Origin of the sequence: Thermomonospora cellulosilytica, from assembly GCF_014138835.1 — a bacterium.
GTDB classification, from domain to species: Bacteria; Actinomycetota; Actinomycetes; order Streptosporangiales; family Streptosporangiaceae; genus Thermomonospora; species Thermomonospora amylolytica.
The window spans coordinates 2090044-2147714 of sequence record NZ_JACJII010000001.1 but is presented as its reverse complement, the minus strand read 5'-3'; the positions used below and the strand labels follow the sequence as shown (position 1 = coordinate 2147714).

Sequence of the window (57671 nt, the reverse complement as noted above, 5' to 3'; positions counted from 1 at the left end):
GGGCGGTGGGCGGCGCACGTTCCGCCCGAGCGCATCCACGTGCTCACCATGCCCCGGCCCGGCGCGCCGCACGACCTGCTCTGGCGGAGGTTCGCGGAACTGCTCGGCATCGGCCACGTCCCGGTGGACCTGACCCGGACCCGCACCAACTCCTCGCTCGGGGCCGTGGAGACCGAGGTCCTGCGCCATGTCAACGCCGCGCTGGACGACGAGACCCCCATGTGGCTGTACCACCGGGTGGTCACCGACATCCTCGCCCTGCAGGTGCTCCCGGGCAGCGGCCCGCGGCGGGACCGGGTGACGCTCCCGGCCGACCGCCGCCCGTGGGCCGAGCAGCGCGCCGCCGAGCTGGTCGAGGCCATCCGCACCGCCGGCTATGACGTGGTGGGCTCGCTCGAGGAGCTGCTGCCGCCGGCCACCACCGCGCAGGGCGTGACCGTCCCCGAACACCTCGCCGGGTCCGAGCTGGTGGAGACCGCCGCCAACGCCATCATCGGGCTGCTGGACCGTATCGCCGCACTGCGCGAGGAGAACCACCGGCTGCACGACGAGCGCCGCGAGCAGCGCGACACCCCGCTGCCCAAGCTGCTGGCGCGCACCGCGAGCGAACGGCACAAGACGGTGTGGCGGATGCGGGTCGCGTACTGGCATCTGATGGAGCGGATCAAGGGCATCGAGCCGGCCGCCGAGACCCCCGGGCCCGAGGACGCGGCCGAGCCTCCCACGCTGCGTCGTAAGAGCAACGGCGAGCAGGAGCGCCGGGACGGGGCGCCGCGGTGACCGAGCGCGTCGTGACCGTCATCGTCACCCACGACCGGCGCGACCTGCTGGCCGAGTCGCTGACCGCGGTGCAGGCCCAGACCCGCAGGCCCGACCTGGTGCTGGTGGTCGACAACGCCTCCACCGACGGCACCGGCGACCTGGTCCGCGAACGGTTCCCCGACATCGAGCTGGTCGCGCTGGCGGAGAACACCGGCGGCGCCGGCGGATTCGCGGTGGGCGTCGCCCGCGCCCTGGAGCGCGACGCGGACCTGATCTGGCTGATGGACGACGACACCGTCGCCGAACCGGGTGCGCTGGAGGCCCTGTTGGAGGCCCGGCGGCGGATACCCGGCCCACCGGCCCTGGTCGCCAGCCGGGTGGTGTGGACCGACGGCCGGGAGCACCCGATGAACACGCCCCGGATCAAGCCGCGGGCGACCCGGGAGGAGCTGGCGCGGGCCACCGCGGCCCGCTGCGTGCCCATCCGCAGCGCCTCGTTCGTCTCGATCCTCGTCGAGGCGCAGGCGGTGCGCGAACGAGGGCTGCCGATGGCCGACTACTTCCTGTGGAACGACGACTTCGAGTTCACCACCCGGCTGCTGCGCGACCGGGAGGGCGTGCTGTGCCATGACAGCGTCGTGACGCACAAGACCCGCACCTTCGGGGACGTGGAGACCGACCCTGGCGACCGCTTCTACTACGAGGTCCGCAACAAGGTCTGGCTGTTCACGCGCAGTCCCGGCCTGACCCCGATGGAGCGGGTGCTGTACGGGGGATCCACCGCGCGCCGCTGGGTGCGAACCTTCGCGCGGTCACGGGACCGCACCGTCCTGCGCGACGGGTTCGTCCGCGGGATGCGGGCCGGTTTGCGGGAACGTCCCCGCCCGACCGGGGAGCTGATCGCCCGATGGACCGCCGGAGACGAGTCCGAGGACTGAACGGCCGTCAGCCCTCGGGCATCTGCTGCCGCGCCTGCCCCACGACCGCCACCAGCCGTTCACGGGCCCGGTTGCGACGAGCCCCGTAGGGGGCGACGATCCAGCGATAGACCGGGCGCCGAACCCTCGTCGGGACCAGCCGGTAGCCGCCGCGGATCGCAACGTTCCTGACGTACTGGGCGCGGGTGATGAAGCCGTGGCGGAGCATCTCGCGCTGCAGGCGGAGCTCGGAGTTGAGCAGGGCGCGGCCGCCGCGGCGTTCGTAGGCGCCGTCGCTGACGCGGTAGTAGACCAGCGGCTCGGCGACGTTCACCACCCGGGCGCCGCCCGCGATCATGCGCACGAACAGCCAGTAGTCCTCCATCAGGGGGAGGTCGCCGTAGCCGCCCGCGGCCAGCACCGCGCTGCGCCGGTAGACCACCGTGGGGTGGTTGAACGGGTCGTGCAGGCGCGAGTAGCGGGCGATGTCCAGCGGGTCGCTGGGCGGGATCCGGCGGCCCACGATGTCGTTCAGGTCCGCGCCGAACTCCAGCAGCCCCGCGCCGACCAGGTCGGCCCCGGCGCGCACCAGCGGCACCTGCAGCTTGAAGCGGTGCGGCATGGCGACGTCGTCGGCGTCCATGCGGGCCACGATGTCGTTGTCACAGGCCGACAGCCCCGTGTCCAGCGCCGGGCCCAGCCCCCGGTTGCGCTCCAGCCGCAGGAACTTGACCCGCACCGGGCTGGTCGCCACCAGCTCCCGCAGGCAGCCGGCCACCGCGTCGGGCACCGGTCCGTCCTGCACCAGCACCACCTCGTCGGGCCGCAGCATCTGGTCGTGCACCGCGCTGCGGAACGCCGCCCGGACGTAGTCCTCTCGATCGCCGCCATAGACGGTCAGCAACAGGGAGAAAGGTTCGGGGGCCATCGGTCCATCTCTGCGACGGGGGGATCGCCCGCGCCGCCCGGGGCGGTCGCGTGCTCTGCGCGGACAAGATATCGGTCCGCCCTGACATAACAGGCGGAAAGGGGCCCTGTCGGTGGTTGTTTCCCTACTCGTAACGTTCAGCCGGTGCCCGCGCAGGGGTCGGCGTCGGCGCGCCGCTCGCCGGCGATCTTCGGCAGCGGGGTGCCGGAGCCCCGGAGCTGGACTCCGCCCTTGCCGATGACGAGGTAGACGGTGCCGGGTTTGGCCTTGGCGTACGGCTTGGGCTGCACCCCGGGGATGGCCTGGGCCAGGGCGGCGGCCTGGCGTTCGGCGCCGGGAGCGTACAGGATCTGGGTGGGCCTGGTGGGGGGCTGCTTACGGGAGCCGACCTGGACGACCTTGAAGCCCATGTCCTTGAGCCCGTCGGCGGTGCGCTGGGCCAGGCCCTGGGTGTCGGTGCCGTTCAGGACGGCGACGCTGGTCTCGGCGGGCCTGGCGGGGGGCTGGGCGGCCTGCTGGGCGGGGGCCTTGGACGGCGGCGGGGCCTTGGGCAGCTCGTTGTCCTCGCGGATGGCGTCGAACAGCGGCTTGGCCTGCGCCTGGTTGATCTGCACCCGGTTGGGGTCGGCCGGGTAGGCCTGCACCGGGACGGTGACGAAGGTGACCTTGCCGGCGCTCATCCCCTGCATGCTGCGCGCCAGCTTCTGCATGGTGTTCAGGGTGAGCCGGTCGTCGACCTTGACCGCGCCGGCCACCGCCTTGAGGAAGTCGTAGGTCCTGGCCGGGTCCTTGAGCATTCCGCTGCCGGTGGCCTTCTTGACCACCGAGCCCATGAACGCCTGCTGGCGCTTGATCCGCGACAGGTCCGAGCCGTCGCCCAGCCCGCCGGTGCGGGTGCGCACGTAGCCGACCGCCTGCCGGCCCATCACGACCTGCCGGCCGGCCCTGAGCTTCAGGTCGGCCTTGGGGTCGTTGACCGCCCTGGGCACGCAGATCTCCACCCCGCCGAGCGCGTCCACCACCTCGATGAACCCGGACATGTCGATCTCGACGTAGTGGTCGATGCGGATCTTGGTGAGGTCCTCGATGAGGTTCCAGGTGCAGGTCGGCCCGGCGAACGAGTAGGCCCAGTTGAGCTGGCCGAAGCTGGGCGGGACCCGGGCGCCGTTCTCCTTCCTGCACTCGGGGATCCGCACCATCGAGTCGCGGGGGAAGCTGATCCCGATCGCCCGTTCGCCGCCCGGGGAGATGTGCATCAGGATCGTGGTGTCGGAGCCGCCGCCCTGGTCGGCGCCGAACTGCTTGTTCTCGCCGTCCCGGTTGTCGGAGCCGATCAGCAGGATGTTGAGGGAGTTGTTGAGCTTGGGCGGCCGGTTGGCGTTCAGCTGGTCGTCGACGTTGTCGCGGGTGATGCTGCCGTTGATGCTGCGGTAGAAGCCGTACGCGGTGAGGCTGGTCACCACCATCACCGCCGACAGGACGACGGACGCCCAGCCGATCAGCCGCCAGCGCCGGTCGCCCGCCGCGGGCGGTGCCGTCTCGACGGGGACGCTACGCTCTGAAATGGCCAAACGTTCCATCCGTCATCTTCCAGCACAGGCGGGACAGCGGTCACGGCGTCTCGGGGATCGGCACGACGATCTCCGGTCCCGTACCGGGTCGTCAAGTTCGCACCGATATGTCGGTCACGTAGGAGACGCTCCGGCGACGGCCCGGGATGACAGCGGGCGGACTTTTCCGGGCACCGGCGGGCCTTTGTCACCGAAGGCCACCGGGATGTCCCGACCGGACTAGACTCGGGCCGCATCCAGGGTGTTCGTCCGATCAGTCGTGACGCTGAGAGGAGACCGGTGTCCGATCGGGACTGGCAGCATGCCGTGCTGCACGAACTCGGCGCCGCCGAGCGCGGACTCGCCGACTCCCGGCCACCGGGTCCCGTCCCGCGTCCCGCACCGGCCGCGCCGGCCGCCGGGCGGACGACCGGTTCCGGTCCCTCGGCCTGGTATCCGGAGGGCAGCGTCGGCGGCGAGGGCGCGCCCACCGAGGCCGCTCCCCCCGTTCTGGGCGCCCCGCCCCCGCCGGGCCGCGAGGCCACCGCGATCTTCGGCCTGCCCGTGCGCGAGAACCGGCAGAACGCCTCCGCCGAGCAGCCGTCCGCGCCCTCCGCCCCGCAGCCCGCCCACGACCCGTCCGGCGACCCGCCGGCGGGCGGTTTCCCTCCGCCGCCACCGCCGCCCGCGCTCCAGCCGAACAGCGGCCCGGCCCCCGACGCCGGCACGGACACCCCTGCTCCTCCGGCTCCCCCGAACACGGCGCAGCCCGGGTTCCCCGAGCCGCCGGCCCCCCAGCCCTCCGGCGGTTCCGCCGAGCAGCCGAACGTGGCATGGCCCGGCCCGGGCCACGGCGATCCGTCCTCGGGCGGATTCCCGCCCCCTCCTCCGCCGCCCGCGATCCGGCCCGCCGCCGACGGCTCTCCCGAGCCCCCGAACGCACCGCAGGCCGGCACGGGTCCCGGCGATCCGTCCTCGAGCGGATTCCCGCCGCCTCCACCCCCGCCGCCCGCCGTCCGGCCCGCCGCCGACGGCTCTCCCGAGTCCTCGAACGCGCCCCAGGCCGGCACGGGTCCCGGCGGTCCGCCCCCCGGACTCCCCGAGCCTCCCGCGCCGCCCGCCCCCCAGCCCACGGGCGGCGCTTCCGCACCGGCCGACCCGTGGGGACCGGGCGGCACGTCCTCGGGCGGGTCTCCCGAGCCGCCGAACGCCGCACAGCCCGGCTGGCCCGCCGGCGGGTTCCCCGAGCCGCCCGCGATGCCCAACGCGCCGCAGTCCGAGGAGCAGGCCGCCGCGCCGGTCCTCGGGGGGACGCCGGAGCCGCCCGCCCCGCCGCATGCGCTGATGCCGTCCGCGCCGCCGCCGTCGGCGGTCGCCCCCGTGGGGGACGCGCCCGGCGTGCATCCGGCCCCGGTGCCGCAGCAGGCACCGGCCGAGCCGCAGCGCCCGCAGCCGCAGCCCGCCGTTCCGGCCGTGCCCGAGCAGCAGCCGGCCGGCCCGGCGGCGCAACTGGCGGCGGACGCGCTGGTGCGCCGCCGGGCCCACGGGGACTCGGCGTTCAAGCGGGTCGGGCGCGGGATGCGCAAGGTGGTCGGCGCGTCGGCGGCCGGGGACGCCCGGCAGCAGGAGGGCATGGCGCAGCGGCTGCGGTCGCCGGTGCCGTCCTGCCGGCGGATCGCGGTGACCTCCATCCGCGGCGGCGCCGGCAAGACCACGGTGGCGGCGCTGCTGGCCTCGGTGATCGCCGAGTACCGCGAGGACCGGGTGCTGGCCATGGACGCCGACTCCGGGCTGGGGTCGCTGCCGCTGCGGCTGGGCGTCCAGCCGGAGTTCTCCATGGGGCAGCTCGCCGCGGCCCGGCCCCGCACGTGGGAGGAGACGGCGCGGTTCCTGTCGCCCACCGAGCACGGCCTGTGGGTGATGTCGGGATCGGCGCGCGGCCAGGTCACCGAACTGGAGCTGGAGACGTTCCAGGCGGCCGCCTCCGGGGTGGGCCGGTACTTCTCCGCCGCGGTGATCGACTGCGGGGCGGGCATCGTGGCGCGGCTGCAGCGCGGGGTGCTGGCCGCCGCGCACGCCCAGGTGTTCGTCACGCCGGGGACCGTGGACGGCGCGATCAGCGCCCGGCAGACGCTGAGCTGGTTCGTCGGCAGCGGTTACGAGGACCTGCTGCGGCGGACCGTGGTGGTGCTGGTGACCCACTCCCCGCACGCCGACGGCGACGCCGACCTGGAACGGGCGCGGCAGGTGCTCAGCGACGGCGGGATGCCCGTCGAGGTGGTGCCCTACGACCGCCATCTGGCCACCGGGACCGCGATCAGCCTGGACCGGGTGAGCGGCGCCGCCCGCACGGCGGCGGCCCGGATCGCGGCCGAGGCGTTCGTCCGGTCGCTCAGCGGAGGAGCGTTGTGAGCACGGATCTGGTGGCGCTGACCAACGACCGTCCCGACGTCGCCGCCGTGCTGGAGGGGCTGGCGCCGCGGCTGGGGGTGGCGGTCGGCGCGCAGCCCGGCGGCTGCCGGGTGTACGACGAGTCCGGCCGGCTGGTGATGATCGCCGCCGAGCCGCTGCTGGTGGCCGTCCCCGGCGAGGTGGAACGGCTGCTGGGCGGCCGGGTGTCGGCCGCCCAGCCGGTGTGGTGGACCGACATCCGGGCCGCCGCCGACCTGGCGGACGCCCACCGGGTCGCGCGGGCCTGCGCCGACGAGCTGGTGGCCCGGCACGGCGGGACCGTGTGGAGCGGAGCGGGCCGATGAGCGCCGTGCTGGACGTGATGACCCCGCAGGCCATGGTGGTGCTGCAGGACCGCCCGGTGGTGGCGCTGACCCCGTGGCTGGCCGAGGCGCTGGGCGAGTGCACCTCCTCGGGCCGCACGCTGCAGATCGTGACCCCGGCGACCGCCCGGCTGTCGATGCCGCTGCGGGTGGCGGGGGCGGCCGTGCAGTGGGTGGTGCACGACCAGGGCGGCTACTACGAGGGGCTGACCGGCCGGCCGCTGCGCTGGGACGGCCGCATGTTCGGCCCGGTGCCGCAGGCCCGCGACTACGCGCCGGGCTTCGTGACGCGGCCGAGCGGGCCGATCGGGATGCAGCTCACGCTGACCTACCGGGCCCGGCACCTGCCGCAGGAGACGCTGGGCGGCCAGGTGGAACGGCTGATCACCATGCTGACCGGGCGGCCCCCGGCGGGCTGGGGCGAGGCCGAGCCGGTCGGCCGGCCCTGGCAGCGGGGCGAGCTGAACGCCCGGGTCCGCGAGCACGGCGGGATGCTGCGGCTGGTGGTGGTCGGCTCGGGCGGCGGCCGTACCGCGCAGGCCACCGTGGAGTTCTCCCAGGGCGGGGCGGCGGAGGTGACCACGCTGACGATCGGTCATCCCCCCGCCGACCCGCCGCAGGTCGCGCAGCTCCCGGCGCTGGTGGAGTCGCTGGTCGCCGACCATCCGGTGTCGTCGCTGCTGGCGCAGCTCAGCCCGGGGCGCGCGGACGTGACCTACGAGCCGCGCTGGACGGGCCAGCCCGCCCCGATCGGGATGGCGGTGGCCGGGGAGCGCACCGGCCCGGCCGGCGTCCCGGCCCGCAGGGCCGGGACGATGACCTGGTTCGAGCTGGGCGACGGCCGGTCGGCGGACGGCTGGAAACGGCACCAGGAACTGCTGCGGCACCTGACCGGCTGACCGTTTCCGGCCGCCGGAGACGCCCGGAAAGCCCGGCATCAGGTGGGTTCGTGTCTCACCCGGCCGCTACCGTAAGCCGGTGAGGCACGCCCTCACCCCCCGAGAGGAGACCCCCTGCAACCCGGCACCGACGCGCTGACCGCCGACGACCCCACCGTCGTCGGCCACTACCGGCTGCTCGGCAGGCTGGGGCAGGGCGGCATGGGCGCGGTCTACCGCGGCGTCGGCCCGGACGGGCGGCCGGTGGCGGTGAAGGTCGTCCGCAGGGAACTGGCCACCGACCCGGGGTTCCGCGCCCGGTTCGCCGACGAGGTCAGCAACGCCCGGCGGGTGGCGTCGTTCTGCACCGCCCGGGTGCTGGACCACGGCGAGGCCGGCGGCGTCCCGTACATGGTGACCGAGTACATCGAGGGGCCCTCGCTCGGCGACTACGTCTCCGAGCACGGGCCGCTGCCGCTGGAGCCGCTGAAGGCCCTGGCGGCGGGCATCGCCACCGCGCTGGTGGCGATCCACGGGGCGCGGCTGGTGCACCGCGACCTCAAGCCGTCGAACGTGCTGCTGTCGTCGACCGGCCCGCGGGTGATCGACTTCGGCGTGGCCCGGGCGGTGGACTCCTCCTCGCACCACACCCAGACCGGCTTCATCGTCGGCAGTCCCGGCTGGATCGCGCCCGAGCAGGTGTACGAGGGCACGGTGGGCACCGCGGCGGACGTGTTCACCTGGGGCTCGCTGATCGCGTTCGCCGCGACCGGCCGGCACCCGTACGGCGGCGGCAACCTGATGGTGCTGGCCGCCAGGGCGCACCAGGGCGCCCACGACCTGACCGGGGTGCCGGACGAGCTGGTGCCGCTGATCACCCGCGCGCTGGACCCGGACCCGGCCCGCCGCCCGGCCGCCGAGGACCTGCTGGTGGCGCTGGTCGGGGACGACGGCGACCCGCAGACGGGGGCGCGGCGGCTGGTCACCTCGGCGTGGACGCCGAGCGCGCTGCCCCCGGCGGTGTTCCACCAGCCGCCGCCGGGGCCGTCGGGACCGCCGGGGCCGATCACCCCGCCGCCGATGCACGTGACGCCGCCGCCGTTCCCGGCGCCCGCCCCGATGGCGCCCCCGATGGCGGCGCACGTTCCGCCGATGACCCCGCCGCCGCCCGCGCCGCCGGTGACGCCGCAGCCGATGCCGGTCCACCACCGCCCCTCCTCGGGGTCGGGCGCGGCGATCGCGTTCCTCACGGTGTCCGTGCTGATCGTGCTGGCGGTCCTCGGCTTCGGGGCGTACGTGCTGACCTCGGATCTCTCCGAAGGGTCCGGCGAACCGGACACGCCGCCGGTGACCGTACCGTCGCGGTCCGGGTCACCCGGTCAGGGCGCAGCGAACGAGATCACCGGCGTCCCGGCCACCCTGTGCCGGACCCTCGCCAAGGCGCTCCCGGCCAAGGCGCGCGGCGTCCCGCAGCAGAAGAGCCGGTCCGACTCCCCCGACATGCGCTTCTGCGCCTGGCAGACGCTGACCACCACCCGCGCGGTCAACCTGTCGATCGACGTCCAGGTGATGGAGGCGATCGGCGACGAGTCGGGGGTGCAGCGGGCCCGCGACGACATGCGGACCAACTGGGAGAACATCAACGACCCCGAGTTCCACCGCTCCGCGCAACGCCTGACCGGCCTGGGCGACGAGGCCATCGCCGCCCAGCAGATCAGCCCGATCATCGCCGGCCCCAGCGAGGACAACGTCCGCAACTACTGGATGGGCGGCGCCAACGTCTACGTCCGCCACCGCAACGTCATCATCGAGGTCACCTGGGTCGCCGCCGACTACCCCGCCTCGGTCCGCGGCAGCCGGGTCCTGCAGGGCCGCAACCTCGCCTACGCCCCCGCCAAGAACGAGGCCATCCGCCTGGCCCGTACTGTCCTCAACGAACTGCGGTAACCGGCCCGCCCCTCACACCGATGCCGCCGCCCGGGTCGGCGGGATCGCGGATGGCGTTCGTTCTCGGAGGCGTCGGGAGCGGTGCGTTCGGTGGGTGTGGTGCGTGGGGGCGCGGTCAGGCGGGAGGGGGCGGCGGGGGCTGCTGGTAGGGGTCGCCGCCGGGTGGGACGGACGGCGGGTGGGGCGGCTGGCCCGGGGGGAGGAACTGGGGGGCTCCGGACTGGGGCGGCTGTGGCGTCCATCCCTGAGGAGGTTGGGGCATCTGTCCGCCCATGGGCTGGGCCGGCGTCTGGCTCATGGGCGGGACGGCGCCGGGCTGCGGGGGCACCGGCCCCGGCATCATCCCGGGCTGCGGCACCATGCCGGGCGTCCACGGGGTCGGCTCCGTGACGATCATCAGCTCCTGCCGGTTCCGGTTGCGATGACGCGTCCACAGGAACCCGAACAACGTGATCAGCAGCATCCCGCCGCCGTAGACCAGAAAGCCGATCAAGTCCCCATCCATCAGCGCCACCCGTGTTCGCAGAAACCTGTCAGGGAGAATGTAGCCGCATACCGCCCGGACGGTGCCGCGCGGGGCGCAATTCCGTGGCGGCGGCCGGTATCGGCCTCACATCCCGGCAACGGCGGCGTACCGTTTCGCCCCTGTGGGTCCGCGGCCGGCGCTTCAATGTCGTGGCCGTTTCCGTCTCATCACTCACGATCTGCCGGGGATCCGCCCGGCGGCGCGCCATGACGATCGCGGCGGCCACATCGGCCGGCAGTTTCGTCCGGACCGTGTCTCCTGCCCATCCGGTGGACGATGGCGCCGGCCGATCTCGGGCGGAGATTCGTCGCCCGTGGAAATGGCTCAGTGTTGTTGGGGCGGCGGGGCCTGGCCCGGTCCGGGTGGGGCGTCACCCGGTGGTTGGGCGGGGCCGGAGCCCATCGACGGCGGCGGGCCGTAGGCCGGGGGCGGTCCGTACTGCTGGGGCGGCTGGTACTGGGGCTGACCCGCGTTCGGCTGGTACGGGGCCTGCGGAGGCACCGGAGGCATCGGCCCGGTCCCCATCGACGGCGGCGGTCCGGCCATCTGGCCCGGGTGGGGTTGCATCGGCCCCTGGGCCATGCCGGGGGACATCATCACCGGCTCCTGGGCGGGGGCGAACACCGGGGACGCCGGCCCGCGGTTCCGCCGCCGGGTCATGAAGAATCCGCCGATGATGATCAGCAGGGCCACACCGCCGATGGCCCCGTAGACGATGAGGTCGGTCGAGCCGCCGCCGGACTCCTCGCCTCCCGGCTTCTCCTGGCCGTTCTGCGGCTGCTGCCCCTGGCCGCCGGAGCCCGCACCGGCGCTCTTGGCCCACTGGTCGTACTCCTCGAACACCGGATTGCCGGTGTTCTTGGGCACCTCGCCGCTGAAGATCAACCGAGGCCGCCAGATCCCGTGACCGCTGGCGTCGTCCCGCCCGGGCGCCCCGATGTCCTTGGCCGAGGCCACCACCTGCCGGACGACCTCACGGTTGGTCATCTGCGGGTACTTCGACCGGATCAACGCGATGGCCCCGGACGTGAACGCCGCCGATGAGCTAGTCCCGCCCTGCGACCGATAGATTCGGCCATCTCGTAGAACTGCATTGGAGTTCTCCGCCGGAGCAGCGACATCAACATAGGGCTGTCGCTGTGAGGACTTCCAAGGCCTGTTGTCGACGGTTGTCCCTCCGACTGCGAGCACCCCTTTACAGTTGGCGGGGTACTCAGAAGGGTTACCGGCGTCCCCCGTGTTCCCTGCCGCAACCACGATGACGACATCCTTGTCTATCGCATACTTGATCGCGGCCTGGACATCTTCGGGACACTCGGCGGGAAGCCCCTGCGAAAGGTTGATCACCTTGGCACCCTGATCGGCGGCATATCTGATGCCTTTCACATACGCCGCCTGGGAACGAGTGATCACTGGAAGTATCTTAACTTCTGGCGCTACGCCCATAAATCCAGTCGCACCCCCGCGTGAGGCGATCTGGGTAGCCATTCCAGTGCCATGTCCGTAGCCGTTGGGATCCTTGTCCGTTCTGCCGTCGCCGCCACCGAACTCGAAGTCGGCGCCTGGCAGTACTGCACCGGCCAGCTCGGGAATGCTGGCCTGGACTCCAGTGTCAAGAACGGCGACGGTCACCCCCGCGCCCTTGGAGTGCGGCCAGAGGTGGGACTCGATAGCCCAGGTGGTGAACCACCACTGATCAGGCAGCGGTTTGATCACCGTCACCGCTGCTCCGGGGGTAGCCGTAGCGCCGAGCAGGAGCATCGCCATGGCCGACACGAGCATTGGACGACCCCGCCGCCGAAACATGACACCTCACATGTCGCAACTACTCGCTTAACAGTACGGGCAGACCAGGGTCTCACCCGGTCTGCCCGTACCACAACCGGTGCGGTGGGTCGGCAGACCGCCGGTTCCCGCACCCTCATCCACAGCCGCCCTGCACTTATCGCGGATGGCGGCGTGGTTATGTCAGTCGATCACTCCAGGGCCGACGCCGTCCTCACCCAGCCAGACTTCCTCGTCCTCGGTGAGCCAGGTGGTGCGTTCGCGCTCCTCGCTGTTGCCGCCCTTACCGGCACCGGCACCGGCACCCATGGGCATGCCCATAGCGCCATAGCCGCCACGCCCAGCACCGAGACCGCCAGGACCGCCGATCACACCGCCCCGGCCCAATGCACCAGGCCCACCGGGAACGGCACCGGGCATGCCACCAGGGCCAGCAAGACCACCGGGCGCACCGCCGGGACCACCGGGAAGGCCCCCGGCTCCGAGGCCGGGTCCGCCACCCGGGCCACCGGGAAGGCCCAGGCCTGTTCCACCGCCAGGACCGAGACCGGCCAGGCTAGAGCCACCGTTGGCACCGGAGCCGACCAGGTCCGAGCCACCCGGTCCCGCGCCGTCCGGGGAGGTCGGGTCGGTGAAGTCCCTTCCGTCGATAACCCCGTCGAACCCCTGGGGCTGCGAATCGCCCGGGGAAGTCGGCCCGCCGGGCAGATCCGAGGTCCCGGTGTTCCCGGGCCCGCCAGGACCGGGCATGCTGGGACCCCCACCGGGGGACGTGGGGTTGGTCGAGGGGGGCGGCGGCTCGAAGTTGTTGCGCTCCGGGTCCGGCATCTCCTGCTTGATGCCGGCGGGGAACATGTCGTTGGTGCGCTCGGTGCCGACGTTCAGCTGGTGCATCGCGTCGCCGGCGCTGAGGTTGTTGATCGCCGACGGGGTGGGCCCCACCGCCCGGGCGATCTCGCGCACGATGCTGTCGGTGCTGCCGCCGCTGCCGTACTGCGCCTTCCACTCCCGCTGCTGACCGGCGTGCGTGCGGAGCGCCTGGCTGACCTCCTTGCTGCGGTCGCGGATCTCCTGCGCCTGCACGTAGGCCTTGTTCATCTGAGTGAGGGCCTTCTTGGCGTCCTCACCGCCCCATTCGGCGTGCAGCTTGTAGCCGATGTCGCGCAGCAGGTTGACGGTGGTCTCCAGCCGCGTGGCGGCCTTGCCGTAGGCGCCGGCGCCGGCGTCCACCTGCGTCGGGTTCATCCCGTCGACGATCTGCCGGAGCTTGTCGAACTGGTCCTCCCAGACCTTGAGGGAGTTCCAGCCGCCGATGCCCTCGTTGTCGCCGCCGACGTCCTGCCGGATCTTCTGGGTCGTCACTTACCGGCACCCCATTCCTTCTGGTATGACACCCCGCTCATCAGACCATCGAGGGGCCGTTGCCGCCGCCGTTCACGTTCTGCAGGCTCTCGCGGGTGCGGTCCTCGGCCCGGTCGTAGTTCCTGGCCGAGTCGTACAGTGCGTTGATCACGTTCTGGTAGGCGGTGAGGAACTGCGTGATCGTGCTGCCCACATGGGTGCGGGCGGTGTTGACCGTGTTGCTCAGTCCCTGTCCCGCCTGGTAGTGACCGATGTGGTCGATGTTGGGCGAGTCGTCCTGGATTCCTTCGGCGAGCCGCTGCCGCTTCAGGTCGTCCAGGTCCTTCTGCAGCTCGTCGGCGAGCTTGCGGAGCCGGTCGCGGCTGATCTCGATTTCCCTGGACTGTGCCTCGGGCAGGTTGTGCACACCCATCAGTTCACCTCCTGTCGTTCGCCGCCGACGCGGCTGGTCGCTCGAACCCTCCCCACGGTGGGCGCGGGCCGCCCCCTGCGGACCCGGCCGGTGGACGAAGGCTCACTGCCCCCGGGACTGCCGCGGATCGACGGCGAACCGCACAGCACCCGACCCGGGGAGCCCTGGTCGTTCCCGGTGGCCAGGGCTCCCCGGGCCGCGGTCCAAGCCCCTCGGACATGGATCGCCGGCGTCGGCCGGCGGCCGGGTCAGCCGCTCCAGATGCCCATGTTGGCGCGCTCGGCCGCCTGGTAGTTGGCGTTCGCGTCCGCGATCGCCACACCCAGCTGCGTCACCACGTTCTGCATGTCCTTGGCCGCCGCGTCCCACTCCTTCTGGAACTGCCAGTACGCCTGCTGCGCCTGACCATCCCACCGGTTCAGCTTCGTCCGCAGCTTGGCCTCCAGATCGTTCAGCTCGTCCATCAACGCACGAGCCGCCATCGAGAACTGCGCCTCACCCTCGGTCAGGCCACCGAAATTAGCCCTGGTGTAGCTGTCGTCGGTCACGATTCCTCCCTCACACGATCCCCGTCAGGTACTCCGCGCGCCCTGGTGCTCAGCCTCAGGTGGTGCCGTTCAGCAGCGCCTGCACCTTGTTCACGGCCTGCTGCGACATCTCCTCCTTGGCGTCATAGGTGATCTTCGTCTGCACCAGCGACTGGTGCATCCCCTCCAACGCCCGCAGCACCCGCGAGAAGTCCTCGTTGAACCGGGCGAACACCTGCTCGAACGCCATCGACGCGTTACCCTCCCAGTTCGCCCGCAACGCCGTCTTCGCACCATCCAGACGCGTCTGCAGACCCTTGATCACATTCGCCGAGGCATCGATGTCCTGCGCGGCCTGCGCCATCGCCGCCCTGTCGACCGCCGACTGCGTCATCAGCACCCTCCTCGTCTCGGATGTCCACCGAGCCCACCGGCCTCATTCCCCGAACGAGGAAGGCCGGCCGACCCGGTACTCGGCCCCCGCGAGCCACCCGGCGGCGGACGGTGGCCAGAAATCGTCACACTGACTCCAGACTTTAGAGAAAATGAGCGATCTTGTCCACTCGTCTCCACTCGACGGATGACTTATCGGAGCCGTCCACGACATCTTGGACGCAGCCGCCTCGCGCCCGGTTCACCCCGATCGCAATCTCCGCGAACTTAACCCTCCGTTAACGCGCGCCCCCTTCCCCCGACGCCCCGCAGAGCACGAAACCGCACTTCAGCGGGGTGGACCACCAGATCCGCACACAGCCACCATTCACAGACGCACAAGCTGGCCCAATAGCTGTCCGAAATGCTCCGGTTTCCGTCTCTCCACCTGTTCACCGGCCGTCATCCCTCGACGCACCACGCCCATGCACCGTTCCACTCGGGTCACCGCCTCCACCCCACCAGCCGGTCGCCCCCTCGGCGACTGCCTGCGGCCTCGCCCAGAGAGGCCGCATCCGGCCACAGAGGGCACCCACCATGAACGCCGCCACCAACTCCAGGAGCACCCGAACCCCTACGGCGGTCCGCCGACGACAAGGCCAGATCGGTGAACGTTCAACAAGCTCAAAGCCCCTGACAGGCATCCCGTCCCAGAGCACCGACACGGAGCCGAGGCACCACCACAGCCCAAGGAGGCTCAGACCACCCCTGCCCACACACCACACCCGGCAGCGCAAACCCTGTGACCTCTGGCGGCCACCAGAGGCGGACCGACACCGGCGACCAGAACCCCGGACGCGAGCAGCTCAAGGCCCTACCAAACCTCGGTGAACAGCATCACCGTCCACTGACCGGTCGCCGCGGAATGTCCATCACCTGCTGTTCCACGTTTCCTCACGAAAGCATCACAATCACAACCGCTCCAAGTCGAGAGGAGCGCGTTCGGTGAAGCATTCGTTCAGGGTCGGCAGCCCAAAGGTTAGAACGTCATTGGTCGGCTATCAACGAAAACGGCGCCCATCTCATCAATGACGAGGAACGCATGACCACCTGTAGTCCCCTGACCGGATAGAACTCCCGACAGCAGCGGGGGAAGGTCTTACGTCATGAACGACACGCCTCACCGTTGAGATGACTCGGCACGCAGCTTCCCAAAGCCGCCCACTGAGCCTTCCCGGCAGTCCGGTGGAAGTCGCGCCCTGTGGGCGATCAGGGAGGCCATTCCGGTGCCCCCAAGTGCCGAACCACCGCTGTTCCTGCAGTAGCGCGGCGGCGGCACTGCCCGGTGCGGCCGCGCCTGCGACCATGAGCAGCGCCAAAGCCGATGAGATGACGCTCTGTCGCCGAAGCATCCGTGTGCGCATGAAACACCGATCACTCAGTAGTACGCGCGGAATGGCTGCTCTGCTGTTCCGCCCGTACCACAACCGCTCATGACATGCTCGAGTCAGCCGGTCGCAGACGGACCCGCATCGTCATAACTCATCCGGACGTCTTCGTCCTCGGCCGGCCGGGTACTGCGCTCGCGTTCCTCATCCTTGCCGTCCCCGTGGTCATCGGCGCCCATAGGCATGCCGCCGCCATCACCGAAGTCAAATGACCGGTACCGGACACCGCCACTCGGAGACATCCTCGGAGGAGTTCGCGGTATCCGGTACCGGATGTGTTTCAGGTCTGCCTGGCTGCTTTCAGTGCTGGGGTGGCGGCTGCTGCTGATACTCGCCTGGCTGATGCGGCGCATCCCCCCGCTGCTGCGGTGGAACGTATCCGCCGCCCATCGCCGGAGGTGGCCCGTATCCCTGCGGCGGACCATAGCCGGGAGCCTGCTGGGGCGGCTGATACTGCGGCGCGCCTTGCGGTGGCAGCCCGCCGCCTTGGGGCGGGACCATCGGCCCAGGGGCTCCCATGGCCGGGGGAGGTCCTGGCATCTGGCCCGGTGCCGGAGGAATGCCTGCACCGGGCATCATCGCCGGCGGCATGCCTCCGTGAGGCGCGCCCGGCAGCCCGCCCGCACCGGTGGCCATCGCAGTACGACGTTGTCTGGAGCGGGCGAAGAGGACCGCGACGAGCAGGACCAGGCCTCCTCCCGCGAAGGCGAGCACCCCCGAGAGATCGCTGAGGGTCTGACCGATGCCCGATGACGATTGCGGTGACGGTGCGGCGTCGCCACCCGGCCTGTCCTTCGCAGGGTTGGCCTTGGCCCATGCATCGTACTCCTCGAACACCGGGTTCCCGGTGTTCTGCGGGAGCTTCCCTTCGAAGATCCGGTACGGCCTGATGAAGCCGTAACCGGTCATGTCGTCACGGCCCGTGGGCCCGATGTCCTTCGCCGAGGCCACGAGCTTCTGCACGACCTCGCGGTTGCGCATCTGCGGATACTTCGATCGCACCAAGGCGACCACGCCGGAGGTCAGTGCGGCGGAGATGCTGGTCCCGCTGATGCCCTGCTGCAAAGTACCGTTCCTGACGACCGTCGATGCGGCGACGCCGGGCCCCGCGATGTCGACGTAGGGCTGCCGTTCGGTCTTCTCCCAGGGCCTTGCGTTGACATCGGCCGCTCCGACCGAGAGCACGCCCTTGCAGTTGGCCGGGTGGAGGGAGGGATTGCCTTCCAGCCCGTCGTTGCCCGCGGCCGTCACGATGACCGCATCGCGTTCAATGGCGTACCGAACCGCCTCCTGGAGTTCGGCCGGGCAGGGGCCGGGGAGCCCCTGCGACATGTTGATGACCTTGGCACCGCGGTCGGCCGCGAAACGCAGTCCCTTCGCATAGGCCCGGGCGGACTGCGTCACGATCGGGAGGATCCTCGCCTCCGGCGCTATTCCCAGGAAGCCGCTGTTCCCCCCTCGCGAGGCGATCAACACTGATATCCCGGTACCGTGACCATTGGTTTCGTGAGGGTCGGTGTCGGTACGCCCGTCACCGCCGCCGCTCTCAAAGTTGGCACCGGCGAGCACGGCACCCGACAGCTCCGGGAGATCGGCCTCGACGCCGGTGTCCAGCACCGCGACGGTGACGCCTTGCCCCTTACTGTGCGCCCACAGTTCGTTGTGCACCGCCCATGTGCCGAACCACCATTGCTGCGGCAACGGCTGAGGCGCTGTGGCGGCCATTCCAGGCGATGCCGTCACGGCCACCGCGGCGACGGCTACAAGAGATGTGGCGATCGTCCGCAATCGCTGCGGAACCGCAGATAGTGGCATGGCGCAACCGATCACTCAACGAGTACGGGCAGCCCGGTGTCAACCGGCCTGCCCGTACCATACCTGTCACTCGTCGAACAGCGTCAGCCGATGACGGAAGGGCCGGCTTCCTGATCACCGGTCCAGACGTCTTCGTCCTCGGTGAGCCAGGTGCTGCGCTCGCGTTCTTCTCCCTTGCCGCCGCCGTGACCACCGGCGCCCATGGGCATGCCCATGCCGCCGAAGCCGCCACGGCCCGCACCGGCCAGCCCGCCCGCACCCGGGCCACCTCGGCCCATCATCCCGGGAGCGGCGCCGGGCAGACCGCCGGGGCCGGACGCCAAGCCGCCGGGGCCGCCGGGGACGCCTCCGGCGCCGCCGCCCAGACCGCTCGGGCCGCCCGGGAGGCCGCCGCCTCCACCGCCGAGGCCCCCGCCACCGCCGCCGGGCGTGCCCAGACCCGCCAGGTCGGAGCCGCCCGAACCGGGGTAGTTCGAGCCACCGGGGCCACCGGGGTAATTCGGCCCCTTGGGAAGGTCGGAGCCGCCGGGACCATTGGGGCCGCCAGGACCGTCCGGGAGGTTCGGGCTGCCCGGCCCCTTGGGGAGGTCACCGGTGCCGGGACCGCCGGGCATGCCACCGCCGGGACCGCCGGGCATGCCGCCACCAGGACCGCCGCCTATGTTCGGAGGAGGCGGAGTGTTCGGCGGCATGTCGTACTGGTTGGGGTTGGTGATGGGGAGGTCGGCGCGGATGCTGGGCGGGAACTGGTCGTTGGAGTCCTTGGTCCCGTTGTTGATGTCCTGCAGGCCGGCGACGGCGCCCCAGTTGCTGTGCAGCCAGTTCGAGATGACCATCGGCCCCGACACCGGGTTGATCGCCATGACCGTGTCGACCCAGCCCCGCGCGTCGCGGACGAGCTTGTCCGCCCACGAACCGGTACCGTAACGGTCCTGCCATTCTTTCTGCTTGAGGGCGTGGTTGTTCAGGGCCCGGCCGACCTGGTCGCTCTTGATCTGGATCTCCTGGGCCTGCCGGAAGGCCTTGTTCATCTGCTCCAAGGCCTGCCTGGCCGCGTCACCGCCCCATTTCTTACCCAGACTGTTGCCGTGCGCCTTGAGCAGCTCGACGGTGTCCTTGAAATCCTTGGAAATGGTGTGGTACTGGTTGCCGTGATGCTGGATGAGGCCCGGCTTCATCGCATCGACCATCTTCTTCAGGTCGTTGGCCTGGTTCTCCCAGACCTTGAAGGATCCGAGGATGCCGGTTACGACGCTGTCCCCTTGGATCTCCGTCCTGATGTTCCTGTCTTCGACCATTCACACACCTCCTTCCACTATGCGAAGAATTCAGACGAGTTTGGGACCTGGGCCGGTGTGGGAACCACCGCTGTTCCCGGCGTCGCGGACCTTGTTCTTGCTCTTCTCTTCGGCCTGCTCGTAACGGTCGGCAGATGCCCGCAGGGACTGGATGATGCCCCGGTAGGACGAGATGAACTGATCGATGGTGGTACCGATCTGGTTCTGCGCCATCGTGACGGTGCCGTTACGGAACGACTCTCCACCCTGATAGTCGCCGAAGGCGATCTGGTTGGGGAGAGAGTCCTGCAACGTGGTGGACCAGCGTCGATCCTCCAGGTGCCTGAGGTTCTTCTCGAACTCCTTGGCGATCTGCCGCAGATAGCTGGCGGAGACCTCGATCTCCTCGCTGCTCGGCACGGGCAGGTTCTCCATGCCCACAGCCGTTCACCTCCTGTTGTCGGTCGTCCGTCCGGCCACGGGCTCCGGTGCACCGCGCAGAATGGGCAGCCTCAGCCGAAAAGCCCTGGCGTCATCGAACGGCCAGGGCTTGTCGGTGTCGCGGTCCAGGCATCGGAGTGTGGCCGCCGGCGGCGAGAACGTCGGCCGGGTCAGCCGCTCCAGATGCCCATGTTGGCGCGCTCGGCCGCCTGGTAGTTGGCGTTCGCGTCCGCGATCGCCACACCCAGCTGCGTCACCACGTTCTGCATGTCCTTGGCCGCCGCGTCCCACTCCTTCTGGAACTGCCAGTACGCCTGCTGCGCCTGACCATCCCACCGGTTCAGCTTCGTCCGCAGCTTGGCCTCCAGATCGTTCAGCTCGTCCATCAACGCACGAGCCGCCATCGAGAACTGCGCCTCACCCTCGGTCAGGCCACCGAAATTAGCCCTGGTGTAGCTGTCGTCGGTCACGATTCCTCCCTCACACGATCCCCGTCAGGTACTCCGCGCGCCCTGGTGCTCAGCCTCAGGTGGTGCCGTTCAGCAGCGCCTGCACCTTGTTCACGGCCTGCTGCGACATCTCCTCCTTGGCGTCATAGGTGATCTTCGTCTGCACCAGCGACTGGTGCATCCCCTCCAACGCCCGCAGCACCCGCGAGAAGTCCTCGTTGAACCGGGCGAACACCTGCTCGAACGCCATCGACGCGTTACCCTCCCAGTTCGCCCGCAACGCCGTCTTCGCACCATCCAGACGCGTCTGCAGACCCTTGATCACATTCGCCGAGGCATCGATGTCCTGCGCGGCCTGCGCCATCGCCGCCCTGTCGACCGCCGACTGCGTCATCTACGACCCTCCCGATCGCTGGTGTCCGTCGGGCTCACCAGCCCCCTCGCGCCGGAGCGGGCGGAGCGATCGTCACGCCCCCGTGAGCCGTCCTCACTCGCGGCGACATCACACAGAGGAGTCGAAAACATCGCCGCTGTGCCTGAACTGTAGAGAGAAAAATCCGCCCTGTCCACTCATCTGCCCGCTTATCGGGCCTTTTGCGACCCCGTCCGCGACCCCCGTCGCCGTCCCTCCAGGATGGCCACCGACATGCCCGTACCGCTGGGCCGGGTCCCGTCCCGCCCGTTTTGAAAAGTTCGCCGCACGGTAATCGGGAACGGTCCTTAGACGCGTCCGGGAGAAAAATGGTTCCGGCCGATTGGTGTCCGGTATCGGCCATCGGCCGGAACCCGGCCCGGCCGTCAGCGCGGCCCGGCCGACAGCTCCCGTGCGGCGGCGTCCGGATCGAGCACCGGGCCCTCCGGGATCAGGTTGAGCAGGGAGGTCGGCACCGGAACCGCCCGGCTGACGTCATAGCCGAGCTTCCCGGCCGTCTCCGCGTCCTTCAGCGCGAACCGCATCCCCTCGGTGACCAGGTAGTGGTTGCGGATGGCGGCGGCCTTGCCGGGGGCCGACATGGCGCCCACCAGGGCGGCGCCGCCGGGCGGGAAGACCAGCTGGTCGACGCCGACGGCGGCGACGGTCTGCGGCGGGTCGGGCAGGGCGCCGTCCAGGGTGACCCGGCCGCCGCTGTTGCCGCTGGGGTCGTCGTAGACCGAGCACAGCGGGGTCCGGTCCGAGTAGGACACGATCTGCGGCGGCCTGCCCGCCAGCTCGGGGTTGGTGACCTGGCGCACGGACTTCGGCGTGGTGTTGATCGTGGCGGGGTCCAGCTGCCCCTCCTGGACGGGCAGGTCGCCGTACGCCCGGCGGGAGTCGGGGTCGGCCCGCAGCAGTTCCTTCTCGATCTCGCTGATCGGGGCGATCCCGTCGGCGAGCTGCACGTAGTAGTTGGTGTTGGAGCCGATGACTACCGAGTAGAGCTGGCCGACCTTGGCCGGCCTGCCGCCCGGGCCGGTGACCTCCTGGCCGAGGGCGGGGATGGCGGGGGCCCGGTAGTCGGGGCCGGCGGGCAGGGCGTTCAGCCACTTGCCCGAGATCTGCGCCGGGTTGGGGTCCAGCGCGGTGACCACGTCCGGGTCGACGCGCAGCCGGCGGTTCTTCCAGATCAGCCAGGGCTGGTCGGCGGACCGGATCAGCACGGCCTGGTCGTCGCGCAGCGACCGGCCGCCGACCTGGCTGCCGACCACCAGGGAGACCGTCGAGACATGGCCCAGGGTGGCGTTGTCGACCGCCCGCACGCACGCCGACCAGGGGGTCCTCACCAGCTGCTTGGCGTCGGGCAGGGTGTTGGGGGCGCCGGAGATGCCGATCAGCGGGCCGCGCGGGAAGTCGTCCAGGGAGTTGCGGGAGACGGTGCGCCGGCTCTTGCTGTCCGCGCCGGCCATCAGCCGGGCCGACACGTAGTTGGCGACCGGGCAGAGCTTGCCGTCCTCGCACCACACGTAGCGGGCGCCGGTCTCCTTCTCGATGATCAGCATCCCGGCCTGCCTGAGGTTGGTGGCCCCGCCGGGCCGCAGGATGCCGAAGATGCCGAACACCGCCATCACCAGGACGGTGATCATGACGCCGGCGAACGTGGAGACGTTGATCCGGCGCATCGGCAGCTCGGGGTTGTCGGGCTGGCCGAGGATCAGCGCCAGGGAGGCGCGCTGGGTGCTCAGCCGGTGGGCCTGCAGCAGGTCCTTGCGGGTCTGCATGAGCTCAGCCCCCCAGGCCGCGGACCCAGGCGTACAGTCCGGCCTCGCCGAGCGCCAGCGGGATCAGCCCGAGCGCGACGGTGAAGTCACACACGTCGGCGGCCCGGCCCCAGAACGGCGAGGGCTTCTTGCCGGGCAGCCACAGCCCGGTGGCCACGACGACGGCGCCCGCCGCGATCAGCGGGACCACCGCGCCGAGCAGGACCACCGGCTGGGAGGAGCCGGCGGTGATGCCGATCCCCAGCACGCCGAGCCCGACCCAGCCGGGGACCAGCAGGTTCAGCCGCTGGAACCGGCCGCGGAAGATCCGCGAGCGCAGCAGCAGCGCCAGCGCGATGAACCCGGCGGTGAGCGGGGCCAGCCAGCCGTCGGCCAGCGACAGCGGGATCACCGCGACCAGCCCGATCAGGCCGACCGCCAGGGTGATGCCGGTGACGATCCGGTCGGCGCGGGCGGTGCGGCGGCGCACCAGGTTGCCGTCCACGGGCAGGGTGTCGCGGCGCAGTTCCTCGACGTTGGCGGGCGGCGGCGGCAGGGTGACCCGGGCCAGCCGGAACGCGATGGCGGGGGCGAGCGGGATCAGCGCCATGAACACCACGCAGGTGACGGCGGCGATGCCGGGCCCGGACAGGTCGTCGAACAGCAGCCCGGCGCCGGTGCCCAGGCAGCCGGCCAGCGCGGCGGCCCCGGTGCCCAGGAACATCGGCAGCCCGTCGGCGACGGCCACCGCGGCGATCGCCGAGACCAGCACCATGACCGCGAAGCCGGACAGCAGGTGCAGCGCGCCGAGCTCGGTGAGCGGGTCGTGGCGGGCGGGGCCGAGCATGCCGGCCAGGAACGCGTGCGGCAGCGCCACGAAGCCGAGCATCGCCCCGGCCACCGAGTCGCCCGCCGCCCGCGACACCGACACGCCCGCGACCAGCAGCACCAGCGCCAGCACCCCGGCGGCGACGGAGGGGACGATCCACGGCGGGCCGGCCAGCAGCAGGATCACCGCGGCGAACACCGCGGTGCCGGCCCCGGCGCCCAGGGCGAACACCCGGGTCCACTCGATCCGCCAGCGGTCCGGCTGCTCGTTGACGCCGGTGGCCACCACGTCGGCGACGTCGTCGAACGAGGGCTCGGGCAGCTGGGACATGCCCGGCCGCAGGTAGAGCTGCTCGCCGTCGCGCAGATTGGCCTGGCCGGGGGTCTGGTCGCCGGCGAAGGGAGCCTCGTCGAGGCGCTGCAGCACCCAGCCGCCGTGGGCCAGCCCCCGTTCGGCCAGGTTCTCCCCGAGATAGTGCAGGATCGCCGGGAAGAGCTGGGCGAACGGCACGTCGGTGGGCAGGGAGATATCGACCCTACGCTGCGGACCGACCACCGTGACCCGGCAGAGATCCGTTCCCGCAGTCGGACTCAACTCGTTCCTCGCAAACGGCGGGGCCGGCACCCCCGCCGAACCCCGATCAAACACCCTGAATCAGTGGACAGCCACCTAGCATGGCCGAAACGGGGACCGGCCGCCACTCCGTCACCGGGCCTCCGGACGGCCGCTGACCGCATCCGGTCGCGAATGGCGCGAGGATTCGAGGCGAACTTCCCCGGGCCGCCAGTTGAACGTTCGACTTCCGGTAATTACGGGTGTCAGTGCGGGCCGCCCGAGGCGTCCGGCCGCGGCCGGACACGGCCGCACGGTCGCGTCGGACGGTCCGGACCTGGCACGCTTCTCGGTGGAGAACGTCACCGGCCGCCACGACCCGGACGGCAGTCCCTAAAATGCCGGGGATTCCCCGGCGCGTCCGGGTTCCGGCGATCGAGCAGCAACCGAGGAGAGACCGGGTGAGCACCGTACTCGTGCGGCGCAGGGAGCGCAGGCAGCCGCCCCAGCTGCCGAGGGGCGAGATTCTGCTGGAGTCGCCGCCCGAGCTGCCCGAGGTCGTCACCAACTCCTTCCAGAACGTCATGCAGTACCTGCCGATGGCGGCGGGCTCGGGCGCGATGGTGTTCATGTTCATGAACCCCAACGCCAACGTGCTGCAGATGGTGGCGGGCGGCATGTTCGCGCTGTCGATGGTCGGCATGATGTTCAGCCAGCTCGGCCAGAACAGCGGCGAGCGGAAGATGAAGCTGAACGGCGCCCGCCGCGACTACCTGCGCTATCTCGGCCAGGTACGGGTCAAGGTCCGCAAGGCCGCCAAGCAGCAGCGCGAGGCGCTGGAGTGGAACAACCCCGCCCCCGGCCGGCTGTGGTCCATGGTGATGAGCCCCCGGCTGTGGGAGCGGCGCACCTCCGACGCCGACTTCGCCCAGGTCCGCATCGGGACCGGCGCGCAGCGGCTGGCGGTCCAGCTGATCCCGCCGGAGACCAAGCCGGTGGAGGACCTGGAGCCGATGACCGCCGGGGCGCTGCGCCGGTTCCTGCGCGCCCACTCCACCGTGCCGGACCTGCCGGTGGCGATCTCGCTGCGGTCGTTCGCCCGGATCCTGCCCGAGGGCGAGCCGGACGCGGTGTACGGCATGGTGCGCGCGATGATCATGCAGCTGGCCGCCTTCCACTCCCCCGACGACGTGCGGATCACCGTCTGCGCCTCGCCGGACCGGATGCCGTACTGGCAGTGGATGAAGTGGCTGCCGCACACCCTGCACCCCACCGAGCACGACGCGGCCGGGCAGATCCGGCTGATGACCGGCGCCATGGCCGAGCTGGAGAACCTGCTCGGCGCGGAGATCAAGGACCGCAGCATGTTCGGCGCCGCGCGCACCCCGGCCGAGCCGTTCCACCTGATCGTCGTGGACGGCGGCCAGGCCTCCTACGACTCGCAGATCGCCACCGACGGCATCGACGGGGTGTGCGTGGTCGACCTGACCGGCAGCGTCGCGCAGACCGCCGAGAACACCATGCTGCGGCTGCGGATCACCAAGGACCGCATCCAGATGGTCAAGCGCGACCGCACCGGCAAGGACGTGCTCACCGGCATCGGGAAGCCGGACCGGGCCGGGATCGCCGAGGCCGAGGCGCTGGCCCGGCAGCTGGCGCCGCTGCGGGCCAGCGCCGCCGACGAGCCGGAGGAGGACGTCCTCGCCGGCAACATGACGCTGACCTCGCTGCTGGGCATCGACGACGTCTACAACGTCGACCCGAACGTGGTGTGGCGGCCCCGGCCGCAGCGCAACCGGCTGCGGGTGCCGATCGGCATCGACGCCGACGGCCGGCCGCTGGAGCTGGACATCAAGGAGTCGGCGCAGGGCGGCATGGGCCCGCACGGGCTGTGCATCGGGGCGACCGGTTCCGGCAAGTCGGAGCTGCTGCGGACGCTGGTGCTGGGGCTGGCGCTGACGCACTCCCCCGAGGTGCTCAACTTCGTGCTGGTCGACTTCAAGGGCGGTGCGACGTTCCTGGGCATGGAGGGCCTGCGGCACGTCTCGGCGATCATCACCAACCTGGAGGACGAGCTCCCGCTGGTCGACCGCATGTACGACGCGCTGCACGGCGAGATGGTGCGGCGCCAGGAGCACCTGCGCAAGTCCGGCAACTACGCCTCGCTGCGCGACTACGAGAAGGCGCGGCTGGAGGGGGCGCCGCTGCAGCCGATGCCGTCGCTGTTCATCGTGCTGGACGAGTTCTCCGAGCTGCTGAGCGCCAAGCCGGACTTCGCCGAGCTGTTCGTGATGATCGGCCGGCTGGGCCGTTCGCTGGGCGTGCACCTGCTGCTGGCCTCGCAGCGCCTGGAGGAGGGCAAGCTGCGCGGCCTGGACACGCACCTGTCGTACCGGATCGGCCTGCGGACGTTCTCGGCGATGGAGTCGCGGGTGGTGCTGGGCGTGCCCGACGCCTACGAGCTGCCGCCCGCGCCCGGTAACGGCTACCTGAAGTTCGCCACCGAGCCGCTGGTGCGGTTCAAGGCCGGGTACGTGTCCGGCCCGGTCGACGAGGTGCAGCAGAGCCAGCAGTCGCAGGGCCCGCAGATCGTCCGCCAGGTGCTGCCGTACATCCCGGACTACATCCAGCCGCAGGTCATCGAGCAGCCGCAGCCCGAGCAGCGGCAACAGGACGGCGGCAAGAGCTCCGAGGCGCTGTTCGACGTGGTGGTGCGCCAGCTCATCGGGCACGGGCCGGAGCCGCACCAGATCTGGCTGCCGCCGCTGGACGTCCCGCCGACCCTGAACGAGCTGCTGCCGCCGCTGTCGGCGACCCCCGCGCACGGCCTGACCACCGACGGCTGGGAGTGGCGGGGCCGGCTGCACGCCGTGGTCGGCCTGGTGGACCGGCCGTTCGACCAGCGCCGCGACCCGTACTGGCTGGACCTGTCCGGCGGCGCCGGTCACGTGGGCGTGGCGGGCGGCCCGCAGACCGGCAAGTCCACCGTGCTGCGGACGCTGATCACCTCGCTGGCGCTGCTGCACACGCCGGAGGAGGTGCAGTTCTACTGCCTGGACTTCGGCGGTGGAACGCTGGCGGCGATGTCGGACCTGCCGCACATCGGCTCGGTCGCCACCCGGCTGGACGCCGACCGGATCCGCCGTACCGTGGCCGAGGTCTCCACGCTGCTGGAGAACCGGGAACGGGAGTTCGCCGAGCGCGGCATCGACTCGATGGCCACCTACCGGCGGATGCGCGCCACCACCGACTACGCCGGCGACGGGTACGGCGACGTGTTCCTGGTGGTGGACAACTGGCTGACGCTGCGGCAGGACTACGAGAACCTCGAGGAGAGCATCACCCAGCTCGCCGCCCGCGGCCTGGGGTACGGCATCCACGTCGTGGTGGCCAGCAACAAGTGGTCGGAGTTCCGCACCAGCATCCGCGACCTGCTCGGCACCAAGCTGGAGCTGCGGCTCGGCGACCCGTACGAGTCGGAGATCGACCGCAAGAAGGCCGACAACGTGCCGGAGAACCGGCCCGGCCGGGGCCTGTCGCGGGACGGCTACCACTTCCTGACCGCGCTGCCCCGGATCGACGGCGACGCCAACGCCGAGACCATCGCCGATGGCGTCACCGCCACCGTCAAGGCGATCCGCGAGGCCTGGCACGGCCCGGCCGCCCGCCCGGTCCGGCTGCTGCCGGACGTGCTGCCGATCGGCCGGCTGCCGTCGGTCGCCGAGACCGGCACCCGGCTGCCGATCGGGATCGACGAGGACACCCTGTCGCCGGTCTACCTGGACTTCGCGGGCGACCCGCACTTCCTGGTCATCGGCGACGCCGAGTGCGGCAAGTCCAACCTGCTGCGGATGATCGCCGCCGGGATCGCCGAACGGTACACGCCCAACCAGGCGCGGATGATCTTCATCGACTACAGCCGTTCGCTGCTGGACGTGGCCGAGACCGAGCACCAGATCGGCTACGCGGCCTCGTCCACCGCCGCGAGCTCCCTGGTCCGCGACATCCACGGGGCCATGGAGTCCCGGCTGCCCCCGGCCGACCTGACCCCGGAGCAGCTGCGCTCCCGCTCCTGGTGGACGGGCGCGGAGCTGTTCCTGATCATCGACGACTACGAGATGGTCGCCACCTCCGACAACCCGCTGCGACCCCTGGTCGAGATGCTGCCGCAGGCCCGCGACATCGGCCTGCACCTCATCGTCGCCCGCTCCATGGGCGGCGCCGGCCGCGCCATGTTCGACCCGGTCGTCCAGCGCATCAAGGAGATGGCCTCGCCGGGCCTGATCATGTCCGGCAACAAGGACGAGGGCATCCTGCTGGGCAACGTCAAGCCGCACAAGCTCCCCCCGGGCCGCGGCTACCACATCGACCGCCGCACCGGCACCCGCCTCATCCAGACCGCCTACCGAGAGGCCTGACCCGGACCGCACGAAATGCCAGGGAACGCAGTCCCGTTCCCTGGCATTTCGTCTTATGACCACCGCACGCCACGGCGAGGGACTCCCCTGCCGGCCACCTCGGGCAGACGCCCACCGGCCGATCTCGTCCGTTCATGCCGAGGCCGCCGAGAATTCGCAGGAAATGCCGCCCGCCTGCGTGGGGAGAAGGGGATGGCTAAACTGGCACAACCCGGTCACCGGGGACGTCGTCGGAACCGTCGTCCCCCGAGAAGGAGACGCGGCAGGTCATGGACTTCGACATCAGCAACCTGGATCCGGCGCAGGCGCTCCGGCAGTCGGAGGAGCGCATGAAGGTGCTCTCCGCCGTGCGGGCGAAGATGGCGGATCTGGAGGGGCGGGCGGAATCCGCCGACGGGCGGATCCGGGTGACGTGCAACGTCCGGGATCCGCTGGCGGAGATCCACATCGATCCGCGGGCGATGCGGATGAGCTCGCAGGAACTGGCGGAGACGATCCGTGAGACGGCGCGCAGGGCCCGCGAGCACCTCGACGAACAGGTCGAGGAGCTGACGGCGCAGCAGTTCGGCGACACCGTCAATCCGCTGGACCTGCTCAAGGACCCCGAGCGGCTCAAGGAGTCGCTGAGCGACATGCAGAACATGTTCGCCAAGGCGAGCTCGGACGCCCAGACCATGCTCGACCAGCTGCAGCGTCAGCTGGGAATCCGGATCGACACCAGCCGGTGATCGCTTCCGGCGGTCGTGTCCCGAGGTGACCTGATGCACTCGCTGCAGATGCTGGGCGACGTCCCCGCGGTGTGGCTGGCGAACGAGCCCGCCGACGGCGGCGAAAATCCCTACGCGGTGTTCGGTGCGTTCGCGGCGGCGTCCGCTTTCCTGATCTTCCGTGTGGTCCTCGGCGTCCTGGCCTACACGGGGCGCTGGCGGCGCTGGCACCAGCGCAATTCCGACACGATGAACCGCACGCCCTATTCACCGTTCTACTTCATGTGGCTCTCGGTGGCGGGATTGTGCATCCTGGGACCGCTCACCGTCGGCGAGGCACTCGCGCTGCTGGGCGTCGTCGAGAACGACGGGACGGATCCGCCCCTCTGGCTGCTCATGCCATTCCTGTGCACGGCGCTGCTGGCCAGTCTCGTGGCCTGCCTGTACGCCATCTATCCCCCGAAGTGGGCGCTGCCCCGCTACGTGCGGGAGGCGGAGGGCCGGGATCGTCCCCGCGGGGACCGGACCCCCCAGGAGGACGAGCGGCCGGAGCCGTCCTCCTGACTCCCGCCCATGCCCTTCCGGCCATCGGCCGGAAGGGCATGGGCGACCTCAGGAACCGGACCCCTGCGGCTGCGTCCGGTCCACGTACTTCTCCGCGTTGCTCCTCTTGTCGTTCGGCCCGTTGCCCTGCTCGTCGTCACCGGCGTATCCGGTGTCCAGCCCGACCTTCCTCGCGCCCCAGTCGATCAGGGGATCGGTGATCTGCGTGGGCGCCGACCCGTCCAGCAGGCCCGTGGCGTTGGCCGCCACGTCGGCGCCGCCCAGGCCCGCGAAGATCCTCTCCAGATTGGTCCATCCCCCGGCCCGGGCGGCCTCGGTCGGCCTGCCCCACCAGTTGGTGGCGGGAGTCTTGAACATCTTGCCGTAGGCCCACTGGTTCAGCCAGGCCAGGCTGCCCTTGAGGGTGTCGTCGATGCCGCGCACGAAGGCGTTCCCGAACGTGGCCAGCACCCGGTTGTTGCCCTGGGTCGCCTGGCCTGCGGCGTTCGTCACGAGCATCGCCCCCCAGATGGCGGCGATACCGCGGGACGTCCACTCGATGGCCGTGGCCGACACGTTCAGGACCGTGTACGCCATGTTGGCGAACTGGTTCGCCGTGGCCTCCAGTTGCAGCGCGGCGGGGGCTCCGACGACGGTGCCCGCCGCGATGACGATGGCGGTGGCGAAGATCGCCAGCAGGGTCATGATCAGGAACAGCATGTAGATGAAGATCCCGACCATCACGGCCAGGACGTACAGGCACCCGGCGATGCTCCAGCCGATCTGGTCCTGGTAGTTCTCCATCTTGCCGTCGAAGGCGTTCCGGTCCTTGCCGTTCCAGCGATCCCGGCCGAGCCGGGTGTGCCGGTACTCGTCGATCCTGTCCTGGGACTGCTCGAGCTCGGCGATCATGTCCTTCCAGCCGTCGGCGCCGTCCCACACCTTGGCCGGATCCCCCTGGGCCTTGAAGGTGAGCGGGATGATCGGGATGGCCGCGGGGATGATCGCGGCGACCCACAGCGCCTCGAACATGGCCGCCTGCGCGAACCCCTGGCACGGACTCAGCGCGTTGCCGTCCCCCATCAGCCCTGCACCTTCCTGATCGCAGACGCCCGCTCGGCCTCTTCGTCGTTCTTCGCCGCGTCCTGCATGCGGTTGTTGAAGTCGATGGCGACCTTGCCCTTTTCCATGAGGTCCTGGTCGGCCCACTCGATGACCTGGGTGTAGACCAGCGCCGCGCTGATGCACAGCATCGTGTAGACCTCGGGCTGCACTTCGCGGGGTTTGTCGTTCAGCTTGTACCGCGCCTTTTTGAACAGGTCGAGCATCTCCGTCTCGATCGCCTTCCCCAGGTTCCGCATCTCCTGGGGATGGAAGCGCATCTCCCCCGTCCCGCCGGAGGTGGGACGGGGCGGAGCCGGTGCGGGGCCCGGCCCGGGCGTACGGGTCTGACCGCCGCCCGAGGACGGCGGTCCCGGTGCGGGTCCGGGGCCGTTCAGAGCTTTGGCGATCCTGTTCTCGTCTCCCAAGAGGACTCCCCGTTTCGGCGCGCAGCGCAGTCACGACAAACGTCCGAGCACCCCATGCTGTCATATTTCGGCTTTCCGTTCGCACCTTCCCGCCGAATCAGGACCGCGCCGAGGAATGGGATCCGCGGCCGGCGCATGTCCCGGGTGGCGGTGACCCCGGCCGCCGCGGTGCCGTGGCCCGCGCGATCCCATGGCCCGGCCGGGCGGACCGGGCCCGCCTCGGCCGCGGCCGTCCGAGGTCGCGGCGCCGTTCCGGCGGGGCGGGCGTGATGCCAAACAGTTGCTATTCAGGGGTGGGGGTGGTGGATTTTAGGCTGATCCGCGCGGGCGCATATGCCAAGGAAAGGACGGGGAGTTGAGCATGTCGGCGGATCTCCTTCGGCTCGCGGTGATCATCGGCAGCGTCCGGGAGGGACGGTTCGGGCCGGTCGTGGCGCGGTGGTTCGCCCATGAGGCGCGGATGGACGGGCAGTTCGACGTGGACGTCATCGATCTGGCCGAGGCGAACCTGCCGCCGGTGCTGACCGAGGACTTCCCGCCGGAGCGGACCGCGCTCCAGCCGCGGCTGGCGGCGGCGGACGCCTTCGTCCTGGTGACCCCCGAGTACAACCGCGGCTATCCGGCCTCGGTGAAGAACCTCATCGACTGGTACCTGGAGGAGTGGCAGGCCAAGCCGGTGGGGTTCGTCTCCTACGGGCACCGGGCCGGCGGGCTGCGGTCGGTGGACCATCTGGGGTCGGTGCTGGTCGACCTGCACGCGGTGCCGCTGCGGGACTCGGTCAGCTTCCACAACGCCTGGGACCTGTTCGACGGGTACGACGAGAACGACCCGGACCGGATGCCGCAGGACACCCGGGCCGCGGCCAAGCTGCTGCTGGACCGGCTGCGCTGGTGGGCCACGGCGTTGCGCGACGCCCGGCGGGCGCGGCCGTACAACGCCTGACCCGCGGACGGCAGGGCCCTTCGCCGTGCTCGCGGCGAAGGGCCCTGCCGGTTGCGGCGAGAGCGGCGAGCCCGCACGGCCGAGGGCGGTGACGGGCGCTTCCCCCGGACGTTAACCCCGGCCCACGGGTCCGGTGAATAGCAGGACCATGACAATTCTCCGCCCGGCCGCGCACCAATTTCCTGCCGTCGAGGAACGCCATGACGCGAATTAGGCTGCGCCCGGGATCAACTGCCGTATCCAGCGCTGGAGGTGGTCCGCGTGTCCCCTGTGAGCCGACCCGCCCGGACGGCGGTCATCGGTGGCGGAATGGCCGGCTGTGCCGCCGCCAGAACGCTCGTCAAAGCCGGCCGGGAAGTGGTGCTGTTCGAGGCCGGAGAGGGGCTCGGCGGGCGGGCCAGGTCATGGCACCGGCCCGAGATCGAGCCGCATGTCGGCATCAACCTGATGTACGTCAGCTTCTATCCGCTGATGACCGAGCTGATCCGCGAGTACGGGCTGCGCGACGAGCTGGTGAAGATCTCCAGTGACGTCTACATCGTGCACAAGGGCCGGCCCGTTCCGCTGTCCTCGGACTCGCCGCTGAACCTGCTGAAGTATCCGCACGCCCCGCTGGCCGACCGGTTCCGGTTCCTGCTGTGGTCGCTGGGCGAGGTGCGCCGGCGCAAGCAGCTCGACCTGTTCGACCCGGTGAAGGTCGCGCCGTTCGACGACGGCACCAGCGCGGCCGAGCTCGGCTACCGCAAGCTGTCCCGGGAGGGCTTCGACACCCTGCTGCGCCCGCAGATCGAGGGCTTCTGGAACTTCGCCTGCGAGAAGATCTCCGCCGTGCACGCCCGGGCGCTGCTGGCCTGGCTGGGCGGCTCGGAGTTCTACGTGTTCCGGGACGGCATGCAGGTGCTGGCCGAGCGCAACGCCGAGGGCGCCGACGTCCGGACCGGGCACGAGGTGACCGACCTGCAGACGGTGGACGGCGGCCGGGTGCGGGTGACGGCCCGCCCCGCCTCCGGGGAGCCGGTCACCGAGACGTTCGACGACGTGGTGGTGGCGGTGCCCGCGCCGATCGCCGCCAAGCTGGCCGCGGCGCTGCCGCAGGAGGTGGTGGGCGCCGGCACCCGCCGGTTCCTGGAGTCCCAGGAGTACGAGCCGGCGCTGTCGGTGTCGTTCCTGCTCGACCCGGCGGGGCTGCCGTCGCACGCGCACATCGTGGCGGGCGGCCCGGACGACCCGCCGCTGCGCAACATGATCACCTACCCGCGCCGGGTCCGCGACGAGCAGGGACGGCCGGTCGACAGGCTGCTGGTGTTCGCCTACCCGGGCCGGGCGGTGACCCGCCGGCTGCTGGGCCGTCCCACCGAGGAGCAGTTCGCCGAGGTCGCCCCGCTGCTGCGCACCCTGTGGCCGGACCTGGCGGCCGAGCCGCAGCCGTTCCAGATCGCCGAGCGGCCGTTCGGGTTCCCGATCCCGGCCCCGGGGCGCTACCGCCGTTCGGTGGAGGTGATGCGGAACCAGGGCGCGCCGGTGGTGTTCGCCGGGGACTACTTCAACTCGCCGACCACCGAGGCGGCGATGCTGTCCGGCGTCCGCGCGGCCGAGAAGCTGCTGGGCACGCGCTGACGGGCGCGAAGAACGAGGGGGAGGGCCCGGCGCCCTCCCCCTCGTCGCGTGCCGGTGTCAGGCGGCCAGCGCCTCCCTCAGCAGGCCGGTCAGCAGGCCGGTCAGGATGCCGACGCCGTCGGAGGTCAGCAGGGACTCGGGGTGGAACTGCACCGAGGCGAACCCCGGCCCGCGCAGCGCGTGCACCTCCCCGGTCCCGGTCTCACGGCTGACCTCGACCAGGCCGACCTCGTCCACCTCGATCTTGTCCTCGGGGCAGTGGGCGGCGAACGAGTTGTAGAAGCCCACCCGTTCCCGCCGGCCGAACAGGTCGATGGAGCGCTGCACCCCCTGGTTGGGGACCTCGCGGCGGGCCACCCGCAGGCCGAGCCGCAGCGCGAGCACCTGGTGGCTCAGGCAGACCGCCAGGAACGGCCGCCGTTCGGCCAGCAGCGCGCCCACCGCGGCGTGCAGGTGCGCGATCTTGGGGTGCGCGGTGTCGCGGGGATCGCCGGGACCGGGGCCCATGACGACCAGGTCGTGCCCGTCGAAGGAGTACTCCTCGTCGAAGCGCCGCACCGACAGCGTCAGCCCGAGCGAGCGGAGCTGGTGGGCGAGCATGGAGGTGAAGGTGTCCTCGGCGTCCACCACCAGGACCCGGCGGCCGGCCAGGGCGGGATCGCGCCGGGCCGTCGCACCGCCGAGCCAGTAGCCGGCCACGCCGGTGTTGCGGCGGCCGAGGGCGGTCCGCACGTCGGGATGGGAGCGCAGCGGGACCGGCCCGTCGCCGTCCAGGGCCGACAGCAGGCCGGCCGCCTTGGCGCGCGTCTCGGCGACCTCCCGGCCGGGGTCGGAGTCGCGCACCAGTGTGGCGCCGACGCCGATCCGCATCCGGCCGGCGCGGTCGATGTCGGCGGTGCGGATGCAGATCGCCGAGTCGAGGGTGCGCGCGCCGGCGGCGTCGCGGCCGATGAGGGCCAGCACTCCGCTGTAGTAGCCGCGGCCCTCGGGCTCGTACCGGCCGATCACCCGGCAGGCGTTCTCCAGGGGGCTGCCGGTGACGGTGGGCGCGAACATGGTCTCGCGGAGGATGTCGCGCGGGTCGCGGCCGGTGCCGCCCTCGATGAAGTACTCGGTGTGCGCCAGCCTGGCCATCTGCTTGAGGTACGGGCCCCGTACGCGGACCTCGGCGTCGCACACCCGGGTCATCATCTTCAGTTCCTCGTCGACCACCATGTACAGCTCGTCGCGCTCCTTGGGGTCGTCCAGGAACTCCAGCACCCCCTGCAGGGTCGGCCCGCCGGGCGGATAGCGGTAGGTGCCGCTGATGGGGTTCATCACCGCGACGCCGCCGTGCAGGCTGACGTGGCGTTCGGGGGTGGCGCCGACGAGGGTGCGGTCGCCGGTGTGCACGATGAACGTCCAGTACGCCCCGGACTCGCGTTCCAGCAGGCGGGCGAAGAACGCCAGCGCGTGACGCGGGGAGTAGCCGTCCAGGTCCGCCGTGAACGACCGCTTGACCACGAAGTTGGCGCCCTCGCCGCGGCCGATCTCGTCGGCCACCACCCGGCGGACCACCTCGGCGTAGGCGTCGTCGTCCACGTCGAAGCGCCCGCCGGACAGCGTGATCGGGACGTCGGGTATGCGGGCCAGCGCGTCGGCCACCCGTACCGTGTCCTGGGCGGTCACGGTCAGCGCCAGCAGGGGGGCGCCGTCGTCGGGGCAGGCGAAGCCGCGTTCGGCGATCTGCCGGTAGGGGACGACGGCCAGCACCTCGTGACGCGGCTCCCCCGGCGGGGCGGGGCCGTCGGGCAGCGGCAGCCCGGCCAGGGTGCGCGGCGCCGACACCGTGCCGACCAGCACGTCCAGGGTGTGGGCGCCGCCGCTGTCGGGCCGGTGCAGCAGGGCGAACGGGGGCGGGTCGTCGGACAGGATCCGCTCCAGCAGGGGCATGCGGTCCCCGCTCCGCGGAGCCCCGCGGCGGTCGCCCGCCTCCGCCCACGGGGACCGGGGGATCGTCCCCCACAGGGACATGTCGGCCCCGCTCATCCGACCGCCTCCCGTACCCTGGCCGCGCCGAGCATGGTCAGCGTCTGCTCGGTCGTGGCGACCACCGCGCACCGGCCGGCCGCGTACTCGACCGCCATCCGGTGGCGGTCGGCGGCGAAGTCGGCCACCGCGTCGGCGACCAGGAACGTCTCGATGTCGTTGGTGTAGGCGTCCACCGCCGTCATCAGCACGCCGACGTGGGCGTACACGCCGCACACGATGAGCTGGTCCCGGCCGGCGGCGCGCATGCGGTCCAGCAGGCCGGAGCGGAAGAACGCGCTGTAACGCCACTTGGTGAACATCCAGTCGTCCGGCCCGGGGGTCAGCGGAGGCACCACCTCCCGGTCCTCGGGGGCCACCCGCATGCCGGGCCCCCAGAAGTCCTTGAGCAGGCCGCGCTGCTCGTCGGTCATGCCGCCGGGCTGGGCGGTGTAGGCGACGGGGACGCCGAGCCCGGCGCAGCGTTCGCGGAGCCGGGCGACGTTGCGCACCAGGTCCGCGCGCAGCCGGTCCGGGAACGGCCGCAGGAAGTACCGCTGCATGTCGTGGACGAGCAGCACGGCGCGCGCCGGGTCCGGGGTCCACCGGGCGATGTTGGCGGGCAGGTCGCGCGCCGAGGGCAGCCGGTAGGGCTCGATCGGGGGGATTCCTGGCATGGCGTTCCTCCACGGGGTGAGGGGCTAGACGCCGAGCGTCGCGCCGCCGTCCACGGTCAGCGTGTGCATGGTGATGTGCGCCGCCTGGTCGGACAGCAGGAACAGCACGGCGTCGGCGACGTCCTCGGGCCGGGCCAGCCTGCGCAGCGGGATCCCGACCCGGTAGGCGTCGAGCCGGCCGTCGACGGTGGCGCTGGGGCCGCTGTCGTCGTGCCACATGGACCGCAGCATCGGGGTGTCGGTGGAGCCGGGGGCCACCACGTTGCAGCGGATGCCGTGGGCGGCCAGCTCCAGGCCGAGGCACTTGGTGTACATGGCCGCCGCCGCCTTGGACGCCGCGTACGCCGCCATGTCCATCCGGGCGGTCCCGGCGGCGTTGGACGCCACGGTGACGATCGCGCCGCGCGTCCCCCGCCGCACCATCCGGCCGGCCACCGCGCGCGACATCAGGAAGACCCCGGTGGCGTTGACCGCCAGGCAGTCCGCCCAGTCCCGCTCCAGCAGCGAACGGGCCGGGCCGAGCCGCAGCACGCCGGCGGCGTTGACCAGCCGGTCCACCGGGCCCAGCCGCCGTTCGGCCTCCTCGACCACCGCGTCGACCTGCGCGGCGTCGGCGACGTCGCAGCCGAACGCGGCGACCCGCAGCCCGTCGGCGGTCATCTTGGCCACGGCGTCGTCCAGCGCAGCGGTGTCACGGTCCACGGCGGCCACCGCCGCGCCGCGTCCGGCCAGGGCGCGGGCCACCGCCGCGCCGATCCCGCTCGCCGCCCCGGTCACCAGGGCGACCGTCGAGTCCATCGTCTTGACCTCCTTCGCGGATCAGCCGCACCAGGCCGAGACCACGCTGACGGCCTGGCCGGGGTTGAGCCGCGGATCGCAGAACGTCGTGTACTTGTCGCCGACCCGGTCCACGTGGGCCTGGTTGGGCACGCACTCGGTGACGTCGTCGGGGGTGGTCTCCAGGTGCAGGCCGCCCGCCACGCCGCCGGCCGCCTGCACCGCCGCCTGGAACGCGCGGACCTCCTCGGCCATCCGTTCCACGAAGCGGGTCTTCAGCCCGGCGGGGGTGGTCACCGTGTTGCCGTGCATCGGGTCGGTGAGCCAGATGACCGGGTGCCCGGCCGCGCGCACCGCCTCCACCAGCGGGGGCAGCAGGTCGGCGACGCGGTCGGCGCCCATCCGGGCCACCAGGGTGAGCCGGCCAGGCTCGCGGCCGGGGTCCAGCCGGGCGCACAGCTCCAGCAGCTCGGCCGGTGTCATGGACGGGCCGACCTTGCAGGCCACCGGGTTGACGACCCCGGCCAGCAGGGCGATGTGCGCGCCGTCCAGCCCGCGGGTCCGCTCCCCCACCCACGGCCAGTGGGTGGACGACAGCAGCACCCCACCGGACCCGGCGGGCCGCAGCAGGGGCAGCTCGTAGTCCAGCAGCAGCGCCTCGTGGCTGGTCCACACCGCGGTGTCGGCGTCCCACCGCCGCGCCCGCCGCGTCCAGCCCAGGTGCCGCATCACCGCGGCGGCGGACCGGTAGCCGGCCAGCATCCGCCGCGGGTCGGGCCGCCGCAGCTCCGGGTCGGGCTCGGGGGCGTTGACCATGTGGCCCCGGTAGGCGGGCAGTTCCAGGTCCCCGACCCGCTCGGTCGGCCGGGAGCGGGGCTTGGCGAACTGCCCGGCGATCCGGCCCGCCCGCAGCACCGGCCGGCGGGTGATCATCTTGAGCGTTCCGGCCAGCAGGTCCAGCAGCCCGGCCTTGCGGGCCACGTCGCCGGCGCCGCACTCGGCGGGGTCCTCGGCGCAGTCGCCGGCCAGCACCACCTGCGCCCGCCCGGCCGCGACCCGGGCCAGCAGCGACCGCAGCCGGCGCACGTCCTCCGGTCGCACCAGCGGCGCGCTGTGCGCCAGTTCGCGGCGCACCTGTGCCAGCCTCGGGTCCGCCGCCCACCCGGGCTGCTGCAATGCCGGCCTGGACCGGACGTCTGGCAAAAACTCCTGCACGTATCCTCCTGCACTCGCCCGTGCGTGCCCCTGGCCGCGCCTCCGGCGAGGACGGCGAGCGGGCCTGCGGTCGCGTGGGTCTGTGGGGTGAGTGGTCCTGCTCCTGTTCGGTCCGGTGTCAGGTCCGGCCGCGGGGGTGCCGCGGGTCAGGACGCCCGGCCGGTCCGCATCCCGGCGGCCGGCGGGGCGGCGATGACATGGGCGGCGCTGGCCAGGGTGACGTGGCGATGCCAGCCGCCGTAGGTGCGGCCCGTGTAGTCGCGGATGCCGACCCGGTCGGTGATCTCGGCGAGGTCCTGGTCCACCCGGCGGGTGAGGCCGCCGTACCGCACGATCGCGGCGGCGTCCGGCAGATCGGTCAGCCAGAGCCCGGCCGGCCAGCGGGGACCGGCGGGGCCCACGCCGACCAGGAGCAGGTCGCCGCCGGGGCGGGCGCGACCGGCGCCGGCGGTGGGGAAGCAGGCGGCGCGGACCCGGACCGCGGCGACCAGGCAGGGGCGGCGCGCCGCGGCGGCGCCGCCGTCCAGCCAGGTGACCGGGCGGCGCAGCTCGCGGGCGGCCCGCATGATCTGCCCGGCCGGCAGCGGGGTGGCGTCGTAGCCGGCCAGCGCCCGGTCGGCGACGGTCAGCGACACCTGCTCGCCGATCCGGGCGGCGAACGGCAGGCCCGCCGCGCGCAGCAGGCCCAGCGCCGCGACCGTGTCGGGTTCCCCGGTGTCCAGCACCACCGGCCGGGGCGCGAGCCCCCAGGCGCGCAGTTCCAGGCACGCCTCGACGGCGTGGACGCTCAGGGATCTGGGGCGCAGCCCCTCGGGGATGGCGGCCTGCCGGCGGCGCAGCCCGTCCGCCAGCCAGGCGGGGGGCAGGTGCAGCCGCCAGTTGACCGGATGCCCGGCCTGCTCGGTGACCGTCCACACCCCCACCGCGCGCTGGGCGTTGCGGACCTGCCCGTCGACCGGGGAGGTGCACCGGGTGACGCCCGCCGAGTGCTCCCCGGCCTTGGGGATGAGCAGCGGGCGCACGACCCACGCCTGCGGGTCGGCGGCGCGCGTCACGCGGTGCGCCAGCGCCCGGCGGACCGGGGTCCAGTCCCAGGTGGAGTGGCAGATGAAGTGGTGCAGGCTCTGCTCGGTGCCGGTGCCGCCGAGCAGCGCCGCCATGTTGCGGATCGACTTGCGCCCGGGGGTCGCCAGCAGCCCCCGCACGTACTGGGCGCCCCTGCGGCGCTGGTCGCTGCGCGGCAGCGAGGCCAGCAGCTCGGCGCACAGCTCGGCGATCTCCTCGGTGACCGCTGTGTCGAGCCCCCCGGCGGGGGCGGGCCGCGGTCCGGCCCGGTGCGGCGGCCCCGGCCGGTGCGCCGGGCGCCGGGTGACGGTCCTCACGTGGCCCCCTCGTCGTTCCACCGGTTGCGATCGGATGCCCGTGGTGCGGGCCGCGGGCGCCGGCATTTCGCGGGCGGCGCCCCGGTGTGATTTTCCAGTCCGGTGCATTGCCCGGTGAATGACAAATGCATGGCAATGTTCAGTGGCTGTCACCCGGTGCCGGCGGTGCCGCCGGCCGGTCCGCATGACTGATTACTGCCAACCCGGGCACGGGGGTTTGACTCGATCGCGCCGCGATGCCCAGAGTCGTTGCGTCGGCGAGCGCGGTGCGCGAACAGGGGCGCCGCGGGGACGGAGCGATGATGAAGAAGGTGATTCTTGCCGAGCCGCGCAGTTTCTGCGCGGGCGTACGGCGTGCGATAGCCATTATCGAGCTGGCCCTGGAACGTTATGGATCACCTGTCTACGTGCGCAAGGAAATCGTGCACAACCACTATGTCGTGCGCTCGCTGGAACGGCGGGGGGCGCGATTCGTGGACTCCGAGCAGGACGTTCCCGAGGGCGCGGTGTGCGTGTTCTCCGCGCACGGGGTCTCGCCGGAGGTGCGGCGCAACGCGCACGGCCGCCGCCTGGAGGTGATCGACGCCACCTGCCCGCTGGTGTCCAAGGTGCACCAGGAGGCGCGGCGGTACGCCAGGCAGGGACGCACCCTGCTGCTGATCGGGCACGCCGACCACGAGGAGGTGGAGGGCACCTACGGGCACGCCCCCGAGCAGACGGTGATCGTCGAGTCGGTGGAGGACGCCGAGCGGCTGGACCTGCCGGCCGACACCCCGGTGGCGTTCCTGACCCAGACCACCCTGTCGGTGGACGAGACCCGCGACATCGTCGAGGTGCTGCGGCGCCGCTTCCCCGACCTGAGCGGCCCCGACAAGGACGACATCTGCTACGCCAGCCAGAACCGGCAGGACGCGATCAAGGCGATCGCGCCGCGCAGCGACCTGGTGCTGGTGGTCGGCTCCCGCAACTCCAGCAACTCCTGCCGGATGGTCGAGGTGGCCCGCCGCTGCGGCACCCGGGCGCATCTGGTGCCCGAGGCCGCCGACCTGGATCCGGCCTGGCTGGAGGGAGTGCGCACGGTCGGCGTCAGCGCCGGCGCCAGCGCCCCGGAGGTGCTGGTCGACGGGCTGCTGGACCGGCTGGCCGAGTTCGGCTTCGAGGACCTGGAGATCGCCCGGGTGGCCGAGGAGAACGTGGTGTTCTCCCCGCCGGCCCGGCTCGCCGACCGGGTGCCGGCCGGCTGAGGAGGACGAGGGGCATGACCGAGACGACGACCCTGGGCGTCCGGCCGCTGCGGCTGGACGTGATCGAGCGGGTGGAGCGGCGGCTCACCGCCTTCCTGGACGCCGAACGGGAACGCTGGGCGGCGGTGGACGGCCGGGGCGCCGTCCTCGTCGACGCGGTGACCGACCTGGTGCGGGCCGGCGGCAAGCGGCTGCGCCCGGCGTTCTGCGTGAGCGGCTTCCTGGCGGCCGGCGGCGACCCCGCCGACGAGCGGATCGTGGACTGCGCCGCCGGGCTGGAGCTGGTGCACGCCAGCGCGCTGATCCACGACGACGTGCTGGACGACGCCGAGCTGCGCCGCGGCAAGCCCGCCGTGCACACCCGGCACACCGCCGAGCACGCCGCCCGCGGCTGGCACGGCGAGTCCCGCCGGTACGGGGAGGGCGTGGCGATCCTGGCCGGTGACCTGGCCACCATGTACGCCGACCGGCTGGCCGCCTGCCTGCCGCCGGCCGCGCGGCAGGTCTGGGGGGTGCTGACCACCGAGGTCGTCATCGGCCAGTACCTGGACGTGGCGGTGGCCGCCGAGGGCGTGGCCGACCCGGAGCTGTCCCGCTGGGTGGCGGTGTGCAAGTCCGGCCGCTACAGCATCCACCGTCCGCTGGAGCTGGGCGCCACCCTGGCCGGGCGGCCCGACCTGGCCGGGGCGTTCGCCGAGTACGGCGAGGCGCTGGGCGAGGCGTTCCAGCTCCGTGACGACCTGATCGACGCGTGCGGGGACCAGGCGGCGGCCGGCAAGCCGGTCGGGCACGACCTGGCCCAGCACAAGATGACGCTGCTGCTGGCGCTGGCCGCGCGGCGCGACGAAGAGGTGCGGGCCCTGGTGGAGGCGCCGCGCTGGGACGTGGACGCGCTCCGCGAGCGCCTGGTGGCCAGCGGGTTCACCGCCGAGATCGAACGGCGCATCGACGCCCTGGTGGACCGGGCTCGGGGCGCCCTGGAGGCCGCGCCGATCGACGGGGCGTGGCGGCGCGAGCTGGCCGACATGGCGCTGGAAGTGGCCTACCGGGACCGGTGAGCGGGTTTCGAGGAGTGACCGACATGACGTTGTTGCAGACCGTGGACGGCCCGGAGCGGCTGCGCGGGCTGGACGCGGCCGAGCTGTCCGAGCTGGCCGCGGAGATCCGCGCGTTCCTGGTCGAGCATGTCACGCGCACCGGCGGGCATCTGGGCCCCAACCTGGGCGTGGTGGAGCTGACCATCGCGCTGCACCGGGTGTTCGACTCGCCGCGCGACCGGCTGGTGTGGGACACCGGCCACCAGGCGTACGTGCACAAGATCCTCACCGGGCGGCAGGCGGGGTTCGCCCGGCTGCGGCAGGCCGGCGGGCTGTCCGGCTACCCCAGCCGGGCCGAGTCCGAGCACGACCTGGTGGAGAACTCGCACGCCTCCACCGCCCTGTCGTACGCCGACGGGCTGGCCCGCGCCGCCGCGCTGCAGGGCCGCACCGACCGGGCCGTGGTGGCGGTCATCGGGGACGGCGCGCTGACCGGCGGCATGGCCTGGGAGGCGCTGAACAACATCGGCGGCGGCCCGGACCGCCCGCTGGTCGTCGTGCTGAACGACAACGGGCGCTCCTACGCGCCCACCGGCGGCGGGCTGGCCGAGCACCTGGCCGCGCTGCGCTCGGGCCGGCTGTCCGGGCCGGGGGTGTTCGGGCAGTTCGGGCTGGACTACGTGGGCCCGGTCGACGGCCACGACATCGCCGCGGTCGAGGACGCGCTGCGCACGGCGCGGCGGCGCGGCGGCCCGGTGGTGGTGCACGTGGTGACCGACAAGGGCCGCGGGTTCGTGCACGCCGAGAACAACGAGCTGGACCGGGGGCACGCGATCAGGCCGATGGACCCGCGGACCGGCGAGCCGCGCAAGCCGTCCTCGGGCCCCTCGTTCACCTCGGTGTTCGGCCGGGAGATCGTCCGGCTGGCGGCCGAGCGGCCGGAACTGGTGGCGATCACCGCGTCGATGCTGGAGCCGACCGGGCTGCTGGAGATGGCGCGGCGGATGCCGGACCGGGTGATCGACGTGGGCATCGCCGAGCAGCACGCGGTGACCATGGCCGCCGGGCTGTCGATGGGCGGCCTGCACCCGGTGGTGGCGATCTACTCCACGTTCCTGAACCGGGCCTTCGACCAGGTGCTGATGGACGTGGCGCTGCACCGCCGGCCGGTGACGTTCGTGCTGGACCGGGCTGGGGTGACCGGCGACGACGGGGCCAGCCACAACGGCATGTGGGACCTGTCGATCCTGCAGGTGGTGCCGGGGCTGCGGATCGCCGCGCCGCGCGACGGCGCCCGGCTGGCCGAACTGCTCGGCGAGGCGGTCGCCTGGCGGGAGGGCCCGACGCTGCTGCGCTTCCCCAAGGGCGCGACCGGGCCGGACGTGCCGGCGGTGGCCACCTTCGGCGGCCTGGACGTGCTGCGCCGCACCGGGTCGCTGGACCTGCTGGTGGTGTCGGTCGGCGCGATGGCCAAGGTGGCGCTGGGCGTGGCCGAACGGCTCGGCGACCAGGGCGTGGGCACCACGGTGGTGGACCCGCGCTGGGTGACGCCGGTCAACCCCACGCTGTGCGACGTGGCCCGCCGGCACCGGCTGGTGATCACCATCGAGGACAGCGGGCGTACCGGCGGCGTCGGGACGGCCGTCGCCCAGGCGCTGCGGGACGCGGGCGTGGGCACCCCGCTGCGGGAGTTCGGCATCCCCCGGCGGTTCCTGGCGCACGGGTCGCGCGCCGAGGTGCTCGCCGGGTGCGGGCTGACCGAGCAGGACATCGCGCTGGCGGTGACCGAGGAGTTCGCCCGGCTGGAGTCGGGCGGGCAGGGCGCCGGCGAACTGGAGCGGCTGGCCGGACGGCAGGGCGAGGAGGACGAACGGTGACGACGGTATCGCTGGGCCTCCCCGGGGTCCGTGAGCAGACTCCCCAGGTGGCGTCGCGGCGTAGGTCGCGGCGGTTGATGGTGGGGTCGGTGCCGGTGGGCGGGGATGCACCGGTGTCGGTGCAGTCGATGACGACCACGCCCACGGCCGATGTCAATGCGACGTTGCAGCAGATCGCGCAGTTGACGGCGGCGGGGTGTCAGATCGTGCGGGTGGCGGTGCCGTCCCAGGACGACGCCGACGCGTTGCCGCAGATCGCGCGCAAGTCGCAGATCCCGGTGATCGCCGACATCCATTTCCAGCCCAAGTACGTGTTCGCGGCGATCGATGCCGGGTGCGCGGCGGTGCGGGTCAACCCGGGCAACATCAAGAAGTTCGACGACAAGGTCGGCGAGATCGCCCGCGCCGCACGGGATGCGGGGGTGCCGATCCGGATCGGGGTCAACGCCGGGTCGCTGGACAAGCGGTTGCTGGCCAAGTACGGGCGGCCGACCGCCGAGGCGCTGGTGGAGTCGGCGTTGTGGGAGTGCTCGCTGTTCGAGGAGCACGACTTTCGGGACATCAAGATCTCGGTCAAGCACCACGATCCGGTGGTGATGATCCAGGCGTACCGGATGCTGGCCGAGCGGTGTGACTATCCGCTGCACCTGGGGGTGACGGAGGCGGGGCCGGCGTTTCAGGGGACGATCAAGTCGGCGGTGGCGTTCGGTGCGCTGTTGGCCGAGGGGATCGGGGACACCATCCGGGTGTCGTTGTCGGCGCCTCCGGTGGAGGAGGTCAAGGTCGGCATCGCCATCCTGGAGGCCCTCGGGCTGCGTGAACGCGGCCTGGAAATCGTCTCCTGCCCCGCCTGCGGGCGCGCCCAGGTCGACGTCTACAAGCTCGCCGAAGAAGTCACCGCCGGCCTGCAGGGCTTCCCCGTCCCCCTGCGGGTGGCCGTCATGGGCTGTGTGGTCAACGGACCCGGTGAGGCGCGGGAGGCCGACCTGGGGGTGGCGTCCGGCAACGGCAAGGGCCAGATCTTCGTCAAGGGCCAGGTCATCAAGACCGTCCCCGAGTCCCAGATCGTCGAGACCCTGATCGAAGAGGCCATGCGCATCGCCGAAGAGCGCGGCATCGACCCCGAGGCCATCGCCTCCGGGGACGGACCCCAGGTCGTCGTGGCCGGTGGACGGACGTGACACGGATCGCCGAGCGGGGGCCCATCACCCACTGGGCCCCCGACGACCCCGCGTTCTGGCGGACCCGGGGACGCCGGATCGCCTGGCGCAACCTGGCGTGCTCGGTGTGCGTCGAGCACCTGGCGTTCACGGTGTGGACGCTGTGGAGCGTCGTGGTGGTCCACCTGGGCCACCGGAACCTGACCGTCGACCAGCTCTTCTGGCTGGTGGCGCTGCCCAGCCTGGTCGGCGCGTTCGTCCGGGTGCCCTACACGGTCGCCCCTGCCGTGTTCGGGACCCGCACCTGGACGGTCGCCAGCGCCCTGCTGCTGGTGGTGCCGGCGCTGGGGCTGGCCGCCGCGGCCGGCCACCCCGGCACCCCGTACTGGGTGCTGCTGCTGGTCGCGGCCACGGCCGGGCTCGGCGGCGGCAACTTCGCCTCCGGCGTCGCCACGATCACCCACTTCTTCCCCCAGCGCAGGCAGGGCCTGGCGCTCGGCCTGAACGCCGCCGGCGGCAACATCGGCGTGAGCACGGTGCAGCTTGCGGTCCCGGTCGTCATCGCCGCGTTCGGGGTCGCCGCGGCCGGGCTGGTGTGGGTGCCGCTGATCCTGCTGGCGGCGCTGGCCGCCTACCTGTGGATGGACGACCTGACGGTCGCCAGGGCGCCGATCGGCGACCGGCTGCGGGTGGCCGCCCGGCCGCGGACCTGGCTGCTGTCGCTGCTGTACGTCGGCTCGTTCGGCTCCTTCCTCGGGTACGCCACGGCGCTGCCGCTGCTGGTGGAGATCTGGCATCCGGACGCCGACGCGGCCCGGTTCGCCTTCCTCGGCGGGCTGGTCGGGTCGCTGGCCCGCCCGGTGGGGGGCTGGCTGGCCGACCGGCTGGGCGGCGCGCAGGTCACCACCGGCACGTTCCTGGCGATGACGGGCGCGGTGGCGGTCACCGTGGCGGCGCTGCGGGCGCACGACCTGGGCTGGACGGTCGCCGCGTTCGTGCTGCTGTTCGTCACCACCGGCCTCGGCAACGGCGCCGCCTACCGGATGATCCCGGCCGTCTTCGCCGAGCGCCGCGGTGACGCCGCCGCCGCGGCCGGGCTGGTCGCCGCGGTCGGCGCGCTCGGCGGATTCCTGATCAACACGGCCTTCGGCCGGTCCATCGCGGCCACCGGATCGGCCGAGACCGCGCTGTGGATCTTCGCCTGCTGCTACCTCGGCTGCGCGGCCCTGACCTGGGCCTGGCAGCTCCGGAACCGGGCGGGCCGGCCCGAGCCGCAGCCGGTCCGGCCCCAGGTCGGGCAGCTCGCCGGGAGGTGAACGGTGACCGCGGTGCCGACCCACTGCCCGTACTGCGCGCTGCAGTGCGCGATGTGGCTCCACCCTGACGACGGGGTCGCGGTGGAGCCACGGGACTTCCCCACCAACCGTGGCGGGCTCTGCCAGAAGGGCTGGGCCGCCGCCGAACTGCTGGACCCCGGCGTCAGGCTGGCCACCCCGCTGATGCGGGACCGCCGCGACGCGCCGCTGCGGCCCGTCACCTGGGACGCCGCACTGGACCGGATCGCCGCCGAGGTCCGCCGGATCCGCGACGCGCACGGGCCGGACGCGGTGGCGGTGTTCGGCGGCGGCGGGCTGACCAACGAGAAGGCCTATCTGCTGGGCAAGTTCGCCCGGGTCGCGCTGGGCACCGCGAACATCGACTACAACGGGCGGTTCTGCATGTCCTCGGCCGCCGCCGCGGCCGGCCGGGCCTTCGGGATCGACCGCGGGCTGCCGTTCCCGCTGACCGACGTCGGCACCGCGGGCACGGTCATGCTCGTCGGCGCCAACCCGGCCGAGACCATGCCCCCGCTGGCCGGTCACCTCCCCCGCCCCGGCGACGGCCGCGCCCTGGTCGTCGCCGACCCCCGGTCCACCCCCACCGCCCGCGCCGCCACCGTGCACCTGCAGCCCGCCCCCGGCACCGACCTGGCGCTGGCGTACGGGCTGCTGCACCTGGTCATCGCCCGGGGGCTGGCCGACCACGCCTACATCGCGGCCCGCACCACCGGGTTCGAGGAGGCCCGCCGGGTCGCGGCCGGCTACTGGCCGGCCCGGGTGGAGCGCATCACCGGCGTCCCGGCCAGCGCCCTGGAGACCGCCGTGGAACTGCTGGCCGCCGGGCGCTCGCGCGGCGGCACGGTGGTGCTGACCGGACGCGGCGCCGAGCAGCACAGCAAGGGCACCGACACCGTGCACGCCTTCATCAACCTGGCGCTGGCGCTGGGGCTGCCGGGGCGTCCCGGCTGCGGGTTCGGCAGCCTGACCGGGCAGGGCAACGGGCAGGGCGGGCGCGAGCACGGGCAGAAGGCCGACCAGCTCCCCGGCTACCGGCGCATCGACGATCCCGGCGCCCGCCGCCACGTCGCCCGGGTGTGGGGGGTGGACGAGGCCGACCTGCCCGGCCCCGGCCTGCCGGCGCGGGAACTGCTGAACGCGCTCGGGACCCCCGGCGGGCCGCGCGCCCTGCTGGTGTTCGGCAGCAACCCGGTGGTCTCCGCGCCGGACGCGGGCCGGGTGCAGCGGCGCCTGGCCGCCCTGGACTTCCTGGCGGTGACCGACCTGGTCCGGTCGGAGACCGCCGAGCACGCCGACGTGGTGCTGCCCGCCGCGCAGTGGGCCGAGGAGGACGGCACCATGACCAACCTGGAGGGGCGGGTGCTGCTGCGGCGGCGGGCGGTCGACCCGCCCCCCGGGGTCCGCACCGACCTGGAGATCGTCTCCGCGCTCGCCCGCCGGCTGGGGCACCGCGACGGGTTCCCCGCCGACCCCGCCGAGGTGTTCGCCGAGCTGCGCCGGGCGAGCGCGGGCGGCGTCGCCGACTACTCCGGCGTCCGCCCCGACCGGCTCGCCGCCGGGGAGCCGGTGTACTGGCCGTGCCCCGCCGGCGGCCCGCCCGAGGGGACGCCGCGGCTGTTCGCCGACCGGTTCCGCACCCCGGACGGGCGGGCCCGGTTCGTCGCGGCCGAGCACCGCCCGGCCGCCGAGGAGACCGACGAGACCTTCCCCTGCCACCTGACCACGGGACGGATCCTGGCGCAGTACCAGAGCGGGGCGCAGACCCGCCGCAGCCCGACCCTGCGCGAGGCCGCCCCCGAGCCGTACGTGGAGATGCACCCGCTGCTCGCCGAACGCCTCGGATGCGCCGACGGCGACCCGGTGCGGGTGGTGTCCCGGCGCGGCACCGCGCGGGCACCGGCCCGGCTCACCGAACGGATCCGGCTGGACACCGTGTTCATGCCGTTCCACTGGGCCGGAGAGCAGCGCGCCAACCTCGTCACCAACTCCGCGCCGGACCCCGTCTCGGGCATGCCCGAGTTCAAGGTCTGCGCGGTGCGCCTGGAAAGAGATCGCCCTTGACGTCCTCCCCCGCCCGAAGGCGGGGGTCTGCGCGGAGGAGTCTCGATGACGCACGTCCTCGTCGTCGGCGCCGGGATGGCGGGCGCGCGGCTGGCCGCCGAGATCGCGCGGCGGGACGCCGCCGGGCGGATCGACCTGACCGTGGTCGGCTCCGAACCCCATCCGCCGTACAACCGGGTCCAGCTCACCGAACTGCTGGCCGGCCGGACCACCTGGGCGGGCATCGCGCTGGAGGGCCCGGCCTGGTTCGCCGAACGCGGGTACGCGCTGCGGCTGGGGACCCCGGTGCGGGCGATCGACCGGGCCGCCCGGCGGGTGCTGCTCGGCGACGGCGACACGCTGCCGTACGACGTGCTGGTGCTGGCCACCGGGGCCGAGCCGGTCATGCCGCTGCCGGGCCCGCTGCCGGCCGGGGTCTTCACCTTCCGCACGCTGGACGACTGCCACGCCATCGCCGCCACCGCCGCGCGGGCCCGGGAGGCGGTCGTGGTCGGCGGCGGGCTGCTCGGGCTGGAGACCGCCCGGGGCCTGGCCCGGCTGGGCGCGCGGGTGACGGTGGTGCACGCCGCGCCGCGCCTGATGGAACGGCACCTCGACGACGGGGCGGCGCGGATCCTGCGCCGCATCTACGCCGGGCAGGGCATCGAGGTGGAACTGAACGCCACGGTGGCCGCGGTGTCCGGCGGCGACCGGGTGGAGAAGCTGGTGCTGTCCGACGGCCGCACGCTGCCGGCGGACCTGGTGGTGGTCTCCTGCGGGGTGCGGCCCCGTACCGGGCTGGCCGCCGCGTGCGGGCTGCGGGTCGAGCGGGGCGTCGTGGTCGACGACGACCTGCGCACCAGTGATCCGCGCATCCACGCGATCGGCGACTGCGCCCAGCACCGGGGCGTGGCGGCCGGGCTGCTGGACCCCGCCTGGGAGCAGGCGCGGCTGCTGGCGACACGGCTCACCGACCCCGGTGCCGCGGACCGCTACACGGGGGTGCGGTCGGTGACCCGGCTGAAGGCCCCCGGCATCGACCTGGTCGCGATGGGCGAGTCGGGCACCGAGCCGTCCTGGGACGACGACGGCCCGGAGGTGGTGGTGTTCCGCGACGGCGGGCGCGGCGTCTACAAGAAGCTGGTGCTGCGCGACGAGCGGCTGGTCGGGGCGCTGCTGCTGGGCGACGACTCCACCGCCGGGGTGGTCGCCCAGTTCTTCGACCGGGGCGATCGGGTGCCCTCCGACCCGGCCGCCCTGCTGTTCGCCGGATGGGGCGGGGCGGCGCCCGCGGCCCGGGACGCCGTGGTGTGCCGCTGCAACGGGGTCACCCGTGAGGCCGTGGCGCGCGCCTGCACCGCCGGGGCGCGCGACCTGGCGGCGGTGTCGGCGGCGACCCGCTGCGGCACCGGCTGCGGCACCTGCCGGGCCGATGTCGAGCGGTTGATCGCGGAACTGGCCCGGACGTCGGTCACGGCGGGTTGATCATCGGCAGCTTGCTGCCATCGATCGTCATCTTCCTGACAGCTTTCGAGCGCCGGAAAGGGTCGCGCGCTGCTTAGCCTGCTGAACGGCAGGGTCCTGTTTCTGTCGGTTCGTCCGAAGGGGCAGAGTACATGTACTCCCGCAGAAATTCCGTGCTGGCGCTCGAACCCGCCCTCCCCGACGGTCCGCACCTTCCGCCGGGCCAGGCCCCGACACCGCTGGTGGGCCGGGAGACCGACATCCGCGAACTGGGCGCCAGGCTGACCGATCCGCACATCCGCCTGGTCACCGTCACCGGCCCGGTCGGCGTCGGCAAGAGCCGCCTGGCCGCGGCCGTTTTCGACGACGTCCTTTCCGAATTCCCCGACGGCGGGCGTTTTCTCAGCTCACCGACCGATCCGCAGGCCGATCCCGACGCGCTGGCACAGGGCGTGGTGCACGGCGTGCGGGATCGGCGTTTCCTGCTCGCCCTGGACCACTGCGAGCAGATCATGGACACGCTCCGGCAGGTGCTGCCCGGGCTGCTGGCGGCCTGCCCCCGGCTGACGGTCCTGGTGGCCGCCGACGAGCCGCTGGGCGTGTACGGCGAGAACCTGTACCGGCTCGGGCCGCTGGCGGTGCCGGAGTCCGCCGACGACCCGGCCCGGCTGCGCGATGTCCCGGCGGTCCGGCTGTTCCTGGAGCGGGCCCGGGCGGCGCGGCCGGACTTCGCGCTGACCGAGGACAACGCCGCCGCGGTGGCCGCGCTGTGCGCCCGCACCGACGGGCTGCCGCTGGCGATCGAGCTGGCCGCGGCGCGGATGAAGCTGACCTCTCCGCAGCGGCTGCTGGCCGAGCTGGAGGAGGACCTGGGCGCGCTGTCGGGCGGTCCGGGCGACTGCGCGTCCCGGCACCACTGCATGCGGGCGGCGATCGAGTCCCGGCTGGCGCGGCTGGAGGAGGAGGACGCGGCGTTCCTGCGCCGGCTGGCGTGCTTCCACGGGCCGTTCGGGCTGGATTCGGCGGTGGACCTGGGCGGCGCCCCGCCCGCCCGGGCCCGCCGGATCCTGGAACGGCTGGTGGACCGCAACCTGCTGCAGGCCCAGGAGTGCCCCGATGGCGAGATCGGCTTCCAGATGCTGGGGCTGATCCGGCGGCGGCTGCTGGAGGCGATCCCCCCGCGGGAACGGGACCGCCTGATGCGCGAGCACGCCGAGCACTTCGCCGGCGTCGTCAAGGCCGCGCAGGACGGGCTGTCCGGGGCCGAGCAGGCCCGCTGGCTGGACATGCTGGCGCAGGTGCATCCCGACCTGATGGCCGCGCTGCGCCTGCTGACCTCCACCGGCGAGAACGCCGAGGCGGTGGCGCTCACCCTGGCGCTGCGCCGGCACTGGCTGATCAACGGCCGGCTCCGCGACGGCGTGCACTGGCTGTCGGAGGGACTGGCCACCGGCGCGCTCCCCCGCCACCTGGGCACCGGCGCGCAGCGGCTGCTCGGGGAGCTGCTGCTGTGGTCGGGCGAGCACCACGAAGCCCACCGGCGGCTGACCCAGGCCCGCGCGGCGTACCGGGAGATGCAGGACGACTCGGGCGCGGCGGCCTGCGAGCGGCTGCTGGGACTGCTGGCCTGCCATCGGGGGGAGCTGGCGGAGGCCGGCCGGCTGTTGGAGGGGGCGGTGCGGGCGCTGCGCGACGCCGGGACCGCCAGGGGGCACGCGCTGGCGCTGCGCGACCTGGCCGAGTGCCGCCGGGCCCAGGGCCGGCCGGAGCAGGCCAGGGAGCTGGCCGAGCGGGCGCTGCACGTCTTCCTGCGGCAGGACGACACCCGCAACGTCGCGCTCACCCGCTGCCTGCTCGCGCACATCGCCGGCGACCGCGGCGAGGGTGAGGAGGCCGAGCGGCTGTACCGGCAGTCGCTGACCCGGCTGTGCGAGCTGGGCGACCTGCCGGCGTGCGCCGCCGGGCTGGAGCGGTACGTGCTGCTGCTGACCGCCCGGCACGGCCGGATGACCGAGTCCTGGCGACGGGCGGTGCGGGCGCTGGCGGCGGCGGACCGGCTGCGCACCGTCGTCGGCTGCCCGTCCCCGCAGCCCGCCGCGCTGGACGGCACGCTGGCGCAGGCGCGGTCACGGCTGGGCGAGGAGGCGTTCGAGGAGGCGTGGCGGGCCGGCCGGTCCGCCGAGCCGGGCGACGTGGTCGCCGAGACGCTGGCCCCGCTGCGCGGCCGCCGGCCGGCCCGGGTCCGCCCGGCCGACACCCCGCTGACCGAACGCGAACTGGAGGTGGCCGAGCTGGTCGCCCGCGGCCTGACCAACCGGGAGATCGCCCGCCGGCTGGGCATCGCGGAGTGGACCGTGGTCAACCATCTCCGCAAGATCATGCGCAAGCTGGACTGCTGTTCCCGGGTCCAGGTGGCGAGCTGGATGACCCGGCTGCTGGGCGAGGCCGACCCGGCCGCCTAGCCGCCGCACCCGGCCCGGCACCGGCGCACCACCCGTCCCGGCGCCCCGACCGAGGAAGGAGGTGGAGCATGCCCGGTCCCCAGGATCCGTTCCAGTACGGCGAGAACGGTCAGATGTGGGGCTGACAAGAGTCGGCGCCCGTCCCCGGTCGCGCACCGGGGCCGGGCGCCTTCCGGCCGGGCCGGCCCGTCACCAGCCCAGGTACAGCAGGTTGGCCACGACCGTGCAGGCCACGGTGACGCGGAAGGTCACCACCCCGCGCCGGCGGGCCACCAGCGGGTCCCCGGTGCGCAGGAACGAGCCGTACTGCCGCAGCCGCAGCGCCGCCGCCGGGGCCAGCGCCGCCGCGAACCACCACGGCCCCCAGCCGGTCACCGAGGGCAGCGCGATGAGCAGCAGGTTGGCCGCCGTCAGCGCGCCCAGGAAGATCCGGTTCCCGCGCGGCGAGGTCAGCACCGCCACGGTGCGGCGGCCGACCGCGGCGTCCCCCTCGATGTCGTTGGTGTTGGAGTAGGCGCCGATCAGCAGCTGGCCGAACCCGAACAGCAGCGCCTCGACCAGCAGCAGCCCGGGCAGCTCGCCGGCGGCCAGCCCGTAGGGCACCACCACGAACCCGGCCGGGGACAGCAGCAGCAGCGCCTCGCCGAGCCCCCGGTAGCTCAGCCGCAGCCCCCAGGAGTACTGCACGCTCAGCGTCAGCAGCAGCGCGGCCGTCACCAGCACCCAGGCGGGCCGGTGCGGCGCCACCGCGGCGGCGACGATCCACCACAGCGCGCCCCACACGATGGCCAGATGGCCGAACCGCAGCGCCTGCTGGACCGTCAGCGCCCCGGTCAGCAGCGGCTTGCGGCGCAGCGGGCGCAGCTCGGTGGCCGATCCGCCGAGGTAGTTCGCCTGGTCGCTGCCGTCGCGGACGCCGTTGACGTCGTCCAGCGTCATCACGGCGGCCAGCACCCCGGTCTGTCCCAGCCAGTACAGCACCAGCGTGCCCAGCACCACGCCGTCCAGGCGGGCGTCGGGCCGCAGCGCCGTCCAGGCGACGACGAGGGCGAGATAGAAGTCCAGCACGAATTCGAACTTGGCGAGCCGGGCGTAGCTCACCACGGTCTTGAGCAGGCCGGGCGACGCCCGGACCCCGGTGTTCGCAGCCATCTCGACTCCCGACAATGACCTGGGCCGATGCGGTGACCAGCGGGTTCCGGCCGCGAGGCTACCCAGCCGGACGACGTCGGGAAATAGCAATTTCTGGGTGCTATCGGCATGCCGGACAGTGCTCCGGTCTTCGAGGTCGGCGCGAGGGAGCGTCCCAGGGCGCGGGCGGTTCCCCAGCGCGAAACTGTGCTCATCGTGCGCCTGCGGAGGGACCGTAAGACCCGTCGCCTGACGGCGATGGGCAGGACCCGGTGAAACAGGAAGCCACCAGAGGTGCCGCAACCGCGGCACGGACTGAACCCGGCCTCTGAACCGGGAAGCACGTCAAATCCAGCCGTTCTCCTTGGCCAGCAGCGCGGCGTGGAAACGGTTGGCGGCGCCGAGGCGGCCCATCAGGTCGGCGACGTGCCGCCGGAAGGTGCGCACCGAGATGTTGAGCTGCCGGGCGGCGGCCTCGTCCTTGTCGTGGCTGGCCAGCGCCCGCAGCACGGCCCGGTCGTGCTCGCTGATCTGCGGCCCGCCGCCCTCGCGGGCGGCCAGGTACTCCTTGAGGTCGCGGGCGGCGTCCCAGGTGGTGTAGAAGTGCGCGACCATCTGGGCCACCAGGCCGGGCTCGCGCACCAGCAGCGCGCCCCGCCAGGCCCGCGCCGGGTCCACCGGCACGACCGCCACCGCCCGGTCGTACACCAGCAGCCGGTTGATCCGGTCCTCGGTGATCCGGATCTGGCTGCCCATCGCGCTCAGGTCGTGCAGGTAGTCGCAGACCTCCTGGTCGTTGAGGACCCGGGCGTGGAACACCGAGCGCAGCGTGATGCCGCGGCGCAGCGAGCGCATGTCGGGGCCGCGCGCCGCCTCGATGGCGCCGGCCGCCATCGGGCCGCCCGGCTGCAGGCACAGCGTCTCCCGGCTGGCGTAGAAGGCCAGGTCGTCGATGCGCTGCCGGACCCGGGCCAGGCCGTCCACCCGCTCTATGTCGGGGACCGGCCGGGCGTTGGCGCCCTGCCGGAAGTCGCGGTGGAACGAGCCGATCGCGGCGCGCGCGGCCAGCGTCCGGCGCACCTCCTCGTGCAGTTCCTCCAGCCGGTCGCCGATGAGACGTTCCAAACCGACGGCGGGATCGGTCAGGTGCACCCCGGAGCCGTCCACGGTCAGCAGCGCCAGTTCCGCCAGCCGGGCCACCGCCGCCCGCACCGCCTCGAGCGGCATCGCCAGCTCGGCCGCCACCGCGGCCGGGTCCTGGTCGGGGTGCCGGAGCAGATGCCGGTAGACCTGCTCGACCTCGGCGGAGATGCCCAGGCAGTCGAGATCCATCCGGCCTCCCCGAGATCGATCACCCGGCCCGGCGCGATCCTCGTCCCGGCCGACCCGTGAGATTTTACGCGGATATTAAGCTCTATTACAGCTATCGATCTCACGGCCCGGTCACCGCCCGAACAACGGTCCGCCCTTTTCGGCAAAGAACGTTGGACCGTTCCGACCTGGCACCGCTCCGGGCATTGCGCCTTTTCGCCGCGCCACCGGGATCGGCCCGGCGGGCGGCCGCCGGCGCACGACCACCCGGTCATCAGGAAGGGACGCCACGGCCACCGCGTTCACCAGGCGGAATGGCGTTGAAAATTCATTTTTCAATGGTTCCGCCGAGCCCCGCGGCACGACCTGACACACTCCCGCCGCCGGGCGGGCGCCGGCGGCCGGGGCCCGGCCACAATCGGCTGACATGCACGCCGCCTACATCGAACGCTTCGGCCCGCCGGACGTCATCCGGTACGGCCCGCTGCCCGATCCGCGTCCCGGTCCCCACGACGTGCTGGTCGAGGTGACGGCCGTCGCGGTCAACCACGTGGACACGTTCGTGCGCTCGGGGGCCTGGCGCACCGAGGTCCCCTTCCCGTTCGTGATCGGCCGCGACCTGGTCGGCACGGTCGTCGAGGCCGGCCCCGGCGCGCCCGGGTTCGCGCCCGGCGACCGCGTGTGGTGCAACAGCCTCGGCCACGCCGGACGGCAGGGCGCCGCCGCGGAACTGGCGGTGGTCCCGGCGGACCGGCTGTACCGCGTCCCGGACGGGGCCGACGACGCCGAACTGGTGGCCCTCGCCCATCCCGCCGCCACCGCGTACCTGGCGCTGTTCACCCACGGCCGGGTCCGCGCCGGCCAGAACGTCGTGGTGGTCGGCGCCGCCGGGAACGTGGGCAGCGCGCTGGTGACCATGGCCGCCCAGGCGGGCGCGCACGTCGTCGCGGTCGCCCGCGCCGAGCACGCCGACTCCGTCCGGTCCCGGGGCGCCGCCGAGGTGGTCGACTACCGCGACCCCGACGCGGCCGAACTGATCCGCAAGGCGTCCGGGCCGGACGGGGTGGACCTGTACCTGGACACCGCCGCGCGCAACGACCTGACCACGGCGGTGGACCTGCTCGCCAAGGGCGGGCGGATCGTCGTGCTGTCGGGCATGCGCACCCGCCCGGTGCTGCCGGTCGGGCCGCTCTACCTGAAGAACTGCTCGGTGGCCGGGTTCGCCATCTCGCAGGCCACCACCACCGAACTGGCCGAGGCCGCCGCGCACATCGGCCGGCTGGCGGCCGCCGGGACGCTGCGCCCGCCCGGGGTGGAGCGGCTGCCGCTGAGCGCCGCCGCCGACGCGCACCGCCGGGTGGAGTCCGGCGAGGCCACCGGCCGCAAGCTGGTCCTGCTGCCGGGCCTGGACCGCTCGACCTGACGAACCATCGCCGCGCCGATTGGCCGCCCCCGGGACCCCGTTCAGGATCTGGGCCATGAGCACTTCCATCATCGACAGCTCACCGCTTTTCGAGCTCAGCGCCGACATCGTGGTGAACGCCACCCCCGAGCAGGTCTACGCCGTGGTCAGCGACCTGCCGCGCAGTGGCGAATGGAGCCCCGAGTGCCGGGGCGGGGAGTGGGTCTCCGGGGAGCCGGCCACCGTGGGGGCGGTCTTCCGGGGCCGCAACGTCCGCAGCGAGGACGTGGTGGCCTGGGCGCCCCTGGTGCGCGGCACCTGGTACACCGAGGCCCGGGTGGTCGCCGCCGAACCGGGCCGCACGTTCCGCTGGATGATGCTCTCGCACGCCGGCGCCGACCAGGAGAGCATCTGGGGCTTCGACATGGCGCCGGCCGAGGGCGGCTGCCGGCTGACCCACCACTTCCGGATGGGCAAGGCCACCGTCGGCATCCGCAAGATCGTCAAGGACCTGGACGAGCCGCAGCGCAAGCAGTTCATCGTGGACTGGACCGCCAAGCTGGAGGGCGACCTGGCGGAGACGCTGCGGGCCATCAAGAAGGTCATCGAGGGGTCGTGACCGCCCGGGCGCGGCACCGCGTCCCCTGACACCCGCGGAAGGGCACACACATGTTCCTGCAGCGCATCTTCAACCGGGGAATCCGGCTGGGCACGCTGTTCGACCGCGCCGCGGCCCGGCACCCGGCGAGCCCGGTCGTGCTGGACCACGACCTGGACGTCGCCCCCGAGGTGGGGCGGCGGCTGACCCTCACCGAGGTGGCCGACCTGGTCGACGACCTGGCCTCCCGGCTGTGGGCCGCCCGGGTCCGCCCCGGGCAGCACGTGGTCGTGCACAAGAGCAACAACTTCGACATCTCACTGCTGGCCTGCGCGCTGGCGCGGATCGGGGCGGTGCCGGCGCTGCTGTCGCCGAAGCTGGACGGCTGGACGGTCGCCCAGCTGCTGCGCCGGTTCAACCAGCCGTACCTGATCACCGACCAGGCCAAGCTGGACACCGAGCTGACCGCCGAGGTCTTCGAGCTGTCCGAACGGGTGCTGCTCGCCTCCGGCAGCCATCCCGACGCCACCGAGCTGGCGTCGCTGGCCGGGGCGGCCCGGGTCGCCCCGGTCACCATGCCCCCCGACCACCCGACCCTGATCACCCACACCTCGGGGACGACCGGCATCCCCAAGCTGGCGGTGCACACCGGCCGCACCTTCCAGGCCCGCTACCGCCCGCAGGCGACGGTGGTGAAGCTGGGGGTCGGCAGGCGGGAGCCGGTCGCCGTCCACGTGTCGTTCGTGCACTCGCGGATGTACACCGCCATGCCGATCTCGGTGCTGCAGGGACACCCGCTGATCGTGCTCCGCGAGGACGACCCGGAGACGGTGGCCGACCTGTTCGCCCGGATCCCGCCGGGGTTCATCGAGGCGCACCCCAACACGTTCCTGCGCTGGGAGGTGCTGGCCGACGACCCGCGCGGGCCGCTGGCCAACGTCAAGTACTTCAGCAGCACCTTCGACGCCATCCACCCGCGCACCGTGCACAAGATGCTGGCCGCCTCGCGGCGGCGCAACCCGATGTTCGCCCAGGCGTACGGGCAGAGCGAGGTCGGCCCGATCGCC

46 protein-coding genes (2 of these 46 only partly in view) are annotated in these 57671 nt (G+C 72.6%); 22 read left to right on the top strand and 24 right to left on the bottom strand.

All coding sequences use genetic code 11. From position 1 onward, the window contains the following. Positions 1-780: the 3' portion of a hypothetical protein gene (locus HNR21_RS10305; protein ID WP_182705018.1), read on the top strand. The gene continues 546 nt to the left of window position 1, outside the view; only the last 780 of its 1326 coding nucleotides appear in the window; its start codon lies beyond the left edge, outside the window; the stop codon is at positions 778-780. Beyond that, positions 777-1700, top strand: a complete 924-nt coding sequence (locus tag HNR21_RS10300; RefSeq protein WP_182705017.1) for a glycosyltransferase — start codon at positions 777-779, stop codon at positions 1698-1700. The genes HNR21_RS10305 and HNR21_RS10300 overlap by 4 nt, the downstream gene beginning before the upstream one ends. A 7-nt stretch (positions 1701-1707) precedes the next feature. Here the strand turns inward: HNR21_RS10300 and HNR21_RS10295 are convergent, their stop codons facing one another. Both HNR21_RS10295 and HNR21_RS10290 read right to left on the bottom strand, forming a co-directional pair. After that, entirely contained in the window at positions 1708-2607 is a 900-nt protein-coding gene (locus tag HNR21_RS10295) for a glycosyltransferase (RefSeq protein WP_182705016.1), read from the bottom strand. 137 nt (positions 2608-2744) lie between these two features. Continuing rightward, positions 2745-4178 (bottom strand): LCP family protein, encoded by a 1434-nt coding sequence (locus HNR21_RS10290; RefSeq protein WP_182705015.1) that lies wholly within the window; start codon positions 4176-4178, stop codon positions 2745-2747. A 279-nt stretch (positions 4179-4457) separates the two neighbouring features. Between HNR21_RS10290 and HNR21_RS36335 the strand changes: the two genes are divergently transcribed. The 4 genes from HNR21_RS36335 (at position 4458) to HNR21_RS10270 (ending at position 9756) form a co-directional block, all read left to right on the top strand. After that, complete coding sequence (locus HNR21_RS36335; protein ID WP_182705014.1) at positions 4458-6569, top strand: MinD/ParA family ATP-binding protein; 2112 nt, start codon at positions 4458-4460, stop codon at positions 6567-6569. Continuing rightward, positions 6566-6913: a hypothetical protein gene (locus HNR21_RS10280; protein ID WP_182705013.1), complete on the top strand. Its 348-nt coding sequence runs from the start codon at positions 6566-6568 to the stop codon at positions 6911-6913. The genes HNR21_RS36335 and HNR21_RS10280 overlap by 4 nt, the downstream gene beginning before the upstream one ends. Next, entirely contained in the window at positions 6910-7830 is a 921-nt protein-coding gene (locus tag HNR21_RS10275) for a DUF6177 family protein (RefSeq protein WP_119731594.1), read from the top strand. Before HNR21_RS10280 ends, HNR21_RS10275 begins: the two co-directional genes overlap by 4 nt. 114 nt (positions 7831-7944) lie before the next feature. Beyond that, positions 7945-9756, top strand: a complete 1812-nt coding sequence (locus HNR21_RS10270; protein ID WP_312881557.1) for a serine/threonine-protein kinase — start codon at positions 7945-7947, stop codon at positions 9754-9756. Between the two features lie 115 nt (positions 9757-9871). Here the strand turns inward: HNR21_RS10270 and HNR21_RS10265 are convergent, their stop codons facing one another. From HNR21_RS10265 to eccD, 13 genes are all read right to left on the bottom strand, one after another. Beyond that, positions 9872-10261: a hypothetical protein gene (locus HNR21_RS10265; protein ID WP_182705011.1), complete on the bottom strand. Its 390-nt coding sequence runs from the start codon at positions 10259-10261 to the stop codon at positions 9872-9874. Between the two features lie 345 nt (positions 10262-10606). Then, complete coding sequence (locus tag HNR21_RS10260; RefSeq protein WP_246443571.1) at positions 10607-12043, bottom strand: S8 family serine peptidase; 1437 nt, start codon at positions 12041-12043, stop codon at positions 10607-10609. Between the two features lie 207 nt (positions 12044-12250). Continuing rightward, positions 12251-13429 (bottom strand): hypothetical protein, encoded by a 1179-nt coding sequence (locus HNR21_RS10255; protein WP_182705009.1) that lies wholly within the window; start codon positions 13427-13429, stop codon positions 12251-12253. 40 nt (positions 13430-13469) lie between these two features. Then, positions 13470-13841 (bottom strand): DUF2563 family protein, encoded by a 372-nt coding sequence (locus HNR21_RS10250; protein ID WP_119726948.1) that lies wholly within the window; start codon positions 13839-13841, stop codon positions 13470-13472. 248 nt (positions 13842-14089) lie between these two features. Next, complete coding sequence (locus HNR21_RS10245) at positions 14090-14389, bottom strand: WXG100 family type VII secretion target (protein WP_119726945.1); 300 nt, start codon at positions 14387-14389, stop codon at positions 14090-14092. Between the two features lie 55 nt (positions 14390-14444). Further along, positions 14445-14762: a WXG100 family type VII secretion target gene (locus HNR21_RS10240; protein ID WP_119726944.1), complete on the bottom strand. Its 318-nt coding sequence runs from the start codon at positions 14760-14762 to the stop codon at positions 14445-14447. Positions 14763-16488: 1726 nt separating this feature from the next. Further along, positions 16489-17913, bottom strand: coding sequence for a S8 family serine peptidase (locus HNR21_RS10235; RefSeq protein ID WP_246442067.1), 1425 nt, complete (start codon positions 17911-17913; stop codon positions 16489-16491). 173 nt (positions 17914-18086) lie between these two features. Continuing rightward, a complete protein-coding gene (locus HNR21_RS10230; RefSeq protein WP_182705008.1) occupies positions 18087-19301 on the bottom strand; it encodes a WXG100 family type VII secretion target in 1215 nt (404 codons plus the stop codon). A gap of 30 nt (positions 19302-19331) precedes the next feature. Further along, complete coding sequence (locus HNR21_RS10225; protein WP_512700801.1) at positions 19332-19715, bottom strand: DUF2563 family protein; 384 nt, start codon at positions 19713-19715, stop codon at positions 19332-19334. A gap of 176 nt (positions 19716-19891) precedes the next feature. Further along, positions 19892-20191 carry a WXG100 family type VII secretion target gene (locus HNR21_RS10220; protein ID WP_119726945.1) on the bottom strand — a complete coding sequence of 100 codons (300 nt, stop codon included), beginning with the start codon at positions 20189-20191 and terminating at the stop codon, positions 19892-19894. Positions 20192-20246: 55 nt separating this feature from the next. After that, a complete protein-coding gene (locus HNR21_RS10215; protein WP_119726944.1) occupies positions 20247-20564 on the bottom strand; it encodes a WXG100 family type VII secretion target in 318 nt (105 codons plus the stop codon). 404 nt (positions 20565-20968) lie between these two features. Continuing rightward, positions 20969-22366 carry a type VII secretion protein EccB gene (eccB, locus tag HNR21_RS10210; RefSeq protein ID WP_182705006.1) on the bottom strand — a complete coding sequence of 466 codons (1398 nt, stop codon included), beginning with the start codon at positions 22364-22366 and terminating at the stop codon, positions 20969-20971. A gap of 4 nt (positions 22367-22370) precedes the next feature. Then, positions 22371-23768 carry a type VII secretion integral membrane protein EccD gene (gene eccD / locus HNR21_RS10205; protein ID WP_182705005.1) on the bottom strand — a complete coding sequence of 466 codons (1398 nt, stop codon included), beginning with the start codon at positions 23766-23768 and terminating at the stop codon, positions 22371-22373. A gap of 419 nt (positions 23769-24187) precedes the next feature. Here eccD and eccCa point away from each other — a divergent pair, with 419 nt between their 5' ends. The 3 genes from eccCa to HNR21_RS10190 all read left to right on the top strand — a co-directional run bounded on the left by eccCa (position 24188) and on the right by HNR21_RS10190 (position 29415). Then, positions 24188-28144, top strand: coding sequence for a type VII secretion protein EccCa (eccCa, locus tag HNR21_RS10200; protein ID WP_182705004.1), 3957 nt, complete (start codon positions 24188-24190; stop codon positions 28142-28144). 269 nt (positions 28145-28413) lie between these two features. Next, a complete protein-coding gene (locus HNR21_RS10195) occupies positions 28414-28872 on the top strand; it encodes a YbaB/EbfC family nucleoid-associated protein (protein WP_182705003.1) in 459 nt (152 codons plus the stop codon). Positions 28873-28905: 33 nt separating this feature from the next. After that, on the top strand, positions 28906-29415 hold the full coding sequence (locus tag HNR21_RS10190; RefSeq protein ID WP_182705002.1) for a hypothetical protein: 510 nt from the start codon (positions 28906-28908) through the stop codon (positions 29413-29415). Between the two features lie 48 nt (positions 29416-29463). On the opposite strand, the gene HNR21_RS10185 is transcribed toward HNR21_RS10190, so the two are convergent. Further along, complete coding sequence (locus HNR21_RS10185) at positions 29464-30477, bottom strand: hypothetical protein (protein ID WP_182705001.1); 1014 nt, start codon at positions 30475-30477, stop codon at positions 29464-29466. Continuing rightward, the gene (locus tag HNR21_RS10180; protein WP_119726937.1) at positions 30477-30776 is read right to left on the bottom strand and encodes a hypothetical protein; all 300 of its coding nucleotides are present in this window, start codon (positions 30774-30776) and stop codon (positions 30477-30479) included. Before HNR21_RS10180 ends, HNR21_RS10185 begins: the two co-directional genes overlap by 1 nt. 508 nt (positions 30777-31284) lie before the next feature. Between HNR21_RS10180 and HNR21_RS10175 the strand changes: the two genes are divergently transcribed. Both HNR21_RS10175 and HNR21_RS10170 read left to right on the top strand, forming a co-directional pair. Then, the gene (locus tag HNR21_RS10175; RefSeq protein ID WP_119726936.1) at positions 31285-31866 is read left to right on the top strand and encodes an NADPH-dependent FMN reductase; all 582 of its coding nucleotides are present in this window, start codon (positions 31285-31287) and stop codon (positions 31864-31866) included. A gap of 261 nt (positions 31867-32127) precedes the next feature. Further along, the gene (locus HNR21_RS10170) at positions 32128-33483 is read left to right on the top strand and encodes an FAD-dependent oxidoreductase (protein ID WP_312880965.1); all 1356 of its coding nucleotides are present in this window, start codon (positions 32128-32130) and stop codon (positions 33481-33483) included. Positions 33484-33540: 57 nt separating this feature from the next. On the opposite strand, the gene HNR21_RS10165 is transcribed toward HNR21_RS10170, so the two are convergent. The 5 genes from HNR21_RS10165 to HNR21_RS10145 form a co-directional block, all read right to left on the bottom strand. Beyond that, a complete protein-coding gene (locus HNR21_RS10165) occupies positions 33541-35415 on the bottom strand; it encodes an anthranilate synthase family protein (protein ID WP_182708577.1) in 1875 nt (624 codons plus the stop codon). Between the two features lie 92 nt (positions 35416-35507). Beyond that, positions 35508-36167, bottom strand: coding sequence for an isochorismatase family protein (locus tag HNR21_RS10160; RefSeq protein ID WP_119726933.1), 660 nt, complete (start codon positions 36165-36167; stop codon positions 35508-35510). A 24-nt stretch (positions 36168-36191) separates the two neighbouring features. Next, complete coding sequence (locus tag HNR21_RS10155; protein WP_182705000.1) at positions 36192-36965, bottom strand: 2,3-dihydro-2,3-dihydroxybenzoate dehydrogenase; 774 nt, start codon at positions 36963-36965, stop codon at positions 36192-36194. 21 nt (positions 36966-36986) lie between these two features. Then, positions 36987-38159 (bottom strand): 3-deoxy-7-phosphoheptulonate synthase, encoded by a 1173-nt coding sequence (locus HNR21_RS10150; protein WP_182704999.1) that lies wholly within the window; start codon positions 38157-38159, stop codon positions 36987-36989. Between the two features lie 146 nt (positions 38160-38305). Then, positions 38306-39541: an IS701 family transposase gene (locus HNR21_RS10145; protein WP_220500112.1), complete on the bottom strand. Its 1236-nt coding sequence runs from the start codon at positions 39539-39541 to the stop codon at positions 38306-38308. Between the two features lie 302 nt (positions 39542-39843). Between HNR21_RS10145 and HNR21_RS10140 the strand changes: the two genes are divergently transcribed. From HNR21_RS10140 to HNR21_RS10105, 8 genes are all read left to right on the top strand, one after another. Continuing rightward, on the top strand, positions 39844-40785 hold the full coding sequence (locus HNR21_RS10140) for a 4-hydroxy-3-methylbut-2-enyl diphosphate reductase (RefSeq protein ID WP_119726930.1): 942 nt from the start codon (positions 39844-39846) through the stop codon (positions 40783-40785). 14 nt (positions 40786-40799) lie between these two features. Next, the gene (locus tag HNR21_RS10135; RefSeq protein WP_119726929.1) at positions 40800-41843 is read left to right on the top strand and encodes a polyprenyl synthetase family protein; all 1044 of its coding nucleotides are present in this window, start codon (positions 40800-40802) and stop codon (positions 41841-41843) included. A 23-nt stretch (positions 41844-41866) separates the two neighbouring features. Continuing rightward, positions 41867-43699 (top strand): 1-deoxy-D-xylulose-5-phosphate synthase, encoded by a 1833-nt coding sequence (locus HNR21_RS10130; RefSeq protein WP_182704998.1) that lies wholly within the window; start codon positions 41867-41869, stop codon positions 43697-43699. Beyond that, positions 43696-44880 carry a flavodoxin-dependent (E)-4-hydroxy-3-methylbut-2-enyl-diphosphate synthase gene (gene ispG, locus HNR21_RS10125; protein WP_182704997.1) on the top strand — a complete coding sequence of 395 codons (1185 nt, stop codon included), beginning with the start codon at positions 43696-43698 and terminating at the stop codon, positions 44878-44880. The genes HNR21_RS10130 and ispG overlap by 4 nt, the downstream gene beginning before the upstream one ends. Then, positions 44877-46175: an MFS transporter gene (locus HNR21_RS10120; RefSeq protein WP_312880963.1), complete on the top strand. Its 1299-nt coding sequence runs from the start codon at positions 44877-44879 to the stop codon at positions 46173-46175. Before ispG ends, HNR21_RS10120 begins: the two co-directional genes overlap by 4 nt. A gap of 51 nt (positions 46176-46226) precedes the next feature. Beyond that, positions 46227-48257, top strand: coding sequence for a molybdopterin oxidoreductase family protein (locus HNR21_RS10115; RefSeq protein WP_182708574.1), 2031 nt, complete (start codon positions 46227-46229; stop codon positions 48255-48257). Between the two features lie 45 nt (positions 48258-48302). Then, the gene (locus HNR21_RS10110; RefSeq protein ID WP_182704996.1) at positions 48303-49721 is read left to right on the top strand and encodes an FAD-dependent oxidoreductase; all 1419 of its coding nucleotides are present in this window, start codon (positions 48303-48305) and stop codon (positions 49719-49721) included. A 131-nt stretch (positions 49722-49852) separates the two neighbouring features. Continuing rightward, a complete protein-coding gene (locus HNR21_RS10105) occupies positions 49853-52162 on the top strand; it encodes a LuxR C-terminal-related transcriptional regulator (RefSeq protein WP_182704995.1) in 2310 nt (769 codons plus the stop codon). Between the two features lie 189 nt (positions 52163-52351). Here the strand turns inward: HNR21_RS10105 and HNR21_RS10100 are convergent, their stop codons facing one another. Both HNR21_RS10100 and HNR21_RS10095 read right to left on the bottom strand, forming a co-directional pair. Beyond that, complete coding sequence (locus HNR21_RS10100) at positions 52352-53314, bottom strand: UbiA family prenyltransferase (RefSeq protein WP_182704994.1); 963 nt, start codon at positions 53312-53314, stop codon at positions 52352-52354. A 324-nt stretch (positions 53315-53638) separates the two neighbouring features. Then, positions 53639-54625, bottom strand: coding sequence for a helix-turn-helix transcriptional regulator (locus tag HNR21_RS10095; RefSeq protein WP_182704993.1), 987 nt, complete (start codon positions 54623-54625; stop codon positions 53639-53641). A 406-nt stretch (positions 54626-55031) separates the two neighbouring features. Between HNR21_RS10095 and HNR21_RS10090 the strand changes: the two genes are divergently transcribed. The 3 genes in view from HNR21_RS10090 to HNR21_RS10080 are tightly spaced (at most 55 nt apart) and all read left to right on the top strand, a layout consistent with a single transcriptional unit that may run on beyond the window. Next, positions 55032-56027, top strand: coding sequence for an NADPH:quinone reductase (locus HNR21_RS10090; RefSeq protein ID WP_182704992.1), 996 nt, complete (start codon positions 55032-55034; stop codon positions 56025-56027). Between the two features lie 55 nt (positions 56028-56082). After that, positions 56083-56625, top strand: coding sequence for an SRPBCC family protein (locus tag HNR21_RS10085; RefSeq protein ID WP_119726921.1), 543 nt, complete (start codon positions 56083-56085; stop codon positions 56623-56625). 50 nt (positions 56626-56675) lie between these two features. Further along, a protein-coding gene (locus tag HNR21_RS10080) for a class I adenylate-forming enzyme family protein (RefSeq protein ID WP_182704991.1) crosses the window boundary here: on the top strand, positions 56676-57671 show its 5' portion. 576 nt of this gene lie beyond the right edge of the window; only the first 996 of its 1572 coding nucleotides appear in the window; its start codon is at positions 56676-56678; its stop codon lies beyond the right edge, outside the window.

What these genes read in the sequence shown, in the direction of transcription:
- HNR21_RS10155 (WP_182705000.1), bottom strand. Translation starts at nt 36,965, where the DNA reads ATGGACTCGACGGTCGCCCTGGTGACCGGGGCGGCGAGCGGGATCGGC.
- HNR21_RS10195 (WP_182705003.1), top strand. Translation starts at nt 28,414, where the DNA reads ATGGACTTCGACATCAGCAACCTGGATCCGGCGCAGGCGCTCCGGCAG.
- HNR21_RS10110 (WP_182704996.1), top strand. Translation starts at nt 48,303, where the DNA reads ATGACGCACGTCCTCGTCGTCGGCGCCGGGATGGCGGGCGCGCGGCTG.
- HNR21_RS10095 (WP_182704993.1), bottom strand. Translation starts at nt 54,625, where the DNA reads ATGGATCTCGACTGCCTGGGCATCTCCGCCGAGGTCGAGCAGGTCTAC.
- HNR21_RS10115 (WP_182708574.1), top strand. Translation starts at nt 46,227, where the DNA reads ATGTGGCTCCACCCTGACGACGGGGTCGCGGTGGAGCCACGGGACTTC.
- HNR21_RS10250 (WP_119726948.1), bottom strand. Translation starts at nt 13,841, where the DNA reads ATGGGTGTGCACAACCTGCCCGAGGCACAGTCCAGGGAAATCGAGATC.
- HNR21_RS10215 (WP_119726944.1), bottom strand. Translation starts at nt 20,564, where the DNA reads ATGACGCAGTCGGCGGTCGACAGGGCGGCGATGGCGCAGGCCGCGCAG.
- HNR21_RS10275 (WP_119731594.1), top strand. Translation starts at nt 6,910, where the DNA reads ATGAGCGCCGTGCTGGACGTGATGACCCCGCAGGCCATGGTGGTGCTG.
- HNR21_RS10260 (WP_246443571.1), bottom strand. Translation starts at nt 12,043, where the DNA reads ATGCTCCTGCTCGGCGCTACGGCTACCCCCGGAGCAGCGGTGACGGTG.
- HNR21_RS10240 (WP_119726944.1), bottom strand. Translation starts at nt 14,762, where the DNA reads ATGACGCAGTCGGCGGTCGACAGGGCGGCGATGGCGCAGGCCGCGCAG.
- HNR21_RS10135 (WP_119726929.1), top strand. Translation starts at nt 40,800, where the DNA reads ATGACCGAGACGACGACCCTGGGCGTCCGGCCGCTGCGGCTGGACGTG.
- HNR21_RS10265 (WP_182705011.1), bottom strand. Translation starts at nt 10,261, where the DNA reads ATGGATGGGGACTTGATCGGCTTTCTGGTCTACGGCGGCGGGATGCTG.
- HNR21_RS10160 (WP_119726933.1), bottom strand. Translation starts at nt 36,167, where the DNA reads ATGCCAGGAATCCCCCCGATCGAGCCCTACCGGCTGCCCTCGGCGCGC.
- HNR21_RS10130 (WP_182704998.1), top strand. Translation starts at nt 41,867, where the DNA reads ATGACGTTGTTGCAGACCGTGGACGGCCCGGAGCGGCTGCGCGGGCTG.
- HNR21_RS10230 (WP_182705008.1), bottom strand. Translation starts at nt 19,301, where the DNA reads ATGGTCGAAGACAGGAACATCAGGACGGAGATCCAAGGGGACAGCGTC.
- HNR21_RS10085 (WP_119726921.1), top strand. Translation starts at nt 56,083, where the DNA reads ATGAGCACTTCCATCATCGACAGCTCACCGCTTTTCGAGCTCAGCGCC.
- HNR21_RS10185 (WP_182705001.1), bottom strand. Translation starts at nt 30,477, where the DNA reads ATGGGGGACGGCAACGCGCTGAGTCCGTGCCAGGGGTTCGCGCAGGCG.
- HNR21_RS10235 (WP_246442067.1), bottom strand. Translation starts at nt 17,913, where the DNA reads ATGGCCGCCACAGCGCCTCAGCCGTTGCCGCAGCAATGGTGGTTCGGC.
- eccB (WP_182705006.1), bottom strand. Translation starts at nt 22,366, where the DNA reads ATGCAGACCCGCAAGGACCTGCTGCAGGCCCACCGGCTGAGCACCCAG.
- HNR21_RS10190 (WP_182705002.1), top strand. Translation starts at nt 28,906, where the DNA reads ATGCACTCGCTGCAGATGCTGGGCGACGTCCCCGCGGTGTGGCTGGCG.
- HNR21_RS10175 (WP_119726936.1), top strand. Translation starts at nt 31,285, where the DNA reads ATGTCGGCGGATCTCCTTCGGCTCGCGGTGATCATCGGCAGCGTCCGG.
- HNR21_RS10225 (WP_512700801.1), bottom strand. Translation starts at nt 19,715, where the DNA reads ATGGAGAACCTGCCCGTGCCGAGCAGCGAGGAGATCGAGGTCTCCGCC.
- HNR21_RS10090 (WP_182704992.1), top strand. Translation starts at nt 55,032, where the DNA reads ATGCACGCCGCCTACATCGAACGCTTCGGCCCGCCGGACGTCATCCGG.
- HNR21_RS10295 (WP_182705016.1), bottom strand. Translation starts at nt 2,607, where the DNA reads ATGGCCCCCGAACCTTTCTCCCTGTTGCTGACCGTCTATGGCGGCGAT.
- HNR21_RS10140 (WP_119726930.1), top strand. Translation starts at nt 39,844, where the DNA reads ATGAAGAAGGTGATTCTTGCCGAGCCGCGCAGTTTCTGCGCGGGCGTA.
- HNR21_RS10100 (WP_182704994.1), bottom strand. Translation starts at nt 53,314, where the DNA reads ATGGCTGCGAACACCGGGGTCCGGGCGTCGCCCGGCCTGCTCAAGACC.
- HNR21_RS10165 (WP_182708577.1), bottom strand. Translation starts at nt 35,415, where the DNA reads ATGCCCCTGCTGGAGCGGATCCTGTCCGACGACCCGCCCCCGTTCGCC.
- HNR21_RS10180 (WP_119726937.1), bottom strand. Translation starts at nt 30,776, where the DNA reads ATGCGCTTCCATCCCCAGGAGATGCGGAACCTGGGGAAGGCGATCGAG.
- HNR21_RS10105 (WP_182704995.1), top strand. Translation starts at nt 49,853, where the DNA reads ATGTACTCCCGCAGAAATTCCGTGCTGGCGCTCGAACCCGCCCTCCCC.